General features: G+C 28.4%; 35 protein-coding genes and 1 other annotated feature. Of the genes, 30 read left to right on the top strand and 5 right to left on the bottom strand.

The genetic code is table 11. The annotated features are described in order from the left end of the window. From htrA to clpX, 20 genes are all read left to right on the top strand, one after another. Nucleotides 1-921: serine protease HtrA (gene htrA, locus Q1J78_RS06595; protein ID WP_300278073.1), on the top strand; the 921-nt coding region annotated here is incomplete at its 5' end. A 404-nt stretch (nucleotides 922-1,325) separates the two neighbouring features. Further along, a complete protein-coding gene (locus tag Q1J78_RS06590; RefSeq protein WP_300278070.1) occupies nucleotides 1,326-2,237 on the top strand; it encodes a trans-4-hydroxy-L-proline dehydratase activase in 912 nt (303 codons plus the stop codon). A 4-nt stretch (nucleotides 2,238-2,241) separates the two neighbouring features. Further along, a complete protein-coding gene (gene hypD, locus Q1J78_RS06585) occupies nucleotides 2,242-4,611 on the top strand; it encodes a trans-4-hydroxy-L-proline dehydratase (protein WP_300278066.1) in 2,370 nt (789 codons plus the stop codon). A gap of 270 nt (nucleotides 4,612-4,881) precedes the next feature. Further along, a complete protein-coding gene (proC, locus tag Q1J78_RS06580; protein WP_300278063.1) occupies nucleotides 4,882-5,685 on the top strand; it encodes a pyrroline-5-carboxylate reductase in 804 nt (267 codons plus the stop codon). Between the two features lie 199 nt (nucleotides 5,686-5,884). After that, complete coding sequence (locus Q1J78_RS06575) at nucleotides 5,885-6,406, top strand: Gx transporter family protein (protein WP_300278060.1); 522 nt, start codon at nucleotides 5,885-5,887, stop codon at nucleotides 6,404-6,406. 106 nt (nucleotides 6,407-6,512) lie between these two features. After that, nucleotides 6,513-7,364: a DegV family protein gene (locus tag Q1J78_RS06570; protein WP_300278057.1), complete on the top strand. Its 852-nt coding sequence runs from the start codon at nucleotides 6,513-6,515 to the stop codon at nucleotides 7,362-7,364. 57 nt (nucleotides 7,365-7,421) lie between these two features. Then, a complete protein-coding gene (gene pepF / locus Q1J78_RS06565; RefSeq protein WP_300278054.1) occupies nucleotides 7,422-9,206 on the top strand; it encodes an oligoendopeptidase F in 1,785 nt (594 codons plus the stop codon). Between the two features lie 2 nt (nucleotides 9,207-9,208). Then, entirely contained in the window at nucleotides 9,209-10,309 is a 1,101-nt protein-coding gene (locus Q1J78_RS06560; RefSeq protein ID WP_300278051.1) for a site-2 protease family protein, read from the top strand. Nucleotides 10,310-10,512: 203 nt separating this feature from the next. Further along, nucleotides 10,513-11,352 carry a phosphate ABC transporter substrate-binding protein gene (locus Q1J78_RS06555; protein WP_300278048.1) on the top strand — a complete coding sequence of 280 codons (840 nt, stop codon included), beginning with the start codon at nucleotides 10,513-10,515 and terminating at the stop codon, nucleotides 11,350-11,352. A gap of 231 nt (nucleotides 11,353-11,583) precedes the next feature. Beyond that, nucleotides 11,584-12,510: a phosphate ABC transporter permease subunit PstC gene (pstC, locus tag Q1J78_RS06550; protein ID WP_300278045.1), complete on the top strand. Its 927-nt coding sequence runs from the start codon at nucleotides 11,584-11,586 to the stop codon at nucleotides 12,508-12,510. After that, nucleotides 12,510-13,343, top strand: coding sequence for a phosphate ABC transporter permease PstA (gene pstA, locus Q1J78_RS06545; protein ID WP_300278042.1), 834 nt, complete (start codon nucleotides 12,510-12,512; stop codon nucleotides 13,341-13,343). Before pstC ends, pstA begins: the two co-directional genes overlap by 1 nt. Nucleotides 13,344-13,415: 72 nt before the next feature. Then, entirely contained in the window at nucleotides 13,416-14,177 is a 762-nt protein-coding gene (gene pstB / locus Q1J78_RS06540; RefSeq protein ID WP_300278040.1) for a phosphate ABC transporter ATP-binding protein PstB, read from the top strand. A 194-nt stretch (nucleotides 14,178-14,371) separates the two neighbouring features. Beyond that, nucleotides 14,372-14,585: a binding site (T-box leader), on the top strand. Between the two features lie 55 nt (nucleotides 14,586-14,640). After that, nucleotides 14,641-17,304: a valine--tRNA ligase gene (locus Q1J78_RS06535; RefSeq protein ID WP_300278038.1), complete on the top strand. Its 2,664-nt coding sequence runs from the start codon at nucleotides 14,641-14,643 to the stop codon at nucleotides 17,302-17,304. A gap of 64 nt (nucleotides 17,305-17,368) precedes the next feature. Further along, entirely contained in the window at nucleotides 17,369-18,685 is a 1,317-nt protein-coding gene (locus Q1J78_RS06530) for a bifunctional folylpolyglutamate synthase/dihydrofolate synthase (protein WP_300278035.1), read from the top strand. A gap of 173 nt (nucleotides 18,686-18,858) precedes the next feature. Beyond that, nucleotides 18,859-20,895 carry an NAD-dependent DNA ligase LigA gene (ligA, locus tag Q1J78_RS06525; RefSeq protein ID WP_300278032.1) on the top strand — a complete coding sequence of 679 codons (2,037 nt, stop codon included), beginning with the start codon at nucleotides 18,859-18,861 and terminating at the stop codon, nucleotides 20,893-20,895. Between the two features lie 71 nt (nucleotides 20,896-20,966). Next, nucleotides 20,967-22,316 carry a ribonuclease PH gene (gene rph, locus Q1J78_RS06520; protein ID WP_300278029.1) on the top strand — a complete coding sequence of 450 codons (1,350 nt, stop codon included), beginning with the start codon at nucleotides 20,967-20,969 and terminating at the stop codon, nucleotides 22,314-22,316. After that, the gene (locus Q1J78_RS06515; protein WP_300278026.1) at nucleotides 22,316-22,786 is read left to right on the top strand and encodes a metallophosphoesterase; all 471 of its coding nucleotides are present in this window, start codon (nucleotides 22,316-22,318) and stop codon (nucleotides 22,784-22,786) included. Before rph ends, Q1J78_RS06515 begins: the two co-directional genes overlap by 1 nt. Before the next feature lie 124 nt (nucleotides 22,787-22,910). Continuing rightward, nucleotides 22,911-24,194: a trigger factor gene (tig, locus tag Q1J78_RS06510; RefSeq protein ID WP_300278023.1), complete on the top strand. Its 1,284-nt coding sequence runs from the start codon at nucleotides 22,911-22,913 to the stop codon at nucleotides 24,192-24,194. A 99-nt stretch (nucleotides 24,195-24,293) separates the two neighbouring features. Further along, nucleotides 24,294-24,881 carry an ATP-dependent Clp endopeptidase proteolytic subunit ClpP gene (gene clpP, locus Q1J78_RS06505; RefSeq protein ID WP_300278020.1) on the top strand — a complete coding sequence of 196 codons (588 nt, stop codon included), beginning with the start codon at nucleotides 24,294-24,296 and terminating at the stop codon, nucleotides 24,879-24,881. A gap of 15 nt (nucleotides 24,882-24,896) precedes the next feature. Continuing rightward, nucleotides 24,897-26,135 (top strand): ATP-dependent Clp protease ATP-binding subunit ClpX, encoded by a 1,239-nt coding sequence (gene clpX / locus Q1J78_RS06500; RefSeq protein WP_300278017.1) that lies wholly within the window; start codon nucleotides 24,897-24,899, stop codon nucleotides 26,133-26,135. A gap of 41 nt (nucleotides 26,136-26,176) precedes the next feature. On the opposite strand, the gene Q1J78_RS06495 is transcribed toward clpX, so the two are convergent. Both Q1J78_RS06495 and Q1J78_RS06490 read right to left on the bottom strand, forming a co-directional pair. Continuing rightward, on the bottom strand, nucleotides 26,177-26,704 hold the full coding sequence (locus Q1J78_RS06495) for a chromate transporter (RefSeq protein ID WP_300278014.1): 528 nt from the start codon (nucleotides 26,702-26,704) through the stop codon (nucleotides 26,177-26,179). Next, nucleotides 26,692-27,204, bottom strand: coding sequence for a chromate transporter (locus tag Q1J78_RS06490; protein WP_300278011.1), 513 nt, complete (start codon nucleotides 27,202-27,204; stop codon nucleotides 26,692-26,694). Before Q1J78_RS06490 ends, Q1J78_RS06495 begins: the two co-directional genes overlap by 13 nt. A 274-nt stretch (nucleotides 27,205-27,478) precedes the next feature. On the opposite strand from Q1J78_RS06490, the gene lon reads away from it, so the two are divergent. From lon to rlmD, 8 genes are all read left to right on the top strand, one after another. Beyond that, on the top strand, nucleotides 27,479-29,857 hold the full coding sequence (gene lon / locus Q1J78_RS06485) for an endopeptidase La (RefSeq protein ID WP_300278008.1): 2,379 nt from the start codon (nucleotides 27,479-27,481) through the stop codon (nucleotides 29,855-29,857). An 18-nt stretch (nucleotides 29,858-29,875) separates the two neighbouring features. Further along, nucleotides 29,876-30,487: a ribosome biogenesis GTP-binding protein YihA/YsxC gene (yihA, locus tag Q1J78_RS06480; RefSeq protein WP_300278005.1), complete on the top strand. Its 612-nt coding sequence runs from the start codon at nucleotides 29,876-29,878 to the stop codon at nucleotides 30,485-30,487. A gap of 213 nt (nucleotides 30,488-30,700) precedes the next feature. Continuing rightward, nucleotides 30,701-31,867 (top strand): alanine racemase, encoded by a 1,167-nt coding sequence (alr, locus tag Q1J78_RS06475; RefSeq protein ID WP_300278002.1) that lies wholly within the window; start codon nucleotides 30,701-30,703, stop codon nucleotides 31,865-31,867. 189 nt (nucleotides 31,868-32,056) lie between these two features. Further along, nucleotides 32,057-32,461, top strand: a complete 405-nt coding sequence (locus Q1J78_RS06470; protein WP_300277999.1) for an RrF2 family transcriptional regulator — start codon at nucleotides 32,057-32,059, stop codon at nucleotides 32,459-32,461. A gap of 159 nt (nucleotides 32,462-32,620) precedes the next feature. Further along, nucleotides 32,621-34,507: an anaerobic carbon-monoxide dehydrogenase catalytic subunit gene (gene cooS / locus Q1J78_RS06465; protein ID WP_300277996.1), complete on the top strand. Its 1,887-nt coding sequence runs from the start codon at nucleotides 32,621-32,623 to the stop codon at nucleotides 34,505-34,507. A gap of 13 nt (nucleotides 34,508-34,520) precedes the next feature. Further along, complete coding sequence (locus tag Q1J78_RS06460) at nucleotides 34,521-34,967, top strand: 4Fe-4S dicluster domain-containing protein (protein WP_300277993.1); 447 nt, start codon at nucleotides 34,521-34,523, stop codon at nucleotides 34,965-34,967. A gap of 3 nt (nucleotides 34,968-34,970) precedes the next feature. Further along, nucleotides 34,971-36,191, top strand: coding sequence for an NAD(P)/FAD-dependent oxidoreductase (locus Q1J78_RS06455; protein WP_300277990.1), 1,221 nt, complete (start codon nucleotides 34,971-34,973; stop codon nucleotides 36,189-36,191). A 90-nt stretch (nucleotides 36,192-36,281) separates the two neighbouring features. Beyond that, a complete protein-coding gene (rlmD, locus tag Q1J78_RS06450; protein WP_300277987.1) occupies nucleotides 36,282-37,640 on the top strand; it encodes a 23S rRNA (uracil(1939)-C(5))-methyltransferase RlmD in 1,359 nt (452 codons plus the stop codon). A gap of 64 nt (nucleotides 37,641-37,704) precedes the next feature. Here rlmD and Q1J78_RS06445 read toward each other — a convergent pair whose 3' ends face one another. Further along, a complete protein-coding gene (locus Q1J78_RS06445; RefSeq protein ID WP_300277984.1) occupies nucleotides 37,705-38,781 on the bottom strand; it encodes a M24 family metallopeptidase in 1,077 nt (358 codons plus the stop codon). 483 nt (nucleotides 38,782-39,264) lie between these two features. Between Q1J78_RS06445 and Q1J78_RS06440 the strand changes: the two genes are divergently transcribed. Then, entirely contained in the window at nucleotides 39,265-40,626 is a 1,362-nt protein-coding gene (locus Q1J78_RS06440) for a peptide MFS transporter (protein WP_300277981.1), read from the top strand. A 125-nt stretch (nucleotides 40,627-40,751) separates the two neighbouring features. Here the strand turns inward: Q1J78_RS06440 and gad are convergent, their stop codons facing one another. Next, entirely contained in the window at nucleotides 40,752-42,155 is a 1,404-nt protein-coding gene (gene gad / locus Q1J78_RS06435; RefSeq protein ID WP_300277978.1) for a glutamate decarboxylase, read from the bottom strand. 15 nt (nucleotides 42,156-42,170) lie between these two features. Continuing rightward, the gene (gene gadC, locus Q1J78_RS06430; RefSeq protein ID WP_300277975.1) at nucleotides 42,171-43,616 is read right to left on the bottom strand and encodes a glutamine/gamma-aminobutyrate antiporter GadC; all 1,446 of its coding nucleotides are present in this window, start codon (nucleotides 43,614-43,616) and stop codon (nucleotides 42,171-42,173) included. A 709-nt stretch (nucleotides 43,617-44,325) separates the two neighbouring features. On the opposite strand from gadC, the gene Q1J78_RS06425 reads away from it, so the two are divergent. Beyond that, on the top strand, nucleotides 44,326-45,690 hold the full coding sequence (locus Q1J78_RS06425) for a peptide MFS transporter (RefSeq protein WP_300277972.1): 1,365 nt from the start codon (nucleotides 44,326-44,328) through the stop codon (nucleotides 45,688-45,690). The last annotated feature ends 8 nt before the right edge of the window (nucleotides 45,691-45,698 follow it).

The following is a 45,698-nucleotide window of genomic DNA, read 5'->3' as shown; positions in this document are numbered from 1 at the left end:
AATGTATATCAAGCTGTTGCAAAAAAAGCAACACCTTCTGTTGTAGGGATAACAACAACTAGTGTTAGTGAAGATAATATGTTTGCTATACCACAAGAGACACATGGTGTTGGGACAGGTATAATAGTAGATTCAAATGGATATATACTTACAAATTCACATGTTGTATCAGATGGAGATGCTACAAATGTTAATGTCTTATTCAGTGATGGATCTGATATAGATGGAAAGGTTATGTGGTATGATCCTCAAATGGATTTAGCTATAGTAAAAGTAGATAAAACTGGTCTTACAGCAGCCGATTTAGGAAATAGTGATGATGTAGAAGTAGGTGATATATCTATAGCAATAGGGAATCCTCTTGGGTTAGATCTTCAAAAAAGTGTTACACAAGGGATAATAAGTGGACTTAATAGAACAATAAGCACGAGTCAATCTAGTAATATGACAGGTTTAATACAGACAGATGCAAGTATAAACTCTGGTAATAGTGGAGGACCATTATTAAATGAAAAAGGACAAGTAATAGGTATAAATACCGCTAAAGCATCGCAAGGGGAAGGATTAGGGTTTGCAATACCGATAAATACAGCTAAGACAGTAATAGAAAAAGTAGTAAAAGATGGAAGTTATGAAAAAGTTACTTTAGGAATAAAAGGTACTGATTTAGAATCATATGAACAAGCTATAGGACAGGATTTAACAGGAAAAAATGGTGTATATGTAGTAGAAATTGTATCAGGTTCTTCAGCTGAAAAATCAGGTATGAAATCTGGAGATGTTATCGTAAAAATTGATAATGATAGTATAACTGGTATGAATGATTTAAACAAAGTGCTATATAAATTTAAAAAAGGTGATAAAGTAAAAATAACTGTTATTAGAAATGGAAGAGAAAAAGAATTAGAAATTAAATTTTAAAAAATAAAGATTTTATGTTTAGAAAATATATATTCTAACTATTAATATATTAAAATAGAATATTTATTTTGTTTTATAAGTGCTGCAATGTGATTATACATTGCAGTATTTTTTTATTTAAGGAATGAAAAAAGAAAACGATATTATTTTGTTATTAATAAAATAATAACAATATGATATTGGTATAGCAGGATTGTTAAAATTTATAGACTTTGAAATTTTCATATGATAATATTCAATACATAAGGTTATTGTTTTAGATAATTAATAAAATTTCAATACGATTTTAATTTTATAAAGATAAGTATATAAACAAATGAAGTATTTATCTTTTTGTTTTGAAAATAAGAGTTAAATAATTATCAAAAATTAATTTATAGAAATAAAAAATAGGAGATGCATTTATGAAACCATTAGTTATTAACTTTCAAAAGTGTAGTATACATGATGGACCTGGAATAAGAAGTACTGTATTTTTTAAAGGATGTCCACTTGAATGCATTTGGTGTCACAACCCAGAAAGTCAATCATATAAAAAAGAAGTTCTATATAATCAAGAAAGATGTGGAGCTTGTGGTAGATGTATAGAAGTCTGTCCACATGATGCAATAATAAAAAAAGATGGATGTGTAGGATTAAATAAAGATAAGTGTGAACTTTGTGAAACATGCTTAGATTACTGTATAAATAATGCTAGAGAAATAGTAGGTCAAGAATATACAGTAAAAGAATTATTAAAAAATATAGAAAAAGATAGAATGTTTTATGAAGAATCTGGTGGTGGAGTTACATTATCAGGTGGAGAAGTAATGGTTCAAGATATGGATTTTATCTGTGAACTTGCTAAAGGTTGTAAAAATAAAGGTATAGATGTGGCTATAGATACTTGTGGATATGCCCCAACTCAAAACTATGAAAAGATTATAAACTATGCCAATAGATTTTTATTTGACATTAAATTGGTAGATGAAGAAAAACATAAGAAATTTACAGGAAAATCAAATGATTTAATACTTAAAAACTTACACTTCTTAAGTGAAAAAGGAGCTTATATAAATATAAGAATACCGCTAATTGGTGGAGTGAACGTAGATGAAAATAATGAAGAGGTTCTAAAAATGATAGAGTTATTAAAACCTCTAAATATAAAAGCTGTAAATTTATTACCATATCATGATATCGGTAAGCATAAATACACTAAATTAGATAAAGTATATGAAGGAGAAGAATTTACAAAACCTTCAGATGAAAAAATGAATGAAATAAAATCATTATTTGAAAATAATAATTTCCAAAATGTAAAAATAGGAGGATAATACCATGGGAAGAGGAACTTTTGAAAGAACTAAAAAATTAAGAGAAGCAAGTGTAACAACTAAACCGCACATATCAATAGAAAGAGCGGTACTTTTCACAGAAGCCTATAAAAAATATGAAGGTAGTGTTGAAATGCCAGTATTAAGAGCATTATCATTTAAACATTTTGTAGAAAATAGAACATTATGTATAAATGATGGAGAATTAATAGTTGGAGAAAAAGGTGATTCAGCTCAGGCAGCTCCTACATATCCAGATATATGTTGTCATACTATAGAAGATATGGAAATTATGAATGATAGAGATATAGTTGACTTTAAAGTAACTGAAGAAGATAAAAGAATACAAAAAGAAGTAATAATACCATTCTGGGAAAAAAGACAGACAAGAAAAAAAATCGTTAATGCTATGTCTACTGAATGGAAAAATGCTTATGAAGCAGGAATGTTTACTGAGTTTATGGAACAGAGAGCTCCAGGACATACAGTTTGTGGAGATATAATATATAGAAAAGGATTTGCTGATCTTAAAAAAGATATAGAAGAAGAAATAGCAAAACTTGATTTCTTAAATGATTCAGAAGCATACGATAAAAAAGCTGACTTAGAAGCAATGGCTATATCATGTGAAGCAATGATAATATTAGGAAAAAGATATGCAGAACTTGCTAGAAAAATGGCAGCTGAAACAAATGATGAACAGAGAAAAAAAGATTTATTATTAATAGCTGAAAACTGTGATGTTGTACCAGAACATGCACCAAAAACATTCCATCAGGCAATACAGATGTATTGGTTTGTTCATATAGGTATAACAACAGAACTTAATACTTGGGATGCATTCTCTCCAGGTAGATTAGATCAACATTTAAATCCATTCTATGAAAAAGATGTAGAAGAAGGAAGATTAACAAGAGAGGGTGCTCAAGAATTATTAGAATGTATGTGGGTTAAATTTAATAATCAGCCAGCACCACCAAAAGTTGGTATAACATTAAAAGAAAGTGGAACTTACACAGATTTCGTAAATATAAATACTGGTGGTATAAGACCAGATGGACAAGACGGTGTAAATGAAGTAAGTTACATAATACTTGATGTAATGGATGAAATGAAATTAGTTCAGCCAAGTTCAAATGTACAGATAAGTAGAAAAACTCCTCAGAAATTCTTAAAAAGAGCTTGTGAAATATCAAGAAAAGGATGGGGACAGCCAGCATTTTATAATACAGAAGCTGTAATACAAGAACTTCTTGAAGCTGGTAAAACAATGCAAGATGCAAGACTTGGTGGAACAAGTGGATGTGTTGAAACAGGATGCTATGGTAAAGAAGCATATGTTTTAACAGGATATATGAACTTACCAAAAATATTAGAATTAACATTAAACAATGGATTTGATAAATACACTGGAAAACAGATAGGTATAGAAACTGGAGATCCAAGAGATTTCAAATCTTATGATGAGTTATTTGAAGCATATAAAAAACAATTACACTATATGGTAGATGTAAAAATTAGAGGAAATGCTATAATAGAAAAAATATGCGCAGAACATATGCCATGCCCATTAATGTCTTCTATAGTAGATGACTGTATAGCAAAAGGAAAAGACTATCAAAGAGGTGGAGCTAGATACAACACTAGATATATACAAGGTGTTGGTATAGGAACAATAACTGATAGTTTAGCTTCTATAAAATACAATGTATTTGATAATAAAAAATTCACTATGGATACATTATTAAAAGCTATGGAAGCTAACTTTGAAGGATATGAAGTAGAACTTAATATGGTAAAAAATAAAACTCCAAAATATGGTAATGATGATGAATATGCAGATTCAGTAATGCAAGATGTATTTAATTTATACTATAGTGAAGTTACAGGAAGACCTACAGTTAATGGAGGACACTACAGAGTTGATATGCTACCAACAACTTGTCACGTATACTTTGGAGAAGTTATGGGAGCTAGTCCAAATGGTAGACTTGCTGAAAAACCAGTTTCAGAAGGTATATCACCAGAAAAAGGTGGAGATACAAATGGACCAACAGCTGTTATAAAATCTTGTGCTAAAATGGACCATTTAAAAACAGGAGGAACTCTATTAAATCAGAGATTTGCACCATCAGTTGTACAGGGTGAAGAAGGATTAGATAATATGGCAAACCTAATAAGATCATATTTCAATATGGATGGACATCATATACAGTTTAACGTATTTGATAAAAATGTATTATTAGCAGCTCAGAAAAATCCAGATGAATATAAAGATTTAATAGTAAGAGTTGCTGGATACAGTGATCATTTCAATAACTTAAGTAGAGCTTTACAGGATGAAATAATAGGAAGAACAGAACAAAGCTTCTAAGAATAATAAATATTAATTTAAATATATGAATTTCAAGGGGATAGAATATTAAAAGGGATTCTATCCCCTACATTAATTAGATAAAAAGAAATATTACTATTATATAAAAAAGATATAAAAAAGAAGAAAACGATAACAAAGAAGCATTGGATAAATATATTAAATTTAGCTATAATATTCATTGTAGAAAGAAAATTTTGAATAAAAAATATAATGAATAAATTCAAATATATTTATTTTGAAATATGATAATTAAGGAGAAATTTTAATATGAAAACATTAGGATTAATTGGTGCAGGAAATATGGGAAGTGCTATGCTAGGTGGAATAGTTAAAGCTGGTCTTTTAAAACCAGAAGATATAACTGTTGCAGACCTTTATCAGCCATCATTAGATAAAGTAAAATCAGAACATGGTGTCAATATAACAACAGATTCAGCAGAAGTCGTTAAAAATTGTGATGCATTTATAATAGCATTAAAACCGAATATACTAGAAGTTGCTATGTCTCCAATAGCTGAATTAGTAAGAGAAGATCAATTAGTTATATCTATAGCAGCAGGAAAACAGATAAAACAGTTAGAAGCAATAGTAGGAGAAGATAAAAAAGTAATAAGAGTAATGCCTAATACACCAGCTTTAGTTGGAGAAGGTATGGCAGGCATATGTGCTAATAAAAATGTTACAAAAGAAGAATTAGAAGAAGTAAAAAAAATATTCGAATCATTTGGTGAAGCAGAAATAGTTACTGAAAAATTAATGGATGCAGTAACTGGTGTAAGTGGTTCAGGTCCAGCTTATGTATTTATGTTCATAGAAGCTATGGCAGATGCAGCAGTTCTTGATGGAATGCCAAGACCACAGGCTTATAAATTTGCAGCTCAAACAGTTTTAGGTTCAGCTAAAATGGTTCTTGAGTTAGGAAAACATCCAGGAGAATTAAAAGATATGGTTTGTTCACCAGCAGGAACAACAATAGAAGCTGTTAAAGTTCTTGAAGAAAAAGGATTAAGATCAGCAGTAATAAATGCTGTACATGAATGTACTGAAAAATCAAAAGCATTAAGCAAATAAGTATTTAATATATTTCCCAAAATTCTATATTATAAAGGAAGATGTAGATGAATTTTTTATAAGATTTATCTACATCTTTTTTTATAATATAGAACATAAATGAGAATCAATAAAAGTAACATTATGATGTAGTATGTTATAATAAAAAATAAATAAGAATTTAAATATATGAAAGTGTATTTTATAAAAGGAGCGTAATATGTCAAAAGAATCAATAGATACTAAAAAAATTACTTTTTTAAGTCTTATGGTAGGATACAGTTTGATTTTGTATATAATAGAAGGATTTATTCCTAATCCAATGATAGCTGTATTTCCAGGTGCGAAATTGGGATTAAGTAATATAATAACTTTAGTAGCGCTTATGACGTTTGGTTTTAAAGATACATTTATAATACTAACAGTAAGAATTATATTATCGACTATATTTACTGGACCTATATCATATTTGATGTTTAGTATAGGTGGAGGATATTTGAGTTTGATTTTAATGTATCTATTTAATAAAATAAAAGGATTTTCTATAATAGGAATAAGTATAATAGGTGCAATAGGACATAATATTGGACAATTAATAGTTGCATCAATAATAGTCAAAAACATTGCAATGACAACATATCTTCCATTTATGCTTATAACATCTTTAGTTACAGGAATATTTGTTGGTATAGTTTCTAAATTTACGACACCATATGTAAAATCTCGGACTAAAAATAGATAAATAAAAGCCTAAAACATTGTAAAAATGGTAGATTTAAATATAAAAAATAGATAAAATATAATTGATAGTTAAATTAAAAAAGAAAGGTTTAAGTAGGTGTTTTAAATTGTCAAATATAAAAATTATTACAGATGGTTCGTGTGATTTTCCTAAGGAAATATTAGAATTAGTAGATCCTGATATAGTTAGAATAAATGTAGCTTTTGGAGAAGAATCTTATATTAGTGGAGTGGACATAGATGAAAAAATGTTTTATGAAAAAATGGGTGAATCTAAAGAACTTCCAAAAACATCAAGTCCATCTCTTGAAAGATTTTTAGAGTTATATAAAAGAGAAGATTATGAAGAAATAATAGTATTTACTCTTACATCTAAATTATCGAGTACATATAGTAATGCTGTTATTTCAAAAAATATGTACTTAGAAGAATATAAAGATAAAAGAATAGAAGTTATAGACACTGAAAGTGGATCTATAGGTGCTGCACTTATGATATTAAAAACATATGAACTTATAAAAAATGGTAAAAATATGGACGAAATATTAGAAGCAGTAGAACAAATGAAAAAAGATATAATTTTTTATGGAACTTTAAATACATTAGAAAATGCTATAAAAGGTGGTAGAGTAAATCCTATAGCTGGAAAATTAATAAATGCACTAAACTTTAAAGTAATAATAAAAATAGATGAAGGACTTGTAAAACCGATAGATAAAGCTAGAGGAGAGGGAAATAGTCTTAAAAAGTTATTCACATATATTAAAAATAGTGTTGATATAAATGAAATAGAGAGTAAAGATATAATAGTTGGTCATGCAAACTGTCCAGAAAAAGCAGAAAAGATTAAAAAGTTTATAGAAGACCACTATAACTTTGAAAAAACTCTTATTGCCAATATTGGACCTATCATGGGAACATTTACAGCAGAAGGTGCTATATTGATAGCAGTACTTTAAACTTATTTAAAAATATTTTTGTTGTATATTTCTCTATAAATAATTAGGAGGAAAAAAATGGGAATAGAAAGAAAAAATATTGAAGAAAAATATAAATGGGATCTTGAAAAAATGTATCCTAATAAAGAGTGTATTGAAGCAGATATGAAAAAAGCAGCCGATTTAACTGAAAAAATAAAAATTTATAAAGGTAAATTGTCTGAAGATAAGAAAAATTTATTAGAAGCTTTAACTACATTAGAAGAAGCATCTAGAGTAATAGAAAAATTATATGTATATACACATATGAAGCATCATGAAGATACTAGAAAAAATGATAATCAAGCAAACTCTGTAAAATCAGAAATGATATCAACTGATTTTGGGGTAGCATCTTCTTATATAGTACCAGAAATCATATCTATGAATGAAGATATACTTAATGATTATTTAAAAGATGAAAAGCTATCTTTCTATAAAAAATTTATAGAAGATATATTAAGAGATAAACCGCATACATTATCTGAAAATGAGGAAAAAATATTAGCTTCAGTATCAGAACTTACATCAGTTCCAGAAAGTGTGTATGACATGCTTGCATATGCAGATATGGAATTTCCTGAAATAGATGGAGAAGATGGAGAAAAAATAAAAATAGACCATTTCAACTATTCATTACTTATAAAAAGTAGAGATAGAAGAGTTAGAAAAGATGCATTCAATGGGGAATTTTCAACTTATGAAAAATTTAAAAATACATATGCATCAAGTCTTTATGGAGCTATAAAATCAGAAATATTCTATGCAAAGATGAGAAAACATAATTCTGCAATAGAAGGTTCACTGTTTGCAGACAATATAAATGTAGAAGTATACAATAACTTAATAGATGCTGTACATGAAAGTATACCTGCTTTAAATAAATACATAGATATTAAGAAAAAAATATTAGGACTAGAAGATATACATATGTATGATTTATATGTTCCTCTAGCAGAAAAATTTGAATATAAAATTCCTTATGAAGAAGCAAAAGAAATAATAATGAAAGCTTTAAAACCATTAGGAGATGAATATTTATCTATAATACAAAAGGCATTTGATGAAAGATGGATAGATGCCTTTGAAAATGAAGGTAAAAAAGGTGGAGCATATTCATGGGGTTGTTATGATTCACAGCCATATATATTAACTAGTTATACAGAAGACTTAAATTCATTATTTACATTAATACATGAATTAGGACATTCTGTACATAGCTATTATTCAAGAACAACACAACCATATATATATTCAGATTATAGAATATTTGTAGCTGAAGTAGCATCTACTACTAATGAATTACTATTAGTAAATTATTTATTAGATAATGCTAAAACAAAAGATGAAAAAATATATCTTTTAAACTATTATCTAGAACAATTTAGAACGACTGTATATAGACAGACTATGTTTGCTGAATTTGAAAAAATTACCCATGAAAAAGTAGAATCAGGTAAACCACTTACAGCAGACGATTTTACCGAAATATATTATGAACTTAATAAAAAATACTATGGTGAATCTACTAATGTAGATGAATTGATAGGAATTGAATGGGCAAGAATACCACACTTCTATTCAAACTTCTATGTATATAAATATGCAACAGGATTCTCAGCTGCTAGTGCTTTAAGTTCTCAAATATTGACAGAAGGAAAATCAGCTGTTGATAGATATATAGAATTCTTAAAAAGTGGTGGTTCAGAATATCCATTAGATCAATTAAGAAAAGCTGGAGTAGATATGGAAAAGAAAGAATCTGTTGAGAAAGCATTAAAAGTATTTGCAGAACTTGTAAATAAATTAGAATTGGAGATATAAATTTGAATATACTATATAGATTTATTAGACTTCTTATATATACTTCGATAGGAGCTTTTATTGGTTTTGGAATAGCGTATTTAGATATTAATATATTTTATATATCAGTATGTTTTTTAATACAGATTAGTATATTTGTATTATTTCATGAATTTATGCATGGAAAAGTAGCTGAAATGAATGGACTTAGGTTTACAAGATTATATGCAGGTCCAATTATAATAATAAGAGAAGATAAAAAATTTATAAAAATAGAAAAAAATAGATTACAAGGAACTTATCTTGGAAGAGCACATATTGAAAATAATGAAATTAGAAATGACCTAGAATATGATAGACATACAATTGCTTGGAAAAGAGTGCTTTTAGCAGGCCCTAAAAGTGATTTATTTCTATCTATAGTATGCATAATTTTTGGAGTATATTTTAAATTACCAATTCTTATATTATCTACATTAATAATAGATTTTACTATGTGTATACCAAGTTTTTTATATGGGGATGGAACGAATTTTAATAATATAAAAAAAGATGAAATATTTAAAACATCTATAATGTATTCAAACTCATTAATAGGTGAAAAAGTTATATCTGAAGATACTAAAAAATATTTAACATCAAGATTAGAAAAAGAATTGGAAGAAATAGAAATAACTGATGAGAATATAGTTTCTCTTTGTATAGCAGCACAGACATTATTATTTCAGAAGATAATAGATGGAAAATATTCTGGATATAAAATAGAAGAAATAATATGGAATCTTAGAGATGGAAATCCAAATAGATTCAAAAAATCAAATGAAAAAATGTATTTTAGAGGACTTATAAATACAGCAGTTCTTTATTATACATGCATTGAAAATGATTTAAGAAAGGCACAAATATTATTTAGATCAATAAAATATATAAAACATATATCATATGTTGAAAAAAATGATTTTATTAGGTCAAAATATGTTTTGGGAATACAAAATAAAAAGGAAGAACTTTTATCTCATAAATATAGAAATCCAATATTTAAAGGATGCAAATCTATAGAAAAAGCAGAAGATAAAATGGATGAAATAGTAATAGAATATGTAGATAAAATGGGATTTTATTAAAAAAAGAGTTGTTACAATGAAATTTATTGTAGCAACTTTTTTTATATGGAAATATGATTGTTTTATAAATATTAAATTAATTTCAAAATATTAACTTACTTTACTCTGCATTAACAGATTTATAATATTAACTTAATATAAATTATTTATCATAGATAATGTAATAATTAATAAATAATTTATAAAAGCGGAGGAATATTAAGATGAAAAACAAGAGAATATCACTTTTATTAGCAGGAATACTAGCAATAGGAGTACTATCTACAGGATGTGGAAAAACAGAAGATAATGGTTCTTCAGCAGGAACAAAAACAGCAATAAGTGTTTCAGGTTCTACATCAATAGGACCATCTATGGAAAAAGTTGCAGAACAATTTGAAAAAAATAATGAAGGAATTAGTGTTGAAATACAGCAGATAGGTTCTTCAGCAGGTATAAAAAATGTAATTGATGGAGTATCTGAAATAGGAATGTCATCTAGAGATTTAAAAGATGAAGAAAAAAATGCAGGACTACAGGAAACAAAAATTGCTACAGATGGAATAGCAGTTATAACAAATAAAAATAATAAAGTAAAAAATCTTACTAAAGAGCAAGTAAAAGATATTTATACAGGAAAAATAAAAAATTGGAAAGAAGTTGGAGGAAATGATGCTCCAATAGTTGTTGTATCTAGAGAAGAAGGTTCAGGAACAAGAGATGGATTCCAAGAAATATTAGGATTTGAATCTACAGAATTATTAAAAGATGCACAGATAAGCGATGGTTCTGGTAATATAAAATCAACTATAGAAGGAAATGAAAACTCAATAGGATATATATCTTTTGGATATGTTGATGAAAGTATAAATGCTTTAAGTATAGATAATGCAGAACCAACAGATGAAAATGTAGTTAATTCAAGTTATCCTATATCAAGACCATTCATTTTAGTAGATAAACAAGAAGGATTATCTGAAAATGGAAAAAAATTAATAGACTTTATATTAAGTGATGAAGGTCAGAAAATAATGGAAGAAGAAGGATTTATAAAAATTAATTAGTTAACCCAAAATAAAATACAAGATAAAGAATCTCCTATTATATATTTATAGGGGATTTCTTTATTTTATAGAATAAAATAACTTAAAAATTGTTAAATCTGTTAAATAGAATTAATAGTTTTACGAAAATTTTAACTGTAATTAAATATAGATTTAAAAAATATAAACTAAAATATATTTTGTGATGAAAAGAGAGAAAAAACAAAACAAAAGTATTTTAGGAGGAGTAATATGTCAATAAACACAGAAATAATGGAATCATCAAAAATCAAAGATAAAAAAATAAAAAACTTAAATACAAAATATGCTTTAGATAGAATTATGAAGTATATATTTTTAGTAAGTGCAACAATATCTATAATAAGTTTAGTAGTTATAACAGGATTTGTATTTTATAAAGGTTCAAAACCATTTTTAACTGAAGGATACTCAATAATAAGTTTTCTTACAGGAACTGAATGGGTACCATCATCAAAATTATTTGGAATAGCACCTATGATAATAGCATCACTTCTTGCAACTTTTGGTTCTATAGTTATAGGAACATCTATAGGAATACTTACAGCAATATTTATAGCAGAAATAGCACCTAAAAAATTATCATCTAAAATATCATCAGCAGTAGAACTATTAGCAGGAATACCGTCAGTACTTTATGGAATGTTTGGACTTGCAGTTATAGTTCCAGGTATACAGAGTATATTTAATCTTCCAAAAGGACAAAGTTTATTAGCTGTAATATTGGTACTTTCAATAATGATGTTACCGACTATTGTATCAGTATCAGAAACTGCTATAAGATCAGTAGATAATGCATATAAAGAAGGCTCATATGCATTAGGAGCATCAAAAATAGAAACGATATTCAAAGTAATTCTACCAGCAGCAAAATCAGGAATACTAGCAGCAGTTGTGCTTGGAATAGGTAGGGCTTTAGGGGAAACAATGGCAGTAATACTTGTTGCAGGAAATTCACCTACAATACCAACAAGTATAACAGATAGCGTCAGACCACTTACAACAAACATTGCACTTGAAATGGGATATGCTTATGGAACACATCAAGAGATGTTATTTGCAACAGGAGTTGTATTATTTACATTTATTCTAATTTTAAATATAGTACTTAATAAAATAACAAAGAAAGCGGTGAAATAATGAATAAATCTAGAAGTCTAAAGGATAACATATTAAAAAATTTAATTTATTTATCTGCATTTATTACAGTATCAATGCTAATAGTTATAGTAGGATATATTTTCTATAAAGGCATAGGTAATATAAGTCTTAATTTTATTTTTAGTGATTATCAAACATCTGGTGATGGAGGAGTTTATCCTATGATTATTGCTACTGTATATACAGTGTTAATAGCAATTTTAGTTTCTGCACCAATTGGAATACTTTCGGCTATATATTTACAAGAATACGCAAAACAAGGTAGATTAGTATCTTCAATACGATTTTGTACAGAAAGTTTAGCTGGTATTCCATCTATAATATACGGCTTATTTGGTGGAATATTCTTTGTATCTTTTATGAAAATGGGATATTCATTATTATCAGGTTCACTAACAGTTGCGATAATAATATTGCCTGTAATTATAAGAACTACAGAAGAAGCATTAAAAACTGTACCACAAAGCTATAGAGAAGCATCTTTTGCACTTGGAGCTACTAAATTACAAACATTATATAAAGTTATTGTACCTAGTGCCATGCCTGGAATAATATCTGGAGTGATACTTTCTATAGGTCGTGTTATTGGAGAATCAGCTGCTATATTATTAACAGCAGGAACAGTTGCAAAATTACCTGAAGGAATTATGAGTAGTGCTAGAACTTTAACAGTTCACTCATACCTTCTAACAAAAGAAAGTGGAGATATAGTCACAGCGTCTTCAATAGGAATAATTTTAATAGTAATAGTGTTGGTATTAAATACATTAGCAAAATTTGCAGGAAAGAAATTAAGTAAAGCTAAATACTAATTTTAATAATTTAAAATATACATAAATTAAAATATAAATTTAATAAAATTTATTTATAAGGAGAATATTTAAATGGAAATATATAATAAAACCAAAATATCTGTAAGAGATTTAGACCTTTATTATGGTGAAAAACAAGCATTAAAAGATATAAATATGAATATAAAAGAGGGAAAAGTTACTGCACTTATAGGACCTTCAGGATGTGGAAAATCTACATTTATAAGGACTTTAAATAAAATGAATGATTTAATAGATAATGTAAAAATTTATGGAGAAATTAATCTAGACGGAGAAGATATAAATAAACAAAATGTAATAGAATTAAGAACAAAAGTTGGTATGGTATTTCAAAAACCAAATCCATTTCCAATGAGTATATACGAGAATATAACTTATGGTCCAAAAATTCAGGGAATAAAAGACAAGAAAGAATTAGACAAAATAGTTGAAGAAAGTTTAAAAGGAGCAGCTATTTGGGATGAGGTAAAAGATAGATTAAAAAGTTCTGCACTTGGTTTATCAGGAGGACAGCAACAAAGACTTTGTATAGCTAGAGCAATTGCTATGAAACCTGAGGTAATATTAATGGACGAGCCAACATCTGCACTTGATCCTATATCAACAGGAAAAGTTGAAGAATTAATAGAAGAATTAAAAGGAAAATATACTATCGTAATAGTAACTCATAATATGCAACAGGCAAATAGAATATCTGATGATACAGCATTTTTCTTAAATGGAGAAGTTGTAGAATTTAATGATACAAAAACAATATTTGAAAATCCAATGGACAAAAGAACAGAAGATTATATAAACGGAAGATTTGGTTAAGATATAGTTGAGAAAAGGTGGTATTTAATTTTTTTTTATATTTACTTAATAAATAGTAAATTTCTCCTATACTTTGAAATATATTTGAAGAATGAAAAAAGATATATTGATATAAAAAATATTAAAAAATAATTTTATTTTAAGAATGTTGACAATATAAGTTATAACTGTATATAATTAAAGTATTAATTATATAAAAGACGTTGAAGAAGAGGAGTATTCAGTGACTTCCATCAGAGAGAAAAATCCATTGGCTGAAAGATTTTTAGGAGTAAGAGCTGAAGAAGGTAGCTTTGGAGTTTCCAAACTGAGTTTAGTAGGTTTGGACGGGTAGAACCGTTATATTCTGTAGAGAGTCGAGAAATTTTCTCGGAATTAAGGTGGTAACGCGAGCTTTTCGTCCTTAGATAGGATTGAAAGGCTCTTTTTTATTACGAAAATATATTATATGGAGGAATTTAAGATGGAAACAAATCTAAATAAGACTTATGATCCAAAAGAATTTGAATCAAGACTTTACGATGAGTGGATGGAAAAAGGTTATTTTTCTTCAAAACCAAATAAAGATAAAAAACCTTTTACAATAATGATGCCACCACCAAATATAACAGGACAGTTACATATGGGGCATGCACTAGACCATACACTTCAGGATGTATTAATAAGATGGAAAAGAATGCAAGGTTTTGAATCTTTATGGGTACCAGGTACTGACCATGCATCAATAGCAACAGAAGTAAAGGTTGTTGAAAGAATAAAACAAGAAGAAGGAAAATCAAAATACGAAATAGGTAGAGACGAATTCATGAAAAGAGCTTGGGCTTGGAAAGAAGAATTCGGTGGAAAAATAGAAAACCAATTAAAAAAATTAGGAGATTCTTGTGACTGGGATAGACAGAGATTTACAATGGATCAGGGTTGTAACGATGCTGTTAAAGAATTTTTCATAAAATTATATGAAAAAGGACATATATACAGAGGACATAGAATAATAAACTGGTGTCCAAACTGTAAGACTACACTTTCAGATGCAGAAGTAGAACATGAAGATCAACCAGGTAATTTCTATCATGTAAAATATTTCTTAAAAGATAGTGATAAATTCCTTGAAGTTGCAACAACAAGACCAGAAACTATGTTAGGAGATTCTGGGATTGCAGTCAACCCTAATGATGAAAGATATGCAGATATAGTTGGTAAAACAGCAATACTTCCATTAGTAGGAAGAGAATTACCAATAGTTGCAGATGAATATGTTGATATGGAATTTGGTACTGGTGTTGTTAAAATGACTCCAGCTCACGACCCTAATGACTTTGAAGTTGGTCTAAGACACAATCTTGAAGAAATCAACGTTATGAACGAAGATGGAACAATGAATGAAGATGCCGGTAAATATGCTGGAATGGACAGATATGAATGTAGAAAAGCAATAATAGAAGACTTAAAAGAAGAAGGATTCTTAATAAAAATAAAAGAGCATGAACATGCTGTAGGTACTTGCTACAGATGTCATACAACTATAGAACCAAGACTTTCTGAGCAATGGTTTGTAAAAATGGATAAATTAGCAGAACCTGCTATAAAAATACTAAAAGATAAAGAATTACAGTTTGTGCCAGATAAGTTTGACAAAACATATTTACAGTGGCTTGAAAATATAAGAGATTGGTGTATCTCAAGACAGTTATGGTGGGGACATCAGATACCAGCATATTATTGTCAAGAATGTGGAGAAGTAGTAGTTGCTAGAGAGATGCCAGAAAAATGTTCTAAATGTGGCTCAACTCACTTCAAACAAGATGAAGATGTACTAGATACTTGGTTCTCATCTGCTTTATGGCCATTCTCTACACTTGGTTGGCCAAATAATACAGAAGAATTAAATTACTACTATCCAACAAATGTACTTGTTACAGGATATGATATAATATTCTTCTGGGTAGTTAGAATGGCATTTGCTGCAATGTTCTGTATGGAAGAAAAACCATTCTCTCATGTTTTAATACATGGTCTTGTAAGAGATTCTCAAGGTAGAAAAATGAGTAAATCTTTAGGAAATGGTATAGATCCATTAGAAATAATAGAACAATTTGGAGCAGATGCACTGAGATTTACATTAATAACAGGTAACTCTCCGGGAAATGATATGAGATTCTATATGGAAAGAGTAGAATTTGCTAGAAACTTTGCAAATAAATTATGGAATGCTTCAAGATTCGTATTCATGAACTGGGACGAAGAAATGATGGCAAATGTAACTAGAAAAGATGTTGAAGTAAACTTAACATTAGCTGATAAATGGATAATATCTAGAGCTAACAATGTAGTTAAAGATGTTACTCATAATATGGATAAATTTGAATTAGGAATGGCTCTTCAGAAAGCATATGACTTTACTTGGTCTGAATACTGTGACTGGTATATAGAAATGGTAAAACCAAGACTTTATGGAGATGATATAGAAGCTAAAAAAGCAGCTCTTTACACATTAACATATGTACTTGAAAAAATATTAAAACTTCTTCATCCATTTATACCATTTATAACAGAAGAAATATTCGATCATCTTCCAACAGCAAATGGAATGATAATAGTATCTGAATGGCCAGAATTTAATGAAGAAGATAATATGGCTAAAGAAGAAGCTATGATGGATATAATGATGGAAGGAATAAGAAATGTAAGAAATGTAAGATCTGAAATGAATGTTCCACCGTCTAAAAAAGCAAAAGTTATAATGGTTCCAACTGAAGAAAAAATGGAAGCTGTTGAAGCTGGAAAAGACTACTTCAAAACTTTAGCATCTGCATCAGAAGTTGAAGTTAGAGAAAATGAAGAAGGAATACCAGAGGATGCAGTTAGTGTTGTTATAGATGGAGTTAAAATATTTATACCACTTAATGAGTTAGTTGACTTTGAAAAAGAATTAGAAAGATTAAATAAAGAAAAAGCTAAACTTGAAGGTGAAATAAAAAGAGTTAACGGAAAATTATCTAACCAAGGATTCTTGGCAAAAGCACCTCAGAAATTAGTTGATGAAGAAAAAGCTAAAAAAGAAAAATTTGAAGAAATGATGAAATCAGTAGAAGAAAGATTAGCAAGTATACAGTCAAAACTTTCTTAAATATCATTTTATAAAAGTAAGGAGATGTACACTTTTGTACATCTCTTTGTGATTGGAGGAAAATATGGATTATCAAGAAGCTTTGAAATATATATCTAATAGTCATAAATTTGGAATGAAATTAGGCTTAGAAACAACTGAAAAACTTATGGAAAAACTAGGAAACCCACAGAATGGATTAAAAATAATTCATGTTGCGGGCACAAATGGGAAGGGTTCAGTTTGTTCTTTTATAGCTAAAATTTTAGAAAAGAGTGGTTATAAAGTAGGACTTTTTACATCACCATTTTTAGAAGTTTTCAATGAAAGAATAAGAATAAATGGAAAAAATATATCAGATGAACAAATAGCAAAAGCTATATCAGAAATAAAAGTGCGGGTTGAAAAAATGATAGAAGAAGGTTATTCTTCTCCAACAGAGTTTGAACTTGTAACAGCAATGGCATTTTTAATATATAAATGGGAGAAAGTTGATTATGTTGTTTTAGAAGTTGGACTTGGAGGAAGATACGATTCTACAAATATAATAAAAGAACCGTTAATTAGTGTAATTACTTCAATAAGTTTAGACCATACAAAAGTTCTTGGAGATACAATAGAAAAAATAAGTTATGAAAAAGGTGGAATAATAAAAGAAAATTCTGCGGTTGTTGTATATTCTCAAAGTGAAAATGCTGAAAATGTACTAAAAAACATTGCAAAAGAGAAAAATACAGATTATATAGAAGCTAAATTTGATAGTATTGCAATAATAAAGAATGATATAAATTCTCAAAAATTTAATTTCACAATAGGAAATAAATCATTTAAAAATATGGAAATAAATTTAATTGGAGAACATCAAGTAAAAAATTGTATAACTGCTATAAATGCAATAGAGTATCTAAGAAAAAGTAATAAAATAGAAAATATTACAGATGAAAGTATAAAACTAGGAATAAAGGAAACAAAATGGCCTGGAAGAGTAGAAAAAATAATGGAAAATCCTACTTTCATAATTGATGGAGCTCATAACGAAGATGGAGCTAAATCATTAAAAAATGTAATAGACAAAAATTTTAAAAATAAGAAATTAATACTTATGATAGGAATGTTAGAGGATAAAGATATAGATTCTGTATTAGATATATTAGTTCCGTCATTTACAAAAATTATTGTTACAGAACCAAACAATCCTAGAAAAATATCAGCAAATAAATTAAAGAAAAAAATAGAAAAATACACAAAACATGTGGAATCTGTGGATAATATAGAGGATGCTCTAAAAAGAACTATAGAAATATCTGATAAAGATAGTGTTATAATAAGTGCAGGTTCTTTATATATGATAGGAGAAGTTAGAACACTTATGAGAAAAATAAGTGATTATGATTTTGAATAAACAAAATTTTAAATATTGGAGAGTTGAAAGACTCTCTTTTTTTATTAAAATTATTACAAAAGTTGAAAAAATAACTTAATTAAATGAAATTAAAAAAGTGAAGAAAATTAAGAAGTATGATAATCTATATATAAGAAGAAATAATAAAATTTTAATTGACTAGAGAGGAATATATGGAAAAAAAAGATATAGAAATAAGGATAGAAAATTTAATAAATACATTAAACTATCATAGCGATAAATATTATAATCAAGATACTCCAGAAATTTCTGATTTTGAGTACGATAATCTAATGAAAGAACTTATAAAATTAGAAGAAGAAAATCCAGAATTAAAAAGAATAGATTCACCTACAAATAGAGTAGGAGGGGTTGCACTTGATAAATTTGAACAGATAACACATAAAAATCCTATGCTAAGTTTATCAAATGCTTATTCAGCAAAAGATTTGAGAGATTTTGATAAAAGAGTAAAAGAAATGACTGGAGAAGATACAGAGTATGTAGTTGAATTTAAAATAGATGGTCTTTCTGTTGGTATTACTTATGAAAATGGAGAATTCAAATATGCAGCTACTAGAGGGAATGGCCTTATTGGAGAAGATATTTCTAAAAATGCAATGACAATAAAAAGTATACCATTAAAAATAGAAGATAAAAGAGAGATAATAGTAAGAGGAGAAGTATATATATCAAAAGAAAATTTTGAAAAAGTAAATGAGTATCAAGAAGAACATGATTTACAAATATTTGCAAATCCTAGAAATCTTGCAGCAGGTTCTCTTAGACAATTAGATTCTAAATTAACAGCAAAAAGACCTTTAGATATATTTATATTTAATTTAGAGAATATAGATGAATTAGAAGATATAAAAACACATTCTGATTCACTAGAATATTTAAAGAAATTAGGATTTTCAGTAAGTGAGAATTATAAAAAATGTAAAAATATAGATGAAGTTATAGAATTTATAGAGTATTGGACTGAAAATAGAGGAAATTTAAAATTCGACATAGATGGTATGGTTGTAAAAGTAAATGATATTTCAAAAAGAAATATTATGGGATTTACAGCGAAAAGTCCAAGATGGGCTATAGCATATAAATTTCCAGCTGAGAGAAAAAAAAGTAAAATTCTAGATATAGAAGTAGAAGTTGGTAGAACAGGAACAATTACACCAACTGCAATACTTGAAACAGTAAGACTTGCAGGAACATCTGTAAGTAGAGCAACTCTTCATAATGAAGATTTCATAAGAGAAAAAGATATAAAATTATTTGATCATGTAATAGTGCAAAAAGCAGGTGATATTATACCTCAAATAGTAGAAGTAGTAAAAGAAGATAGAACAGGTGAAGAAAAAGATTTTGTTATGCCTAAAGTATGTCCAGCATGTGGAGAACCAACAGTAAGATTGGATGGTGAAGCAGCAGTAAAATGTATAAATATTTCTTGTCCTGCTCAGATAAGAAGAGGTATGATACATTTTGTTTCTAGAGAAGCTATGGATATAGATGGAATGGGAGAATCTATAATAACATTATTATTAAAAGAAAATTTAATAAAAGATATATCAGATATATATTATCTAAAAAAAGAGGATATAATTCCATTAGAAAGAATGGGAGAAAAATCAGCAAATAATTTAATAAAAGCAATTGAAAAATCTAAATCAAATGATTTATGGAGACTTATAAATGGTTTAGGAATAAAATTTGTCGGAGTAAAAGGAGCAAAAATACTTGCGTCTAATTTTAAGAATTTAGATGAAATTATAGATGCAGATGTTGAAAGACTACAACAACTAGAGGAATTTGGAAGTATAATGTCTGAAAGTGTTGTTGAATTTTTTGCAGAAGAAAAAAATTTATTAGTTATTAATAAATTAAAAGAAGCAGGTGTAAATACTGAAGCAGGTGAAGATAAATCAGAAGGAATAGCTAAAATATTTGAAGGTATGAAAATAGTTTTAACGGGTACACTTCCAACGTTAAAAAGAAATCAAGCAAAAGAAATAATAGAACTTAGAGGCGGTAAAGCAGTAGCAAGTGTAAGTAAATCTACTACATTTGTATTGGCTGGAGAAGCTGCAGGTTCTAAGCTGACTAAGGCAAATGATCTTGGAATAAGAGTTATAGATGAAGAAGAATTTTTAAAAATATCTGAAATGGTAGATAAATCGGAAGTATTTAAAGAACTAGATATATAAATAATAAAAAATATATAATCCTATATTATATAGAGAATATTCTTTAATTAAAATAAGAGGTGAATTTTTATATGCAAAGAAAATCAGGAAGACTAAAAGACGAAATAAGAAGAGTTAAAATAACAACAAATTACACTAAGTATGCTGAAGGATCTGTACTTATAGAAATGGGAGAAACAAAAGTAATATGTACAGCTACGGTAGAAAATAAAGTACCACCATTTCTTAGAAATACTGGTACAGGGTGGATAAATGCTGAATATTCTATGCTACCAAGAGCAACTCATCAAAGAAAAATAAGAGATTCTGTAAAAGGTAAAATAGATGGAAGAACTCAAGAAATACAAAGATTAATAGGAAGAGCGATAAGATCTGTAATAGATTTAGAGTTATTAGGAGAAAGAACAATATGGATAGACTGTGATGTTATACAAGCTGATGGTGGAACAAGAACAGCTTCTATAACAGGTGGTTTTGTAGCAGCAGCACAAGCTATATATGGACTTTATAAAAATAAAGAAATAAAAAAATTGCCAATAAAAAACTTTGTATCAGCAATAAGTGCAGGTATAGTAGATAATAATCATATTTTAGATCTTTGTTACGAAGAAGATTCATCAGCAAAAGTAGATATGAATTTTGTAATGACAGATAAGGGAGAATTTGTAGAAGTTCAAGGAACAGGAGAAGAAGCTCCATTTAGCAGGGAAGATTTAAATAAATTATTAGAACTTGGAGAAAAAGGAAATAAAGAATTAATAAAAATTCAAAGAGAAGCAATTCCAGAAATTGGAGATGAAGTTTTAGGAATGGACTACGGAAAAGATGTAGTAATAGCTACCGGAAATAAGCATAAACTTGAAGAAATAGGAGATATATTAAAAGATTTTGATTATAATATATATTCATTAAAAGATGTAAATTTAGACGGTATAGAAATAATAGAAGATGGAAAAACTTTTGAACATAATGCATTAATTAAAGCGAGAACTATAGGAAAATTAACAAAAAAAATATCTATTGCAGATGATTCTGGATTAGTTGTAGATTATTTAGATGGAAAACCGGGTATATATTCAGCGAGATATGCTGGAGAAAATGCAACTGATGAAGAAAATAGAATAAAATTATTTGAAGCAATGAAAGATGTGCCTATGGAAAAAAGAACTGCAAGATTTGTAAGTGCAATAGGTGTTGTTCTTCCTGATGGAAAAGAATTTACAGTTAGAGGAACTGTAGAAGGGAAAATTACCTTTGAAGAGTATGGCGAAAATGGATTTGGATATGATTGTATGTTTGTACCAGAAGGTTATGAAACTACATTTGGAGAAATAGAACCAGATATAAAAAATAAAATAAGTCATAGAGCAAATGCACTTAAAAAGATGAAAGAAGAATTTATAAAAAGGGTTGTGAGATAATGAAAATAGGAATAGTTAGTGATACTCATAGAATGATAAAATGTATAGATAAAGCAATTCCATATTTAAAAAATTGTGACCTTATTATACATGCTGGAGATAATTATTCTGATGCTAGATATATATACAGTGAAACAAGTGTTGGTGTTATGGCAGTTGTAGGAAATTGTGATTATGAAGATGCAGAAGAAGAATTACTATTCGATTTTGCAGGAAAGAAATTTTTTGTTTGTCATGGACATAGATACGATGTAAAATATGGTCTTAATTTTTTAAAAACAAAAGCGGAAAGAGAGGGTGCAGATATAGTAGTATTTGGTCATTCTCATGAAACATTTTCAGATGTAATTGATGGAGTTTTATATATAAATCCAGGAAGCCTTGCACTACCAAGAGGTGGGACTAAAAGAGGTTTTGCTATATTGGAAATAGAAGATAGCAATATAAAAGTTAAAGAAATTGAAATATAATCATAAGAAAGGTTGTATTTAAAAAAAGTTATGTGATATAATTAAGTGGTTATATAGAATTTTATAATGGATAAAAATACCATAAAAGATTATATTAGACGTATATCAGGAGGAATTTTAGAAGATGAAAGCAGAATTACTAAAAAAAGAAGGTAACGTAGTTACTTTAAAAATAGCAGTAGACTACGATAAATTTAACGGAGCTGTAGAAAAAGCTTATAAAAAAACAAGAGGTAGATACAATATACCAGGTTTCAGAAAAGGTAAAGCTCCTAGAAAAATAATAGAAATGAACTATGGAGAAGGAATATTCTACGGTGATGCAATAGATGCTATATTCCCAGAAGTATTCGAAGTAGCTATAAAAGAAACAGAAATAAGCCCAATAGCTGCTCCATCAATAGATGTTGATGAAATAAGCAAAGACAATGGTTTAGTTATGTCAGTAGAAGTAGAAGTTAGACCAGAAGTTAAATTAGGACAGTACAAAGGTGTAGAAGTTAAAAAAGATGTACCTGAAGTAACTGAAGAAATGGTAACTGAAGAATTAAATAGAATGTTAGAAAATAACTCTAGATTAGTAGACGTTGAAAGAAATGTTGAAAATGGAGATATAGTAAACATAGACTTTAAAGGATTTGTTGACGGAGTTGAATTCGAAGGTGGAAATGCAGAAGGTTATGAATTAACAATAGGTTCAAATACTTTCATAGATAACTTTGAAGAACAGTTAACTGGAAAATCATTAAATGAAGAAGTAGAAGTTAATGTTACTTTCCCAGAAGAATATTCAAGAACAGATTTAGCAGGAAAACCAGCTAAATTTGAAGTTAAAATAAATGCTATAAAAGTAAAAGAAGTTCCAGAATTAAATGATGAATTCGTTTCTGACACAACAGAATTTGAAACAGTAGAAGAATTAAAAGCTGATATAAAAGCTAAATTAGAAGAAGAAGCTAAAAACTTTGCAGAAAGTCAAATAAGAAATGAAATAGTAAATAAAATAGCTGAAGAAGCTGATTTTGAAACTCCAAACTCTATGGTTGAAGAACAGTTAAATAGAATGATGAATGAATTAGCATTCCAGTTACAGAGTCAGGGATTACAGATGGAACAGTTATTAGAAATAACTGGTAAAAACCTAGATGGTTTAAAAGAAGAAAGAAGAGAAGATGCTATACAGTTAGTAAGAGGATCTCTTGTATTAGAAGAAGTTGGAAAACTTGAAAATATAGAAGCTACTGAAGAAGAAGTAGATGCAGAAGTAGCTAAAATGGCTGAAATGTATAAAATGGAAGCTGCAGAAGTTAAAAAAGTATTAAGACCAGAAGATTTAGAAGATATAGCTGGTCAGGTTAAAGTAAGAAAAACAATAGACTTCTTAGTTGAAAATGCTACAATAGCATAGTCTATTAAATATTATGAAATAACAAGGCTGCCTAAATCGTAATAAATACATTTAGACAGCCTTATATTGAATGTAAAAAAGAAAGGGGTTAAATATAAAATGGCATTAGTACCTTATGTTGTTGAACAAACAGGACGTGGGGAAAGATCTTATGATATATTCTCTAGACTATTAAAAGATAGAATAATATTCTTATGTGATGAAGTAAATGATGATACAGCAGGACTTATAGTAGCTCAACTTTTATTCCTTGAAGCTGAAGACCCTGATAAAGACATTCATCTATATATAAATTCACCAGGTGGAAGTATAACAGCTGGTATGGCTATATATGATACTATGAATTATATAAAACCAGATGTTAGTACTATATGTATAGGAATGGCAGCATCTATGGGAGCATTTTTACTTTCATCAGGTGCTAAAGGAAAAAGATATGCTCTTCCAAATAGTGAAATAATGATTCATCAACCACTAGGTGGAGCTCAAGGTCAAGCGACTGAAATAGAAATACGGGCAAAAAGAATTATAAGAATGAAAGAAAAATTAAATACGATACTTTCTGAAAATACAGGTCAACCACTTGAAAAAATAATGGCTGATACAGAAAGAGATAACTTCATGGAAGCACCAGAAGCTTTAGAATATGGATTAATAGATGAAGTTATAACAAATAAACCGTTATAAGAGAGGGGAATTTTAATGGCAAAATTTGATGATAAAAAACAGCTGAAATGCTCTTTTTGCGGGAAAACTCAAGATCAGGTAAGAAGACTTATTGCAGGTCCAGATGTTTGCATATGTGATGAATGTGTTGAACTTTGCGAAGATATAATCAAAGAAGAATTTGAAGAAGCAAGTGAAGAAACAACATCAATAGAATCACTTCCAAAACCAAAAGAAATGATGGAAATATTAAATGATTATGTAATTGGTCAAGAAAAAGCTAAAAAAGCTCTTTCAGTTGCAGTGTATAATCATTACAAAAGAATATATAGCAATTCTGAAAATGATGTAGATATTCAGAAAAGTAATATATTACTTTTAGGACCAACAGGATCAGGTAAAACCTTACTTGCTCAGACATTAGCAAAAACTTTAAACGTTCCATTTGCTATGGCAGATGCAACAGCACTTACAGAAGCTGGATATGTTGGTGAAGATGTTGAAAATATACTTTTAAAACTTATACAAGCAGCTGATTCTGATGTTGAAAAAGCCCAAAAAGGTATAATATATATCGACGAAATAGATAAAATAGCTAGAAAATCTGAAAATGTATCTATAACAAGAGATGTAAGTGGTGAAGGGGTACAGCAGGCACTTTTAAAAATATTAGAAGGAACAGTTGCAAACGTACCACCACAAGGTGGAAGAAAACATCCAAACCGGGAATTTATAAAAATAGATACAACTAATATATTATTCATATTAGGTGGAGCTTTTGATGGATTAGAACAAATAATCCAAAGAAGATCTAGTGAAAAAACATTAGGATTTGGAGCTAAAATAGAAAGTAAGAAAAATCTTGATATAGGTAAAATATATGAAAATGTATTACCTGAAGATTTACTTAAATTTGGTATAATACCTGAATTTATAGGTAGAATACCTGTAATAGCTACATTAAATATGTTAGATGAAGAAGCACTAGTAACTATATTAAAAGAACCTAAAAATGCATTAGTGAAACAGTATAAGAAATTATTTGCAATTGAAGATGTAGAACTTGAATTTGAAGATGATGCTCTTAAAGAAATAGCTAAAAAAGCTATAGAAAGAAATACTGGTGCAAGAGGTCTTAGAAGTATAGTTGAAAATATAATGATGGATACAATGTATGAAGTACCATCAGAGGAAAATGTAGAAAAAGTTGTTGTAACTAAAGAATCTGTTATAAATGACGATGTAAAACCAACAATAGTTTACAAAGAAAATTAGTATAAAAAAATTACTGTGTAATAAATACACAGTAATTTTTTTTATATAAATGTCATAAAAACTCCTATAGCACCAAATACAAACACTATTGCTATAGATCCGATTTTTTCTGTTTTTAAAAGATATAAAGCTACTAAAAAAGCAATAATTTCATAAAGTCCCCAATGAAGTTCCTTACCTGAAGAAACAGCTGCGGCTAAAATAAATCCTAAAGTAATCGGTCTTAAAACTAATAATAAATTTTCTACTCTTTTATTATTCATAAATTTATCTAATAAATGTGATATGATAGTAAGACCTACTAATGAAAATATAACAACACCGATAGAAGCAGCTAAAGATCCCCAAAATCCAGCAGTTTTAAACCCTACAAAAGTAGCACTATTTATTGCTATTGGACCTGGTGTAGATTGAGAAATTGCTAATAAATCCAAAAATTCTTGATTTGTAATAAAGTGATATTTATTTATAAATTCTTGTTGGATAAAAGGAAGCATAGCATATCCACCACCAAAGCTAAATGCACCGATTTTTAAAAATATAAGAAAAAGAAGCACTATTTTAGACATAGGCTATAAACACCTCCTAATAATATTAAATATATTGGACTTATATTGAAGAAAGCCACAGAAACAAAAGAAATAATTAAAAATATAATGTTTCTTTTATTTTTAGGAAGTTTATCTAACATTTTTATAAATGAATATAATATAAGTGCAATTACGACAGGATTAACTCCATTAAAAAATCCATCTAGTATATTAGATGATGTATTGGCAAAATATAGATAAGCAAGTGTTATAACTATACAAAATGAAGGCATAGTAGCTCCTAACAAACAAACTAAAACACCTTTAATACCATTTATCCTATATCCCAAAAGAATAGAAATATTTGCTGCTAAAACACCTGGATAACTTTGTGCAATTGAAAGATAATCTAAAAATTCATCTTCATCTACAAGATGTTGTTTAGTAACCAATTCATCTTGAATAAGAGGAACCATAGCATATCCACCGCCAAAAGTAAAAGCACCAATCTTAAAGAATGTCAAAAATAATTTTAGCATTTAAATCCTCCTTAAAATATTTAATTTTACAAATTTAGACAATTCAACTATATTATATCACAGAAAAGTTAAGGAAAAATTATTTATAGTGTATAATAATATATAGAGTGTATATAATAAAAAATAATAGATATGAACTTGCAAATAAATCTTTATAACGATATAATAATCTATTAAATGATAAAATTTAAAGCTTTTTCGGTTGAAAATTAATATCCGTAAAGATATAATAGTAAAAGCAGTGAAATTCTTAAAAAAGGAGATGAAAAACTGAATGAATAATACATACACTAAAATTGAACGTGAATTACCATTAATCCCGCTTAGAGGATTATCAATATTCCCATATATGATATTAAACTTTGATATAGGTAGAGAGATATCTATAAAAGCTCTAGAAGAGGCTATGTTAAATGATGAGATAATATTCCTTACCTCTCAAAAGGATCCAGAAATAGATAACCCAGAAGTAGATGATTTCTATAAAGTTGGAACTATATCTAAAGTAAAACAAATGATAAAATTACCAGGAGATACAGTTAGAGTTTTAGTTGAAGGTATATCTAGAGGTGTTATAAAAGAAGTAGATAATGAAGATGGATACTATAAGGCTATAATAGATGAAATTGTACCTATAGACAATGAAGAAATAGAAAATAATGAAGAAAATATAGATGAAGAAATAACAAATAAAGAAAAAGATATGGAAATAAAAGCATTGGTTAGAAGTGTAATGGATGCTTTTGAAGACTATATAAATATAGGAAATAAAATATCACCAGAAATACTAATAACACTTTCAGAAATAGAAGATTATGGAAGATTAGTAGATACAATAGCAGCAAATATATATTTAAAAAGTGAAAAGAAACAAGAAATAATAGAAGAATTTGATGTTAAAAACAGATTAGAACTTATATATATGACTCTATTAGAAGAAGTAGAAATAATGAAGATAGAGAAAAAAATAGCTCTAAGAGTAAAAAAACAAATGAATAAAATTCAGAAAGAATATTATTTAAGAGAACAGATGAGAGCTATACAAAAAGAACTTGGAGAAGATGAGGATTCATCTAGTGAAGCAGATAAATATAAAAAACAATTAAAAACATTAAAAGCTCCAAAAGCTACTAAAGAAAAAATAGACAAAGAAATAGAAAAATTTGCAAAACTACCACAAAGTTCTCCAGATTCTTCTGTAAGTAGAAATTATTTAGATATGATATTCTCTCTTCCTTGGAATAAAGAAACTAAAGATAAATTAGATATAGAAAAAGCAGAGGCAATACTTAATGAAGATCATTATGGCCTAGATAAAGTAAAAGAAAGAATAATAGAATACTTAGCTATTAGAAAATTATCAAAATCTCCAAAAGGTCCTATAATATGCTTAGTTGGACCTCCAGGTGTTGGTAAAACATCGATAGTAAAATCTGTTGCAAGAGCGTTAGGAAGAAAGTTTACAAGACTTTCTCTTGGTGGAGTTAGAGATGAAGCAGAAATAAGAGGACATAGAAGAACATATGTAGGTGCAATACCTGGAAGAATAATAAATGGAGTTAAAGAAGCAGGAAGTAAAAATCCAGTATTTTTATTAGATGAGATTGATAAAATGGCATCTGATTATAAAGGAGATCCAGCAGCAGCTATGCTAGAAGTTCTAGATCCAGAACAAAATAAAGACTTTGTAGACCATTATATGGAAATACCTTTTGATTTATCAAAAGTTCTATTTATAACAACAGCTAATAGTTTAGATAATATACCAAGACCATTATTAGATAGAATGGAAATAATTAGAGTATCTGGATATATAGAAGAAGAAAAATTAAATATAGCAAGTAAATATTTACTTCCAAAGCAAATAAAAGAAAATGCATTAGAAGAAAACTTTGTTAGTATAGATGAAGAAGTTATGAGAAAAATAGTAAGTTCTTATACTAGAGAAGCAGGTGTTAGAACATTAGAAAGAACAATTGGTAAAATATGTAGAAAAGTAGCAAAAAAATATGTTGAAGATCCAACATTAGAACATTATGATGTTAAAATAGATGACCTTCAAGAATTATTAGGAAAAGAAGTATTTAGATATGACCTTGCAAAAGATGAACCTAGAGTAGGTCTTGTTACAGGACTTGCATGGACAGAAGTAGGTGGAGTTACTTTAGAAGTAGAAGTAAATGTACTAAAAGGAAAAGGTAATATAGTACTTACTGGTCAATTAGGTGATGTTATGAAAGAATCTGCAAAAGCAGGAATATCTTATATAAGATCTAAAGCAGAAGAATTAGGAATAGATCCAGAATTTTATACTAATACAGATATACATATACATTTACCTGAAGGTGCTACACCAAAAGATGGACCTTCAGCTGGTATAACAATGGCACTTGCAGTTATTTCAGCACTTACAAATAGAGGTGTCCCTGGAAATATAGCTATGACAGGAGAAATAACTTTAAGAGGTAGAGTACTTGCAGTAGGAGGAGTAAAAGAAAAATTACTTGCTGCACATAGAGCAGGAATTAAAAAAGTATTACTTCCATCTGAATGTGAAGTTGATTTAGAAGAAATTCCTGAAAATGTAAAAGCTGATATGAATTTTGTATTAGTTGAAAAAATGGATGATGTTTTAAAAGAAGCCCTTTTATAGAATAGGACGGTGAAAATAATGAAAATAAGAAGTTCAGAGATTACAATGAGTGCTGTACATAAATCCCAATATCCTACAGATGGTATACCTGAAATAGCATTAGCTGGGAGATCAAATGTTGGTAAATCATCTCTTACAAACGCATTATTAAATAGAAGAAATTTTGCAAGAACTAGTTCCACACCAGGAAAAACAAGAACAATAAACTTTTATTTAATAAATGAAGAATTTTTCTTTGTAGATTTACCAGGATATGGATATGCAAAAGTAGCTAAATCTGAAAAAGAAAAATGGGGACAGATAATGGAAAGATATCTTCAAGATAGAAAAGAGCTTTGTGCAATTTTCTTATTGGTTGATATAAGACATGAGCCTACAAATGATGATAAAATGATGTATGATTGGATAAAATACTATGGATATGATTGTGTTGTAATAGCTACGAAAGCAGATAAAATATCTAGAGGACAATATCTAAAACATATGAGTGTAATTAGGAAAAAACTTCAACTTGAAAAAGATGAAAAAATTATACCTGTTTCTTCATCTAAAAAAACAGGTATAGAAGAATTATGGTCTGAAATAGTTGAACAGTATGAAAAACACGGATATGAAATAAGAGTAGATTAATCTATAAATAGGCAAAGATTAAATATCTTTGCCTATTTTATATATTAAAAAAATAGAATTCAAAATATATATAAAAAAAATAATCATTAAAAATACATTGTGAAAATAAAGATATTGTATTGAAAAAATTCAAAAATAACAATAAAATTAATTAATAGAGAATATTATTTTAGAGAGTATCAATAAAGAAAATTCAGACTGGGGGAATAATATATGATAGATAAAAATAGAATAAAAGCAGTAGCTTGGGCTGAGATTGACTTGGATGCTTTCAAAAAAAATTTAAAAAATATAAGAAATATTTTGACTAATAATGAGGCTATTTGTGGTATAGTTAAAGCTGATGCATATGGACATGGAGCTGTCGAAATAGCTAGAACTCTTGAAGAAAATGATGTAGAGTATTTAGCTGTATCAAGAGCAGAAGAAGCAATGGAACTTAGAAGAAAACAAGTAGAACTCCCTATCTTAATTTTAGGATATACTCCTGAATTAAGATATAAAGACATAATACGAAATGATGTAATGTTTACCATATATTCAAAAGAAGATGCAGAAAAATTAAACAAAGTAGCAGAAGAACTTGAAATGGATGCTAAAGTTCATATAAAAATAGATACTGGTATGAATAGACTCGGGTTTAAAGTTACAGAAGAGTCGATTAAAGATATAAAAGAAATAAGTAAAATGAGTAGAATAAGAATAAAGGGAATGTTTACTCATTTTGCAGCTTCAGATGAATTAGATAAAACTTTTACCAACAATCAAGGCGAAAAATTTAAATATATTACAAAAAGGCTAAAAGAAGAAGGAGTTAATATACCTTTACTTCATACAGCTAACAGTGCTGCAACAGTTGATTGTGAAGATATGAGGTTTGATATGGTAAGAGCAGGAATAATAATGTATGGATGTTATCCATCTGATGAAGTAATGAAAGAAAGAGTTCCTCTTGAACCTGTTATGACTATAAAAACAAAAGTTTCTCATGTAAAAGTAATAGAACCTGGTGAAAAAATCAGCTATGGATGTACATATGAAGCAAAAGAAAAAGAAAAAATAGCGACTTTAGCAATAGGATATGCAGATGGATTTGTACGAGGCAGAAAAAATCCAAAGGTTTGTATAAAAGGTAAATACTATGATGTAGTTGGAAGAATATGTATGGATCAATGTATGATAAAAATAGGCATGGAAGATGATATCAATGTTGGGGATGAAGTTATAGTATTTGGAAAAGGTGGAGTATCAATAAGTGAATTTGCTAATGACTGTGACACTATATCACATGAAATAATGTGCAATATATCTAGAAGAATACCTAGAGTATTTATTGAGCATGAAGATATTATAAAGTACGATGATTATTTGAGATATTAAATTTTATTTATTCTAAATATTGTTATTAAATATTAAATATGAAAAAGGGGAGCAAAATTTCTGCTTCTCCTTTTAATTTAAAGTAAAAGTGGATAAAATAAAAGAAATATTATTGTTAAATAATTAATAAAAATTCTTGACAAATTTTATCAACTTTTGATAAAATAAAAACATAGTAGGTGGTGAAAAATGTTATTTACAAAAGAAAGTGATTACGCAATAAGAATTGTAAGAGCACTTAAAAATGAAGAAAAATTAACTATAAAGGATATTTGTGAAAAAGAATCCTTACCTGAAGCATTTGCTTATAAAATAATTAAGAAATTATCAAAAAATGGTATTGTAGATATCAAAAGAGGGGCAAATGGTGGATATAATTTAAGAAAAAAATTAGATATGCTAACACTTTATGATATAGTAGTTTCTACTGAACCAGATTTTGCTGTAATGGATTGTATAAATAATTTTTGTGGTAGAAATGGACATAGTGGAAGATGTAGGGTACATAAAGAATTAGTATCCATTCAAAAAGAAGTAGAATCATTATTAAAAAGAAAAACATTAAAAGATATTTTGGAATCAGAAAGCAAGTAAAATTTATATTATATTTAATAATGATTTAAATTAGATAAAAATAGCTTGTACATAGATAAAAAATGTGCAAGCTATAAAATTTGCATTAAAGTGGACTAAAAAAGTCTATTTTAAAAATAAATATTAAAAATAAAATTTTAATTCTTAGGAGGAAATATTATGAATCATAAATGCTATGGCTGCAATACTTGTAAAAGTGCAGACAAACCTTTAGAAGGATATATAAAAAGCCTTCCATTTGAAACATCTCACCATAGAGTAGATACACAGAAAACAAAATGTGGATTTGGATTACAAGGAGTTTGTTGTAGACTCTGTTCAAATGGACCTTGTCGTATAACACCAGATTCTCCAAGAGGAATATGTGGAGCAAATGCAGATACTATAGTTACAAGAAACTTATTAAGAGCAGTTGCATCTGGTTCTGGTTGTTATATTCATGTTGTAGAAAATACAGCAAGAAATGTAAAAGATGTTGCACAGAAAAAAGGTGAGATAAAGGGTGAAAATGCTCTTAACAAACTAGCCGATATATTTGAAATTTATGAAGAAGATATACATAAAAGAGCAGAAAAGGTTGCAGATGCAGTATTAACTGATTTATATCTTCCTGAATTTGAAGAAATGAAATTGATTAAAAAAATGGCTTATGCTCCTAGATATGAAAATTGGAAAGAATTAGGTATTTTACCTGGAGGAGCAAAATCAGAAGTATGTCATGGTGTAGTAAAATGTTCTACAAATCTTAATTCAGATCCAGTTGATATGTTGAAAGACTGTCTAAAATTAGGTATATCAACAGGTATATATGGATTAACGCTTACTAATTTATTAAATGATATAGTACTAGGAGAACCAGAAATAAGATTGGCTCCAGTTGGAATGAGAGTTGTAAATCCTGAATATATAAACATAATGATAACAGGACATCAACATTCAATGTTTACATATCTTCAAAAAAGATTAACAGAAGAAGATGTTGTAAAAAAAGCAGAAGCTGTTGGAGCTAAAGGATTTAAATTAGTAGGATGTACTTGTGTTGGACAAGATTTACAGCTAAGGGGTGCACATTATGAAGATATATTTGATGGACATGCCGGAAATAATTACACAAGTGAGGCTATACTAGCTACAGGTGCAATTGATGCAGTTATATCTGAGTTTAACTGTACTTTACCTGGCATAGAACCTATATGTGATGAACTAAAAATAAAACAAATATGTATAGACAGTGTTGCAAAAAAAGCAAATGCTGAATTAAAAGAATTTGATTTTGAAAATAGAGAAAGTGTTTCAGAAGAAATTATAGATAGAGTTATAGATTCTTATAAAGAAAGAAGAAAAAATATTTCTTTAAATCTTATGGAAGATCATGGATTTGAAAATACTCTTACTGGTGTAAGTGAAGGCTCATTAAAATCATTTTTAGGTGGTAATTGGAAACCACTTATAGATTTATTGATATCTGGAAAAATAAAGGGTATAGCAGGAGTAGTTGGATGTTCAAACTTAACAGCTGGTGGACATGATGTATTAACAGTTGATTTAGTAAAAGAACTTATATCAAAAGATATATTGGTATTAACAGCTGGATGTTCTTCAGGAGGAATAGAAAACTGTGGTTTAATGACTCCAGAAGCTGCAAAATATGCTGGAGATAATCTAAGAGAAGTATGCGAATCTTTGGGAATACCACCAGTACTAAACTTTGGTCCATGTTTAGCTATAGGAAGATTAGAAATAGTAGCTACAGAATTAGCTGAAGCAATAGGTGTTGATTTACCAAAACTACCACTTGTACTATCAGCAGCTCAATGGTTAGAAGAACAAGCACTTGCAGATGGATGTTTTGGTCTTGCGTTAGGATTACCACTTCATTTAGGATTACCTCCATTCATATCAGGAAGTGATACAGCAGTAAAAGTACTTACAGAAGATATGAAAGAACTAACTGGTGGACAAGTTATAATAAATTCTGATGCAAAAGATACAGCAGATATTCTTGAAAAAATAATATTAGAAAAACGTACTGGTCTTAATATTTAAGGAGGACACTAGTATGAAAAGAATAATAGTAGACTACGAAAAATGTGATGGATGTAAAAACTGCTCTATAGCTTGTATGCAGGCTCATAGATCAGATGAAGGTGATATTTATACATTAAATCTTTTAGATCCTAAAAATGAATCAAGAAACTTTATATATAAAGATGAAAAAGGAAATTATAGACCTGTCTTTTGTAGACATTGTGATCAACCAGAATGTGTAATGTCTTGTATGAGTGGTGCATTGAAAAAAGATAGTGAAACAGGTTTAGTTACTTATGATGAAAAAAGATGTGGCTCTTGTTTTATGTGTGTTATGAATTGTCCTTTTGGAGTATTAAAGCCAGATAGAGTAACAAGAACAAAAGTAATAAAATGTGATTTTTGTATTGAACATGGTGGAGAACCTAGTTGTGTAAAATCATGTCCTAAAAAGGCAATTCATGTTGAGGAGGTATAACTGATGAAATATGTAATTATTGGTGTAGGTGCAGCAGGAATAACAGCTGCAGAAGAATTAAGAAAACTAGATGAAAATTCTAGTATTACAATGGTATCAGAAGATCAGTTTGTACATTCTCGTTGTATGTTGCATAAATATATATCACATGAAAGAGATGAAAAAACATTAAACTTTACAAGTGAAAATTTCTTTGAAGATAATAATATAAATTGGAAAAAAATAGGCGTAAAGAAAATAGATACTTCTAAAAAAGAAGTAATTCTTTTAAATGATGATATAGAAAAGTATGACAAATTACTTATAGCAACTGGTGCAAATAGTTTTATACCTCCTGTTGGAGATTTTAGAAAAGCGACAAATGTATTTGGATTAAGACATTTAAGAGATGCTCAAGAGATAGATAAAATGGCAGAAAAAGCTGAAAAAATATTAATAGTTGGATCAGGTCTTGTAGGTCTTGATGCAGCACATGGACTTTTAGAAAGAGGAAAAGATGTTACAATAGTTGAAATGGCAGACTCTATATTACCAGTTCAATTAAATCCATGTGCAGCATATGAATATCAAAAAAGATTTGAAAAAGCAGGAGCAAAATTCTATTTAGGATGTAAAGCAGATAAGGCAGAATGTTTAGAGGATGGAAAAATCCATGCTGTTACATTTGATACAGGAGAAACAGTACCTTGTGACATGATTATAGTTGCAGCAGGTGTTAGACCAGCAATTTCTTTAATTGAAGGTAGTGGTATAGAAGTTGATAGAGGGATTGTTGTAGATGATTTTATGAAAACCAATGTAGAAGATATATATGCAGCTGGTGATGTAACAGGTCTTTCTGGAATATGGCCTAACGCTATGAAGCAAGGAATGGTAGCTGCTAGAAATATGGCAAATATGTCTGAAAAATATGAAGATAAATTTGCGATGAAAAATACTATTAATTTCTATGGTCTTGTAAGTTTATGTTTAGGAAATATAAAAGAAGAAGAAAATGATAAAGTAGTAGAAGAAGAAGATTCAAAAAACTATAAAAGAGCTGTTTTAACAGAAGATGGGAAATTAAAGGGTATTCTTCTTCAAGGAGATATATCGAATGCTGGAATTTGGCAATATATAATAAAAAATAAAATATCAGTTGATTTCAAAGAAAATATATTTGATATAACATTTGCAGATTTTTATGGAACTGGCGAAAAAGGTAAATATGTTTGGAAATATTAAATTATAATAAGAAAAGCCTTGTACTTGAGTACGAGGCTTTTTTCTGTTAAAATTAAATTTTAATGAGATTAATATAAACGGAGGATCGGAATGTTAGAAAAAAATAAAGAATATGTTGTCGATATCGTTGATATGGGTGAATCTGGAGTTGGAATCGGTAAATATAATGGATTTACAGTATTTGTAGATGCTGCTTTGGTAGGTGAAAAGGTAAAAGTAAAAATAAATAAATCTAAAAAAAATTATGCAGTAGGAGATTTAGTTGAAATAGTGCAGCAATCTCCATTTAGAGTTGCTAGAGTTTGTGATGATAATTTAAAGATGTGTGGTGGATGTCAGATACAGGAATTAGACTATAATAAGCAATTAGAATTAAAAACTAATGAAGTCAAACAAGTTGTATCTAGAATAGGAAAACTAGAAAATGTCAATATTTTAAATACTATAGGAATGGAAAATCCATTTAGATATAGAAATAAGGCACAGTTTCCAGTACAAATGAAAAATGGAAAACCTGTAATAGGATTTTATAAGAAAAAAAGTCATGAAGTAATACCTACAGCTAAATGTATGATTCAACATGAACTAAATGATAAAATAATAGAAGTTGTAAGAGAATATATATTGGAAAATAATGTAAGTGTTTATGATGAAGTAAAACACAAAGGAATATTAAGACATATAGTTACAAAAATAGGATTTACAACAGGTGAAGTTATGGTAGTTTTAGTTGTAAATGGCAAAAAACTTCCCAATATAGATAAACTTGTAGATAAACTTACTGAAAAAATAGAAGGATTTAAAACATTAGTATTAAATATAAATACAAACAAAACAAATGTAATTCTTGGAAGAGAAAATAAAGTTATATGTGGAACTGGAAAAATAAATGATTATATAGGGAAACTTGTATTTGAAATATCACCATTATCATTTTTCCAAGTAAATCCGGTTCAGACAGAAGTTTTATACAATAAAGCTCTTGAATATGCAAATTTAACAGGAAATGAAACAGTATTTGATATATATTGTGGAATAGGAACAATATCTCTATTTTTAGCTCAGAAAGCTAAAAAAGTATATGGTATAGAAATAGTAGAAGATGCTATTAAAGACGCTAAGATAAATGCAAAATTAAATGGACTTGATAATACAGAATTTTATGCTGGAAAAGCAGAAGAAGTTGTTCCAAAGATGTATAAAGAAGGCAAAAAAGCTGATGTAGTTGTAGTAGACCCTCCTAGAAAAGGATGCGATGAGAAAGTATTAGATACAATAATATCTATGGAGCCAGAAAGAGTAGTTTATGTATCTTGTAATCCATCGACACTTGCTAGAGATTTAGCTTATTTAGATGAGAGAGGATATAAATGTGATGAAATTCAACCAGTAGATATGTTCCCACATTCAGTACATGTGGAAAATGTAGCTGTATTAACTAAAAAATAAAAATAAAAAATCCTATTGTAAAATTAAATACAATAGGATTTTTTTGATTGAATATATTAAAAAATTATTTTAAAATCATAAGTTCTTTTGGGAAGTGTGTAAGTGTTTCCATACCATTTTCTGTTATAAGAACAGTATCTTCAATTCTTACACCACCCCAACCAGGAATATAAATACCAGGTTCCATTGTAATAACACAATTAGTTTCCATTATTCTACTACCATTTATACCAAGGAAAGGTTCTTCATGAAGATCTAATCCAACACCATGACCCATTCCAGAATAATAGAATTTTTCATAATCTCCAAGAATTTTTCTTATTTCAGCATCAGGACCTTTTGCATGAGCTCTATTTTTCATATTTTCAAGACCTATTTCTTGTGATTTACGAACAAGTTCATAAACTTCTTTTTGCTTTTCATTTGGTTCTCCAACAATAAATGTACGAGTCATATCAGATATATATCCATTATATTTTGCACCAAAATCTACAAGAACAAAGTCACCTTCTTCAACTTTTTTATCACTAGGTTTACCATGAAGTAAAGATGTTTTTGCTCCAGAAATTAATATAGTTTCAAAACCTATGTCCTGTGCACCATGCATTTTCATAGAAAACTCAAGTCTTGCACATAATTCTCTTTCAGTTACACCAGGTTTTATATAAGGAACTAATTCTTCTAAAGCTTTATCTGCAATTTGGCATGAAATTCTTAAATTTTCAATTTCTTCATCAGATTTTACATAACGTAGAGTTTCAATAACATTTTGAGTAGGTACAAGTTCGATACCTGATTCAGATAAAAGTGAATTTATTTGAGTATATTTGTCAAAAGTTGTAAAACATTCTTCAAAGCCTAATTTTTTTATACCTGCTTCTATACATGTATTAGCTATAGCTTTTGGTAAGCTTCTAGATGTTAGATGCCAGTTTACGATTTTATAATCAGGACAACTTTTTTCAGCTAACTCTGTAAAACGAGAATCTGTTAATAAATATTTACCATTTGGTCCTATTATAGCATATCCACATTCGTCAGGATAACCTGTTACATAGTTAACATTTGATTCTTTGGAAATATACATTCCATCTAATCCTTTTTCTTGTACAATTTCTAAAATTTTTTTAGCTTTGTCCATTTTTTTAAATTCTCCCTCTATTTTAAATTTTATCCTAAAAAGAGAATATCAATTAAAGGTAAAAATGTCAATATTGCAAAAATTCAGAGAAAAAAAGAAATTTTTGTAGAATGAGTAAAAAATATGTATATAAATTTAATAATTATTAAAAAATTTAAAATAAATTAAAAATAAAAATTTAGATTAAAATAAAAAAACTTTAAAAAAATAGGAAAACGATATTACAAAACTTTATATAAAATGAAAAAATAAAGAAAAAATCTAAATATAATTTAAAAATAAAATTAAAATCTGAATATAAAAAAATATAAAAAAATTCAAATAAATTATACAATTATATTTTATAGCAGAAAAAATTGTGATATAATATACAAAGGTCAGTAAAAAGAGTGATGTGAGATTAAATACTGATTTTATTTTAGCTTTTAGGGAGAGGATGAAGCTAAAAGTAAAAAGTACGAAAGTACAGATAGGGGGAAAATTATGGAAGCAACTAAGAAGAAGTTAGGAAAAGGATTTTGGTTCTTAGCATGTACAGATATCTTCGAACGTTTATCTTACTATTTAGGACGTTCATTAATCCTTATTTTCGTAACAGCAAGTATTGCAACAGGAGGACTTGGTCTTTCTGAATCACAAGGAGCAACAATGCAGTCATTATTAACAGCATGTGCATATGGACTACCTTTATTTACTGGGGTAGTTTGTGACCGTTTCATTGGAGCTCGTTATGTAACACCATTTGGTATGTTACTTTGTGGATTAGGTTATTTTTTAGGTTCTATAGCACATGGGCCAGGTATGGTTTATGCAATGATAGCTTGTGTAAGTGGAGGACTTTCACTTTACAAAGTTGGTTCATTAATGGGACGTGTTGTTAAGGACAAAACACAACTAGATTCAGCATTTTCAATTCGTTATACATTAGTAAATGTTGGTTCATTTATAGGTACTTTTGCAGTTGGTATATTATATAAAGATGTATTTGCTCATGATGGAGTTCTTGGTTTTGCACCTTGCTTTAAAATAGCAGCAGTTGTAATGGTATTAGGAGCTGCTTGGTTTGCACTATCTACAAAATTTATGGGTGAAGTTGGTAAAAAACCTTATAAAAATGAAAAAACAGAAGAAGAACTTGCAGCAGAAGCAAAATTAAGAGCAGAATTAAAGGATAATAAAAAAGAAATTCCTCTTACAACTGTTGAGAAAAAACGTATTGCAGCAATTATTCTTGTATCAGGATTTTCAATTATATTCTGGTTATTCTGGAACTTAGCATATCTTCCAGTTTATTACTATTGGACAAAACACGCAAACTGGATTATAGGTGGATATGAAATACCTTTAACTTGGTTTGATTCATGTAATGCTATATTCTGTGTAATTCTTGGACCTGTAACAGCTTTATTATGGAGAAAACTTGCAGAAAGACCACAAGGTGATATGAGTTTATTCCGTAAAACAGGTATAGGTATAGGTATATTAGGATTAGGATATGTTTTCATGTGTATGTTAGACGTAATGCGTGGAACAGGAAAAGTAAGTTGTATATGGTTAATATTATTTGCATTCTTATTAACATTAGGGGAAATGTTCTTCTCTCCTCTAGGAAATTCATTTATTAGTAAATATGCACCAAGCCGTTATTACTCAACAATGGGAGCTGTTTGGGGACTTGCAACATTCTTTGCATCATTTGCATATGGACCTCTTTACGGAGCAACATTTGGTGGAAACTTTGAATTTAAACATGTATGTATAGGAATTGCAATTGTAGCAGCTATTACAGCATTAGTACTATTTGCACTAGATAAAAAACTATCTAGCTTAGTAGAAGAAGATTAATACAAATAATAATAAAAAATAAAAGTATGTATTTTGACTTATAAAGTATGTATTTTGATTCATAAAAATAAAAGGTATTGTATATTATATATACAATACCTTTTTATTTTTAACAAATATTATATTTATCTACCATTATGATTTATATTTCCTACTTCTTCTTGAGTTAAATGAGTTACAACTTCATGAGTTTCAAAATATTTAAGTGTTCTCTTAATATCATCTATTAATAATGAAGCCATATCTAGTCCAAAGCCTTGTCTTACTAAAATTCTTTGAATAACAATTTCTTGTGCATTGGCAGGTAAAGAATATGCAGGAACTAACCAACCTCTACTTCTTAATTTGTCGGCAAAATCATATAGATTAAATGTCACATTAGCATTATCTTTCAATCTCCAAGTTATAGCAGGAATACCTTTATTTTCATCTCCATCGAATATAATTTCAAACATACCTAATTTTTCTATTTCTTTTGCTAAATATTGAGCTGTTTTGTAGCAGTTCATATGTATTTTTTTATATCCTTCAAATCCTAGTCTTAATAATAAATAATATTGAGCTAACATTGGTCCAGCAGGTCTTGAAAAATTAAGTTGGAATACAGCCATATCTCCACCTAAGTAGTTTACATGGAATATTAAGTTTTCAGGAAGATCTTTTTCATCACGCCATACAACGAAACCACAACCTAGTGGAGAAAGACCGAACTTATGACCAGAAGCACTGATAGATTTAACTCTAGGAAGTCTAAAATCCCATTTTATTTTAGGAGCACAAAATGGAGCTAAGAAACCACCAGATGCAGCATCTACATGTAAATCTATATTTAAACCAGTTTTTTCTTCTAATTTATCTAAAGCATGAGATAATTTTTCAATAGGTTCATATTCACCTGTAAATGTTAATCCAAATGTAGTAACAACACCTATTGTATTTTCATCTATATATTCAAGCATTGATTCGCTATCCATATAATATCTATCTTTTTCCATTGGAACTTCTCTTAATTCTATTCCCCAGTAGCGAGCAAATTTTTCCCAAACAACTTGAACAGGTCCAGTTACTAGATTAGGTTTACTTACATCTTTACCTTCTGCAAGACGTTTTTCTTTCCAACGATAATACATAGCTAAGCCACCTAGCATACAAGCTTCAGAAGAACCTACAGTAGATGTACCAATAGAAGTTAATTCATTAGGAGCATTCCATAAATCAGCAAGCATATAAACTATACGTTCTTCTATTTCTGCTGTTTGAGGATACTCATCTTTATCTATCATATTTTTATTCATACCTATGTTCATAATTTCTTTTATTTCTTCATCTTCATAAGTTTGAGTAAATGTAGCAAGATTTTGACGAGCATTTCCATCTAAAAATAATTCATCTTTTACAACTTCTAATATGACTTTAGGATCAGATTCTCCTTTTGGTATTTTATATTTAGGTAATATAAATTCTGAATCTCTTGATGCAAAAATACTATCTTCATTTGTTTTTTTGTTTAATCTGTGAGTTTTATACATTATAATACATCTCCTTTATTTTTCAATATCATCAACTTTATTATTTTGAACCCAACTAGGTTTTCTGAAATGGTATATAACAAGAGGTATTGTAATAAAAATAACGAAACCTAATATTAGAATTAAATACCAATTTAAAGTACTACCAACTTTAATCTGATTAGGAGGTAGGAAACTAAGAATGAATGCTAATGATGCACTAAAAAGACCTAAGCCACCTAATAAGAACATACCAGCTTTTCCCATTGGTACACTAAATTCTCTTTTCATATCAGGATATTTTATTCTTAATTTTATACCAGATAAAAATAATAATATATACATTACCAAATATAAAATTGATGTTAACTGAGTTAAAACTTGATAAACAGATTGGATTGAAGGCATAAAAGTAAATAATAAAATTAAAATAGATACAATACATCCTTGAACAAGTAAAATATTTACTTGCACACCATTTTTATTAGTTTTTTGTAAGAATAAAGGTAACATACCTTGATGTCCGACAGTTAAAAGACCTTTACTTGGACCACCAATCCATGTACTTACACCTGCGATAACACCTATAACTAACATTGTAAAAATAACAGGAGATAAAAATCCTAAATGGAAAGTAGTTAGGTATTTATCGAAGGCAATAAATAAACCTTGTGTTAAATTAATAGAATTAGAAGGTAGAACAAAGCTAATAGCAAGTGTTCCTAATATAAATATTGTAACTGAAATAACAGAAGCTAAAATTATAGCTTTTGGATAATTTTTTTGAGGATTTTCTATTTCAGTAACATGAACACTAGAAAGCTCCATTCCTGCAAAATAAAGAAAGATACTTGAAGCAAGTACTAAATTATTAAGATTTGATAAATTCGGAACTAATGTTTTCATACTAGTGTTCATTTCTAGTGGTTTACCAGAAAATAACCAAATAGCGGCTAATAAAATCAATAAACCTGCTGGAATTATTGTACCAATTAAACCACCAAATTTACTAATTTTTGAACTAGCAGAGATCCCTCTTAAATTTACTAAAGTTGCACCCCAATAAATAACAAAGCACACTATAGCAACATATAATTTATTATCAGCAAGAGCGACATTTGTAGAATTTGGATTAGCACCTATAAATGCGATTGAAACAGCTGAAAAAGTTAATACTGTAGGAAACCAAATAGTATTTTGTATCCATTGAAGCCAAATAGCTAAAAAGCCAAGTCTTTTTCCAAAAGCTTCTTTAACCCAAACATATACGCCTCCTTTTTGAGGAAAGCTAGCAGCTAATTCTGCTGATATTAAACTTACAGGAATTAAAAACATAATAGCTGCAAATAAATAATAAAAAATAGAACCAAGACCATATCCAGCTTCACTAGCTAGGCCTTTTAAACTAACTACTGCTGCAACATTCATTACGGTTAGTGTCAAAACACTAATACTTGTTGTTGATTTTTGATTTGTTTTCATAACGTCCTCCTTTGTGTAATACAGAACTTTAACTCAATTTATATTTCATCAAAATATAAGATTAAAAAATAAATAATTATAAATTAATATCAAATAATACATCACACTAATTTTTAGTTATGACAGAACTTAAAATATATCCTTATGATTGAAAGTATAGTTTATTAAAGTATAAAAAATGTGAAGTTAAATAGAATATTATAAGGAGAAAACGATTTTATAATTATTTATTATTATGTATATATAAAAATAAAATATAGTTATATAAAAAGTGAAGAAATGCTATCAATAAAGAGATACTATTAATTAAATATTAAATATAAAACGTTTATTATTATTCTTGAAATCAGTAAAGTTTCTTACATTACAATAAAAACTTTTACACCATAATCAAAGTAGTTGTAAAAATATAATCTAATAAACTATTCTTTGATTTTTTTGTTAAATAATATTTTTACAACTACGAAAAAATTGTAAGTAAACGATTTTATTAATAAATTTAGAAAATAATGATTATTATAAAAAAATTAAAAAATTATATAGTTAAAACGCTATATTATTTATAATAATAAAAATAAATTACTAAAATACTTATTTTTATTTGAAATTTATTTTTCATTATGATATACTCTAAAATATTCCAACGTTATTTTTAAAACAAAGTTATTATATTTATATGTTGGCTATAAAATTTTTTGGAGGTTTTATAATGGGAAAAAATAAAAAGAAAAAACCATTTGGCTTTTATGTATGTGCACTAGGCTTTACATTTGAACGTCTAGCATTCTATACTGTAAAATACTTATTAGCTATATGGATAGTAACAGAAGTAGCATCTGGTGGACTTGGATTATCAGATGAACAGGGTGTTGCTATATCAGCAGCATTCGTAGCATGGACTTATATCACACCAGTATTTGGAGGTTATATTGCAGACCATTGGATTAGTCCAAGAATATGTGTACCAGTTGGTATGATACTTATGGGATTAGGATATTTATGTACTTGGAAAGCTCATTCAATGGGACTTGTATGGGCAATGATAGTATTAGTTTCAATAGGTACAGGTTTATTTAAAGGTAACCTATCAGGAATAAATGGACTTTTATTCCATGATTCAGATGAACTAGATGAAGCATTTTCAATTCAATATTCATTTGTTAATGCAGGGTCATTTATAGGTACAGCAGTTGTAGCAATGTTAGCAACAACAGGATTATTTGGTATAAAAACAAGCTTTAATACAGTATTCTTAATATGTGCAATATTTATGTTTGTAGATGCAGCTTGGTTTATATTAAATGGTAAAGCTTTAGGTGATGCAGGTAAAGAGCCTTTTAAAGCTGATCAGCGTGAATTTACAACAGCAGCTAAAAAAGATGATGCTAAAGATGAAAAACTTACATCAGGAGATATGAAACGTATAGCAGCTATAATACTTGTTACATTATTCTCTGGAATATTCTGGATGGTATGGTATATGGCTTATATGCCAGCTTATTATAGATTTGGTTGGGGTGAAGGTGCAAACTATATGAACCTTGCTAATTGGTATATAGGAAGTTTCCAAATACCAACATCATGGTTTGATTCAATGAATGCATTAGTTTGTATAGCTTTAGGACCAGTACTTGCAATGGTATGGGCTAAATTAGCTAGTAGACCAAAAGGTGATATAAGTATGTTTAAAAAGACAGCATTAGGAATAATGTTAGTTGGTGTATCTTATATAGTAATGGTTGTAGCAGATCATATAGCAGCTGTAAATGGACAGTGTTCATTCTTATGGCTAGCACTTGTAAGTTTCCTTATGTCATTAGGTGAAATGGTATTCTCTCCATTAGGAAACTCATTTATATCAAAATTAGCTCCTGCAAAAGTTTTAGGACTTTTACTTGGATTCTGGCCAGTGGCAGTATTCTTAGCACAGTACATATACCCAAGCTTATATTCTTGGTTAAAAACTATGGACTTTGCTGTTGGTTATGGTGGATTAGCTGCCGTAATAATAGCTTTAGGTGTAGTTTTATGGTTATGTAGTGGTAAACTTGATGAAATGGAAAAAGCAGAATAATAATATAT

It is taken from the genome of Peptacetobacter sp., from assembly GCF_029264495.1.
In the GTDB taxonomy this organism is placed as follows: Bacteria; Bacillota; Clostridia; order Peptostreptococcales; family Peptostreptococcaceae; genus Peptacetobacter.
The sequence above is the reverse complement of the archived record's forward strand: the minus strand, read 5'-3'. Positions and strand labels throughout refer to the sequence as shown.

What these genes read in the sequence shown, in the direction of transcription:
- Q1J78_RS06590 (WP_300278070.1), top strand. Translation starts at nt 1,326, where the DNA reads ATGAAACCATTAGTTATTAACTTTCAAAAGTGTAGTATACATGATGGA.
- hypD (WP_300278066.1), top strand. Translation starts at nt 2,242, where the DNA reads ATGGGAAGAGGAACTTTTGAAAGAACTAAAAAATTAAGAGAAGCAAGT.
- proC (WP_300278063.1), top strand. Translation starts at nt 4,882, where the DNA reads ATGAAAACATTAGGATTAATTGGTGCAGGAAATATGGGAAGTGCTATG.
- Q1J78_RS06575 (WP_300278060.1), top strand. Translation starts at nt 5,885, where the DNA reads ATGTCAAAAGAATCAATAGATACTAAAAAAATTACTTTTTTAAGTCTT.
- pepF (WP_300278054.1), top strand. Translation starts at nt 7,422, where the DNA reads ATGGGAATAGAAAGAAAAAATATTGAAGAAAAATATAAATGGGATCTT.
- Q1J78_RS06555 (WP_300278048.1), top strand. Translation starts at nt 10,513, where the DNA reads ATGAAAAACAAGAGAATATCACTTTTATTAGCAGGAATACTAGCAATA.
- pstC (WP_300278045.1), top strand. Translation starts at nt 11,584, where the DNA reads ATGTCAATAAACACAGAAATAATGGAATCATCAAAAATCAAAGATAAA.
- pstA (WP_300278042.1), top strand. Translation starts at nt 12,510, where the DNA reads ATGAATAAATCTAGAAGTCTAAAGGATAACATATTAAAAAATTTAATT.
- pstB (WP_300278040.1), top strand. Translation starts at nt 13,416, where the DNA reads ATGGAAATATATAATAAAACCAAAATATCTGTAAGAGATTTAGACCTT.
- Q1J78_RS06535 (WP_300278038.1), top strand. Translation starts at nt 14,641, where the DNA reads ATGGAAACAAATCTAAATAAGACTTATGATCCAAAAGAATTTGAATCA.
- Q1J78_RS06530 (WP_300278035.1), top strand. Translation starts at nt 17,369, where the DNA reads ATGGATTATCAAGAAGCTTTGAAATATATATCTAATAGTCATAAATTT.
- ligA (WP_300278032.1), top strand. Translation starts at nt 18,859, where the DNA reads ATGGAAAAAAAAGATATAGAAATAAGGATAGAAAATTTAATAAATACA.
- rph (WP_300278029.1), top strand. Translation starts at nt 20,967, where the DNA reads ATGCAAAGAAAATCAGGAAGACTAAAAGACGAAATAAGAAGAGTTAAA.
- Q1J78_RS06515 (WP_300278026.1), top strand. Translation starts at nt 22,316, where the DNA reads ATGAAAATAGGAATAGTTAGTGATACTCATAGAATGATAAAATGTATA.
- tig (WP_300278023.1), top strand. Translation starts at nt 22,911, where the DNA reads ATGAAAGCAGAATTACTAAAAAAAGAAGGTAACGTAGTTACTTTAAAA.
- clpP (WP_300278020.1), top strand. Translation starts at nt 24,294, where the DNA reads ATGGCATTAGTACCTTATGTTGTTGAACAAACAGGACGTGGGGAAAGA.
- clpX (WP_300278017.1), top strand. Translation starts at nt 24,897, where the DNA reads ATGGCAAAATTTGATGATAAAAAACAGCTGAAATGCTCTTTTTGCGGG.
- Q1J78_RS06495 (WP_300278014.1), bottom strand. Translation starts at nt 26,704, where the DNA reads ATGTCTAAAATAGTGCTTCTTTTTCTTATATTTTTAAAAATCGGTGCA.
- Q1J78_RS06490 (WP_300278011.1), bottom strand. Translation starts at nt 27,204, where the DNA reads ATGCTAAAATTATTTTTGACATTCTTTAAGATTGGTGCTTTTACTTTT.
- lon (WP_300278008.1), top strand. Translation starts at nt 27,479, where the DNA reads ATGAATAATACATACACTAAAATTGAACGTGAATTACCATTAATCCCG.
- yihA (WP_300278005.1), top strand. Translation starts at nt 29,876, where the DNA reads ATGAAAATAAGAAGTTCAGAGATTACAATGAGTGCTGTACATAAATCC.
- alr (WP_300278002.1), top strand. Translation starts at nt 30,701, where the DNA reads ATGATAGATAAAAATAGAATAAAAGCAGTAGCTTGGGCTGAGATTGAC.
- Q1J78_RS06470 (WP_300277999.1), top strand. Translation starts at nt 32,057, where the DNA reads ATGTTATTTACAAAAGAAAGTGATTACGCAATAAGAATTGTAAGAGCA.
- cooS (WP_300277996.1), top strand. Translation starts at nt 32,621, where the DNA reads ATGAATCATAAATGCTATGGCTGCAATACTTGTAAAAGTGCAGACAAA.
- Q1J78_RS06460 (WP_300277993.1), top strand. Translation starts at nt 34,521, where the DNA reads ATGAAAAGAATAATAGTAGACTACGAAAAATGTGATGGATGTAAAAAC.
- Q1J78_RS06455 (WP_300277990.1), top strand. Translation starts at nt 34,971, where the DNA reads ATGAAATATGTAATTATTGGTGTAGGTGCAGCAGGAATAACAGCTGCA.
- rlmD (WP_300277987.1), top strand. Translation starts at nt 36,282, where the DNA reads ATGTTAGAAAAAAATAAAGAATATGTTGTCGATATCGTTGATATGGGT.
- Q1J78_RS06445 (WP_300277984.1), bottom strand. Translation starts at nt 38,781, where the DNA reads ATGGACAAAGCTAAAAAAATTTTAGAAATTGTACAAGAAAAAGGATTA.
- Q1J78_RS06440 (WP_300277981.1), top strand. Translation starts at nt 39,265, where the DNA reads ATGGAAGCAACTAAGAAGAAGTTAGGAAAAGGATTTTGGTTCTTAGCA.
- gad (WP_300277978.1), bottom strand. Translation starts at nt 42,155, where the DNA reads ATGTATAAAACTCACAGATTAAACAAAAAAACAAATGAAGATAGTATT.
- gadC (WP_300277975.1), bottom strand. Translation starts at nt 43,616, where the DNA reads ATGAAAACAAATCAAAAATCAACAACAAGTATTAGTGTTTTGACACTA.
- Q1J78_RS06425 (WP_300277972.1), top strand. Translation starts at nt 44,326, where the DNA reads ATGGGAAAAAATAAAAAGAAAAAACCATTTGGCTTTTATGTATGTGCA.